This is a genomic window from Pseudoalteromonas sp. 20-92 (assembly GCF_030847595.1).
In the GTDB taxonomy this organism is placed as follows: domain Bacteria; phylum Pseudomonadota; class Gammaproteobacteria; order Enterobacterales; family Alteromonadaceae; genus Pseudoalteromonas; species Pseudoalteromonas fuliginea.
In genome coordinates this window covers 288,358-346,028 of record NZ_JANJGQ010000002.1, presented here as the reverse complement: position 1 = coordinate 346,028, position 57,671 = coordinate 288,358, and the positions used below count along the sequence as shown (strand labels likewise).

Here is a 57,671-nt window from a genome sequence, read left to right as displayed (position 1 = left end):
ATCCTCAATTATTGAAAGCTTAGTAAACTGCCCTGCTTTAAATGGCTCTACATCGGCATTAACCGTTAAGCTAAAAAGCGTTTCATTCCACCATGTTACTTTTTTTACAGTTGCATCAACCCAATTAGACATATTTGACTCCACAATTTAGCGGTTAATCCAGTAAATTATAAAAATGTATGTGCTTTAAACACTAGCATTAACTAGGTAATAGTTATACAAAGCGCTGATGATTTTTATACAAAACAATATGCACCTTGTAGCGCGCAGCTTGCTGGCGTTTAAAAGCAACACTTTTAGAATGATAGCTTGAGTATATTAAGTCATGAGAAGCTGCGCTTCTAACGTGAGCAAGCTCTACGTCTACCACACCAAGCCAAGTTTACCTTGTAGACGTGCAGCTTGCTGGCGTTTAAAAGCAACGCTTTTAATGTGATAGCTTGAATATATTAAGTAATGAGAAGCTGCGCTTATAACGTGAGCAAGCTCTACGTCTACAACAATAAGCCAAGTTTACCTTGTAGACGTGCAGCTTGCTGGCGTTTAAAGCAAGGCTTTTAGAGTGATAGCTTGAGTATATTAAGTAATGAGAAGCTGCGCTTCTAACGTGAGCAAGCTCTACGTCTACAACAATAAGCCAAGTTTACCTTGTAGACGTGCAGCTTGCTGGCGTTTAAAAGCAAGGCTTTTAGAGTGATAGTTTAAGTAAATTAAGTAATGAGAAGCTGCGCTTCTAACGTGAGCAAGCTCTACGTCTACAACAATAAGCCAAGTTTACCTTGTAGCGCGCAGCTTGCTGGCGTTTAAAGCAAGGCTTTTAGAGTGATAGTTTAAGTAAATTAAGTAATGAGAAGCTGCGCTTCTAACGTGAGCAAGCTCTACATCTACAACAAGTTAGGTTTTGCCTTGTAGACGCGCATAAAAAAAGCCGCATTAGATGCGGCTTTGGAGGTTAGTCTCACTTCACTTTGGGCGTGTCTCCAAAACTTAGTGAATACGTTACCAAGGAACTGTTATGTATTATTTAAGCTATTGACTCTAATGCAATTTTAACCATTTCGTTAAACGTGCTTTGACGCTCATCAGCAGGTGTTGCTTCACCGGTGATTACGTGGTCGCTTACTGTAAATAATGCCATTGCGTTTGCGCCGTATTCAGCTGCAACGCCATATAAACCCGCCGTTTCCATATCTACTGCTAGCATGCCTAACTTGTCTAAATCTTTATAGAACGAGTCGTCTGCTTGATAGAAAGTGTCGGTTGTAAATACGTTACCTACTTTTGCTTCAATTCCTAGCTCTTTTGCAGCGTTTACGCCGTTTAAAAGTAAATCAAAGTTAGCAATTGCAGAAAAATCGTAGCCACGTACACGTGCACGATTTACGTTAGAATCTGTGCTTGCACCTTGTGCAAAAATTACGTCACGGATTTTGATATCTGTGCCAATACCGCCACACGTACCAATACGTATAATATTTTTAACGCCAAAGCTTACAATTAGCTCACGAGCATAAATAGACATTGATGGAATGCCCATACCTGAACCCATGATGCTTACTGGCTTACCTTTGTAAGTACCAGTGAAACCGTACATGTTACGAACGCCTGTAACTTGTACTGCATCATCTAAAAAGTTTTCAGCAATATATTGCGCACGTAGCGGATCGCCTGGCATTAATACTGTTTCGGCGAAATCACCAACGTTTGCACTGATATGCGGAGTACTCATTAATTGTTTTCCTTTTTATTTGGCATTGTTAGCTCATTTAAAAAGCTGTCGCCGTAATCAAGTGCAGGTAAACTAAACCACTGTGCTAGGGTTTGGCCTATATCTGCAAAACTGTTGCGTTCACCTAACGGTGTATTAATCATACCTGGTTTATATGCAATAACAGGTACGTATTCACGAGTATGCTCAGAACCTGGAAAGGTCGGGTCACAACCGTGATCTGCAGTGATCATTAATATGTCATCTGCGTTTAACTGATTTAGTATAGTTGGTAAATAGTCATCAAACTCTTTTAATGCTTTTGCGTAACCTACTGGGTTACGGCGATGACCAAATTTTTCATCAAAATCAACTAGGTTAGTAAAAATTAAGCTGCGATCTGGCGCGCTTTTCATTACTTCGCTGGTTTTTTCTAGCAAGTTCATAAGCCCAGGTGCTTTATACTTTTGGGTTATGCCCTGATGCGCATAAATATCTGAAATTTTACCAATACTAATTACTTCGCCGCCGTCTTTTGCTAATACGTCTAGCAATGTGGGTGCTGGCGGAAGCACTGAATAGTCGCGACGATTACCCGTTCGAGCAAAGTCTTGGCTATTTGAACCCAAAAATGGCCGCGCAATCACTCGTCCTATATTCATTTCATCAAGTAGCGCCCGTGCGATTTCGCAAACTTGATAAAGCTTCTCTAGGCCGAATGATTTTTCATGCGCGGCTATTTGAAACACGCTATCAGCTGAGGTGTAACAGATTGGTTTACCTGTTTTTACGTGTTCTTCACCTAGCTGTTCTAAAATGGTCGTTCCCGATGCATGGCAGTTGCCTAAAATACCAGGAATACCTGTGCGAGCTATAAACTCGTCAATAAACTCTTGTGGAAAACTCGGCTGTGTTTTTGGAAAATATCCCCAATCAAACAACACAGGTACGCCTGCCATTTCCCAATGACCTGATGGTGTATCTTTTCCGCTAGAAAGTTCTTTAGCGTAACCCCATGCACCTTGTGGTGTTTGGCGATCAGATATTAAACAGGTTTCTCCACCTGCAGCTTCACATGCGTCTATTAATCCTAATTTAGATAAATTAGGAAGCGACAGTGCACTGCCAGTTTCGTCGTAATATGCTTTTAGTAAGTGAGCAAATGTGTTAGCGCCAAGATCACCAAATTTATCTGCATCTGGTGCTGCACCGATTCCTAGGCTATCTGCCATTAAGATAATTGCTTTTGCCATTTTGACCTCACTTTGTTTCTAGGTGGTTACTTTATCCGCTCTTTGAATTTTCCGTACAGGACAAAAGTCCTGTTTCATAAAACCTAAACATTATAAATTTGCATTCTTGAGCGAAGCAAAAGAGATTAATCGTGTCTTTTTTGCTATTGTGATCTACCAACAATATATCCTTCTGTGTGGGTGAGAACTTTAGTGACACGAACTACTATTATAGCTATTGCAGGCGCGTCTGCGTCGGGCAAATCTCTTTTTAGCCAAACTATATACAATGAATTGGTTAACGAGCTTGAACCAGGCGCTATCGCCATTATTGAAGAAGATGCTTATTACAAGGATCAGTCGCATTTGCCGATGGCTCATCGTACGCAAACGAACTACGACCATCCTGATGCATTTGAACATGCGTTGATGCTTGAGCATTTAACGCAACTTCGTTGTGGTAACTCAGTTGAAGTACCAACCTATGACTATGCACAGCATACACGCAGCGAAAAAACTCGCCGAGTGCCTGCTGCAAAAATACTCATTGTTGAAGGTATTTTATTATTGAGTGACAAAGCGCTTAATAAAGAATTTGATATTAAGGTGTTTATAGATACACCTTTAGATATTTGCTTAATGCGCCGTATGCAGCGTGATATGGAACAACGAGGCAGAACTTTACAATCTGTTGTTGAGCAATATCAAGCAACTGTTAGACCGATGTTTTATCAATTTATTGAGCCTTCGAAACATAACGCCGATTTAGTTGTGACTCGAGGCGGTATGAACCGTGTTGCGATTGATATAATTAAAAGTAAGATAAAATATTTACTACAAGAATAACAACGGGAAACATTTGTATGACAACATTTATGAGCTTAGTTGGCATGTGCGTGCTGCTAAGCATTGCCTTTGCTGCGTCAACTAATCGCAAGGCAATTAATTTAAGAACCGTTGGCATAGCATTTGCGATGCAAATTGTTATTGGCGGTTTTGTTCTGTTTTTTGAAGCAGGAAAAAATGTATTAACGAGCATGTCAGCGGCCGTTTCATCGGTAATTGGTTATGCGAATGATGGTATTGGATTTTTATTTGGTCCACTTGCCTCACAAGATACATTAGGTTTTATTTTTGCAATTCAAGTTTTGCCCGTTATCGTGTTTTTCTCAGCACTTGTTGCTGTGTTGTATCACCTTGGCATTATGGATTGGATAATTAGGATTTTAGGCGGCGGTTTACAAAAATTATTGAAAACCTCTCGCACAGAATCGCTTTCAGCGACGGCAAATATTTTTGTTGGCCAAACTGAAGCCCCTCTTATTGTTAAACCGTTTATTGCAACGATGACTAAATCGGAATTGTTTGCAGTTATGGTAGGTGGCTTAGCCACGGTAGCAGGCTCTGTAATGGCCGGTTACGTTATTATTGGTATTGAGCTTAAGTATTTAATAGCAGCGAGCTTTATGGCAGCTCCAGGTGGTTTTTTAATGGCCAAGATGATTGTGCCAGAAACTGAAACGCCTAAAGATAACTTAGCTGATTTAGATTTAGATGATGAAGATAAACCAGTAAATGTAATTGATGCAGCTGCATCAGGTGCGGCAAACGGCATGCATTTAGCACTTAATGTGGGTGCAATGTTACTTGCTTTTGTAGCGCTAATTGCACTGTTAAACGGTTTATTAGGCGGTATTGGCGGGTGGTTTGATTACCCAACATTAACGCTTCAAGAAATATTAGGTTATGTATTTGCTCCTGTTGCATGGTTACTAGGTGTGCCATGGGATGAAGCAATTATAGCCGGCAGCTTTATTGGTCAAAAGATAGTAGTGAACGAGTTTGTTGCTTACTTAGACTTTATAAATTATCGCGATACGTTAAGCGCACACACACAAGCAATTGTTACTTTTGCTTTATGTGGGTTTGCTAACTTATCATCGATAGCCATTTTACTAGGTGGATTAGGCGGTATGGCGCCTAGTCGGCGAAAGGATATCGCGCGCTTAGGGCTCAGAGCAGTGTTAGCAGGATCTATGGCTAACCTTATGAGCGCAGCAATTGCTGGGTTTTTCCTCTCGCTAGCTTAGAAACTTATTGAGATGAAACCGGTGTTGCAAAACAAGAAGATAGCTGCTTTAAGGGGTTAAAGTACTATCTAACTTGAACGATACTTCACCAAGGGCCGCAAGGCCCTTTTATCGTTTTAGTACTTTATATTTCAAGTTATCAATCCTTTAATACTTCATACCAAGTTCAATTGGCATAAAAATTATGCGGGTTAAATCATTTTAGAACGTCGTTACGCAGCCTCCAGGCTGATTACTACAACGTGAAAACATAACTCAGCACACAATTTATATTTACACTCAAATTTAAATAAACCAATATCTTAGTCACTAATTTTCATGATTAATTTTTTGTATTTTCAATATTTTAAGCCACACTTATATCACTATATTTAACTGAATGACGATTCGCTATTGTGAAATATATTATTTATTTTCTTTTTTTTATTTACTCTGTGCATATTCAAGCAACAGAAACACTGCTTGTTGTTACAGAATTAGCACCACCGAATCAGGTATTGGTTGATGGTGAAGTAACAGGAGAAGGCACTCAATTAATTCGAGATATATTTGCAGAGGCTAAGCTAACACCTAATATACAAATGTATCCGTGGGCGCGTGCTTATAAGTTAGCAACCGAGCAAAGCAACGTTTTTATTTACAGCCTAGCAAGAACACCAGAGCGAGAAGAACAATTTTATTGGATTGCACAAGTGGGACGATTTGATTTGGGGTTTATAGCTCTCTCAGAGCGCACTGATATAGTTATTGAAGGTACCGAGCAAGCTAAAAACTACAAAATAGCGATGCAACGCAATGACTTCTCTACACAGACTCTTTTAAAACTAGGTTTTGAAGCAGTTTTCACTAGCGACATTCAAAAGTCATATGATTTATTGCTCGCTAAAAAAGTAGACTTAGTTGTAGACGATCCACTTTATATGCAACAGCTAAGTGATTATTTAAAACTTGAACCCAACCATTTAAAGTTTGTATATAGAATAAACGAACTCACTGTAGGTGCTTACTTAGCAGCGAATAAAAAAACAGACGTTAATGTTGTTAATGCACTTCAGAAGGCGTTCACTGAAATGGAAAAAACAAGTGCGTTACCTTATGGAATTCAGGATAATTAATTTCTATATGAGATCTATTTAACGTTAAGAAAATTACGCTAGAACTAGGCAAAAATTTTTGTATCTAGTTGCTCTAAATAAAAATTTAACGACGTTATAATGCAGTTTAATTCGTTAAATTGCTCAAAGATTTATACAGGTTGGTATAGTGAGTAAATAAGTGGAGTTGATCTTATCTAATAAACGCAGGTAACTTTCATCAAAATTTAGACACAAAAAAAGCGCCTTAAGCGCTTTTTTTCATTTTACTTAAAAAGTAAAATTATACAGCTGTGATGTTATCAGCTTGTGGACCTTTTTGACCTTGTGAAAGAGTGAACTCTACACGTTGGCCTTCAGCTAAAGTTTTGAAACCTTCGCTTTTGATTGCTGAGAAATGTGCGAAAACGTCTGGGCCATTTTCTTGCTCGATGAAACCAAAACCTTTAGACTCGTTGAACCACTTAACTGTACCTGATACGATGTTAGACATTGTAATATCCTGATATAAAATAAAAAATATGCTCATAAGAGCGGGTGTAGCAAAAAATGAGATGGTACTTTAAAAACTTCAGGACGGTACTACAAGTATTACTTATACAACATCGAAATGGAGATTTATAGCTTACATGCTTTCTTTCTAGCTGCAGCCCACTATATAGATTTTTTAAAACATGTCAAGTACCCATCTATAATCAGAGTGATAAACAACCAAAACCGCTATCATTGGTTATTAAAATTCAAATTCTAATGCGAGCCTAAAGCTATGATTTTTTTCTGATTGGCTGATCTCAGTGATAAAACCCGCTTCCCATTTTAACTGTTTTTGTCCATCAAAACGCTGTAAACCTATAAAACCTGGCCCTATACCCACAAAGTCTTCACCTACGTAAACTTCAAGAGAAGGCTGAAAAGCAGAGCGATATCGATAGCGATATTGTGCTCTAAACTCACTTTCCCATTCATTTTTAATGTCTTGCCCCCACTCGTATACTAAAAAGGCATTCATAGTTAAGCTTGTTTTGCCAAACTCTTTTTCGATCACAAAACCCGTAGTTGCTTCATATACGTCTTCATTATGTTTTTTTTCAAACTCAAATAATGCCCCCCAATCGGCCCATAATTTACCTTGCTCAATCAATTGCCAGCGTAGTTCAAGCTCATAAGCTTCTAAACCAAAGTCGCCGTTATCGTCTCGCTCACCAACTAAATAGCCTTCGAGTGCCATTGTATCGTTAATAGCACCGCCACCACCCAAACGCTGCGCTAGTATGTTGCCACTATCTGTTTGGTGCGACACCAACCGCCATTCAAACTCTCGCTCAAAAGGTAAAACATAGGGGTGATATACCTTATCAACAACAATACCATCGGCCTTTGCTGGGATTGAAAGTACCAACAAACAAAAAACGGTAAAGCTAAGCGCTAAATATAGGTTGAGTGCTTTCATACACGTTCCTTAGATATTGAAGCTGAAATAACATAACAAAGTGATAAAAATATCACGCTACTTGTACTATATATAAGTACACTCATTAGATCAGGGGTAGCCTCGTAACCAACAAGAGCACGCAGTACGCGCCCTAGCTCAGAGTTTTCGCTTAATACATCGCGTAAATCCCACACGGTTGCGGTGTTGGTAATTAAGTCTATTTGGCCTGCCAAATCCAGCGCAACTAATAACTTAGCCGCGCTGTTAAAAGCAAGCAAAGTAAAAAGCGGATACATACCAAAACGGTGCTTAATTGCATTCATTAAAAAGTACAGCAATACGCTAAAACTTAAACAAATTCCAACACCTAATAAAGTGCCAATAAATAAGCTTTGCCCTGCATCATTACTTTGCCAAAAGCTGGTGAGGTAAATAATATAGTGGCTTAAATACATTGTTATTGTGCTTATAACCGCAATATAAAAAGCCGCTAATTTTTGCTTTATTGCAAATACTAATACAGCAATAAATATAGTAATACATAGCCCTATTTGTGAGTACTCTAGTCCTTGGTGTTCAAACCACTGGCTCACCCATGAAGCACTTTGCATGTACAAAAACGACATGAGCGCGCCAATTACTAAAGCAGACCCTATTTTTAAAGCGCTTTGTTTTTTAACTACTTGTAGTAGTACTAATAAAATAGCCACTGGTAGTAATTGATTAAGGCTCATGACTAAACTAGTTATTAGCATGCTGCGCCCCTTCATCGTTAACTATAACAACGCCCCTTGCTGTATTTGGCGAAAACTCACCAAAAAACTCGTAATGCCCTTTACTTAGCGGCCCTATATAAATAATGCTTTTACGATTTGGGTAGAGTACTTTTTCTCTGTTTAGATCAAAGCTATCAAACTCTTCTGGTGTGCTGTCTTGGTTTTCTATCAATAGTTTTACTTTTTTATTTGCGGGAATAATTATTTGCGAGGGATAAAACAAATGATCTTTTAAAATAATAAGGTACTCTTTACTCGTCGCGTTAAACGACAAAAATAGCAAACAACAAAGGCACTGATTAAATAAACGTTTAGTCACTTTTTACTCCTGTAAAAGTAACCTTAACAGTTAGTCCGCCTAAATGACTATTCGCTAAATGAATAGTTGCGCCATAAATAGCAATTATGTGTTGAACAATCGCCATACCTAAACCGGCACCTTGCTCGCCTGATGGATGCTGATCGCCACCTACGCGATAAAAGCGATTGAATATTCGCTCTTTTTGCTCATCAGTCATACCCGCACCAGAATCATCAATTTGCCAACTAAAGCCGTTATTACTTGATGCTAATTTAATTATAATTTGACCATTATTGGGTGTGTATTTTATGGCATTGCTAAGTAAGTTAGCGATAAGCGTGGTTAATGTAAACTCATCACCATTAATTACAAAATCATCGCCTTCAAGACTAATGGTTTGGTTTTTTTCATCTATTTTGTCGTATTGCTCCGATACGACTTGCTGAGTAATCGTTAGCAATGATTGTTCGCTAAATTGCCTCTGCCATTGTTCAGGCTGAGTGCGTCCTAAAATTAGCATTTGCTCAACAATATTACTTAAGCGATTAATGCCCTGCGACATAGCTTGTAATTCTTGATGGTCTTGCAGATTACTTTGTTTATTAGCCAAATTATGCACATTAATTTTTAAACTACTAAGCGGGGTACGTAATTCGTGAGCTGCATCTGAGGCAAAAAAGCGCTCCCGTAAGTAGGCAGTTTCTACGCGTTTAAATAAGTCGTTTAAACGATTAATAACCGGTTTAATTTCCTCGTCGGTTACTTGCCAATTAATTGGCGTAAAGTCGTTCGCTTGGCGAGACGCCAACTGCTTAGATAATCGAGTAAGAGGGGCTAATGCGTATTTAACAAAAAAGCTAATAAAAATAGCAAGCAGAGGGACTGCCCATAGCATAGGTAACATTGCGGATAAAATAACCGCTTCAGCTAATTCAAAACGCTTTGCCATAGGTTCAGCAACGATGACTTTACGGGTGTTTTTACTCATCACAAATACCCGCATACGCTGCCCTGCTACATTGGCTGTTTGAAAGCCCTCGCTAAAACTAATTTGGTTATTTGATAAACTCGATGAGCCACTAAGTAAATTATTATTTTGCCAAATTTGATACAACAACTGAGCGCTATTATTACTTACTTGTACTGCATCTGTGCTTAGTGCCAATGGTTGCTCAATTAAAACGCCAGCCACTATTTTAAGTTCATCATCAAGCAAACTTTCGCCGTGGTGCATACTTTTTTGATAGCCTTTTACTAATGCTAAAAAGCAAGTTAGCACCATCATTGAAAGTAAAATTAAGGTCAGTCGTTTACGAATTGACATTTTCAACCTCGAAAAACAAATACACTCTAACGCTTACCAACCACGTAGCCAATGCCACGTAAGGTTTTAATAAAATCACTAGGGAATTTTTTACGAAGATGATGAATATGCACCTCTATGGCATTAGAGCCGACTTCTTCACCCCATTGGTAAAGTTTGTTTTCGAGTTGTTGTTTTGACTGTACCCTTCCCTGATTTTCCATTAGCGCTTTTAAAAGCATGTATTCTTTTCGAGGTAGTGTAAGTGACTGCCCACTTAGTTTAACTGTATGAGCAGAAGTATCCATTACTACATCACCACAGCGTAATAAGCTTGATTGTGTTTGATTAATACGCCGACTTGCTACACGTAAACGGGCAAATAGCTCAGCGGGGTCAAACGGCTTTGCAAGGTAATCATCTGCCCCCATATCGAGCCCTTGGACTTTGTCGTCAATACTGCCGCGAGCAGTTAAAATAACCACCGGTATTACTTTTTTTTGCGCTTTAATATGCTTTAAAACTTGCGAGCCGTCGCCATCAGGTAATCCTAAATCGAGAATAACAAGCTCAATCTCACCACTAGAAAGGCTCTCTAAGGCGTGCTTTACTGTGCCACTGTGCTCTACGCTGTAGCCCTCTTGGCGCAAAGAGCGAATAAGCCCTTGCGCCACTAAATGATCGTCCTCAACGAGTAATAAATGCATTATCTGTTTATCTTTTTAATTTTTTATCTACTTTTGCCAATAACTGACTTATTGCTTGTTGACGATATTTATCTGCTTTTGCCCGAGTATCACGAATCCCAGCAGCTTGCGCTACAAGTAGTCGCGCTTTAGCTTGTTTATAATCGCCATCGTCATACAAGTATTCACCGTATAAGTAATTAGTATCAATGCCTTCGAGATTAAAAGCGAGCGCTTGTTTAAATAATTTTTCAGCTTTGTCGTCATCACCAAAACCAATTGGCCAGCCAGGTACTTTGCTATAAAGCGTTGCAAGGCTTGCGTAAGCGGAGCCATTGAGTGCAGTGCCATCAATCGAGAGTGCATTTTCGAGTGACGCTTTTGCTTCTTTTGCTAAACCAAGTGCGCCCAAGCCCCCTTTTGCGCCAGCAAAGCTGGCTAACACAATGCCATTCCAAATATGTGTTTGCGCCGAGCTTGGGTAGTTTTTAACAAATAATGCGCTTTGCTCACTCAGTTGCGTAAACGCGTCTATTTGCGCATCGTCTTCAAGTTCGTAATTAGCAATTGCCCACTTTTGTTGAATATCGGTTAAGTCTTGCGCTTCATCTGCGTGTACTGCAGTTGCAAATACAGAGGTTAGTATTAAATAAAATGCGAGTGTAAATTTATACATAATTTTGCCCTTGTGTGTTTGTTAACTTAAAAAACGTTTAATTTTAGGAAGTTGCTTTACAATAGCGTTATCAACAACGCTTGGGAATACGCCATTTATGCGTGCAAATAATTTTTCAGGAAAACCAATAAAGCGCCTTGTTTGGTTTGAACTTATAAGAGCTAATAACTCTTGAGCAACTAATTCTGGCGAGTCCATTTTATTGCCGAGCTCTTTATTCATTGCCCGCGCTTTACTACTATTAATAGATGTATCTGTTGCTCTTGGTGCTAAATAGGTCACTTTAACGCCTGAACCATTCAACTCACGTGATAACGCTTCTGTAAAACCACGTAAACCGAATTTACTGGCGCAATAAAGCGTTTGAAACGGGTAGCCAATACTGCCAAACGATGATCCCACGTTAACAATGGTGCCTTTGGTATACACTAACTGCCCTAAAAATAGCTGGCATAATTTAATAGGCACCGACAAATTAGTAATGAGCATATTATCTATTTGCTCATTACTTGTGTGCTCAAGGCTTTGCATCGTATTTATACCGGCGTTATTAATAAGTAATTTAACGCCGCCGAGTTGCTTGGCTTTTATTGCTAGGTTAATACGTGCTGTATCGTCGGTTAAATCGCCCGTAAATATTTCACTGTCTGGGCATGCACGGCTCAGTTTTTCAAGGGCTTGGGTATTTCGCCCTACAAGTAGTAACTTCCACCCTTTTGCATATAGGGCTTTAGCAATCGCTTGCCCTATTCCGCCTGTTGCACCAGTGAGCACACACAAAGAACTACTCATGCCAATTTGCCTTGTGCACGTGCTTTAAAAAATGGTTCGTCATCGAGTCCACGAAATATATCACCGTATAAACGATAAAAGCGCTTTGCACCATGAAGTATGGCTTGCTGATCCGCCTCGTCTGTTATTTGGTTCATTAGGTTTTCAAAAAACTTTACATGCTCTATATCAAGCGCGCCGTGAGAGGTTAAATAACTAAATGCTTTTTTAGGTAAGCCCACAGCATTTGCAATGTTTGAAGCCGCGCCATCAGCAAGCGCTATAGAAGTGCCTTCAAGCACATGCACCATGCCAAAAAAGCTCAATGGGTTTTTACGTGCAATGGAGTCGTACGCATACGACACCATCATTTCGGTAGCGTATTGCGGCTGACTGCACCGTACTGTTTCTTTGTCAAAACCACAGGCTGCAATATCATTAAGTACCCACTCTTGATGACCTATCTCTTCTTCAATATATTCTGCTACGGCTTCGCGCAGCCACTCTTGATCGTCGGTTAATCGTGCACCAACCGACATCATTAATGGCACAGTGTGCTTAACATGGTGATACGCTTGCGCTAAAAACGAGGCGTATTCTTCAAGTGATGCTTCGCCTTTAAAAACACGCTGTATAATCGGCGCTGCAAGCAGGTAGTTTTGCTCTTGTTTAGTTTGCTCTTTAAGGGTGTTAAAAAAATCACTCATTAATTACTTCTCCAAGTCGGTAAAATTGCTCAAACACAGCATGGTACTGCTTACTTATGGCATCTCGTTTTGGGCGATTATTTGTTGTTAATAATCCTTGTTGCACACTTAATGGGGCAGTTAAACGATGCCACTTTTGAATTCGAGCATAGTCGGGTAGTTGTTTATTAATTGTCTTAATGTACTGCGCTAACACTGGGTTACTTTGCTTTGTATCGGCGTAAATAATGGCACTGAGAAAAGGTCGACCCTCACCAAACACAACCGCTTGTAAAATACCGCTTTGACTGAGTAATAGTGATTCAGGCCACTCGGCACTGATGTTGCGACCCATGCTGGTAATAATTAGGTTTTTTAATCGGCCTTTAATAAATAAAGTATTTTGATGCTGTTCGACCAGGTCGCCAGTTGCATACCACTGGTTTTTGTTGTGAGGTTGATGATTTAAGTAACCTAAAAACAAATCGCCTTTTATAAAAAGCTGACCGTTTTCAATTTTGGTTTGAATATGAGGTAACACAGAGCCGGCACTGTGGATGTTATCGTTTGTGGGTGTATTTAAACTCACTACAGATGCCGCCTCAGAAAGTCCATAACCTTGGTACACCGGTAAGTTTAAGCTACGCGCTTTGGTTAATAGCATTTCGCTGACACGCGCACCACCTACGGCAATAAACTGTAACGAACTAGGCGGTTGCCAACCACCTTCTGCAAAAGTAACTAAGCATGCTAATAGTTCAGGCACTAAAATAAGCGTATTTGGCTTAACTTTATCAATCGCAGCTATAAGCTGTGCGGGCTGTTTTAATGCAGTACCAACAAAGCCTAATTCATTTAACGGCATTAAATGCACTGTACCGTTACTTTTTAAAGGGGCATACACACCGGCTATATTTTCAAGCAATACAGCAAGCGGCAATAAACATAAATGAACAGGCTTTTTAATGTTAATTTTATCGCACAGAGATTGAGCTACCTGCATTTGACTCTTTGCAGATAAACACACGCCCTTTGGTTGCCCAGTTGATCCTGATGTAAATGTTACTTTTTGAGTATCTGGAAAATAACTGCCGGGGTTAGCTACAACGATTTCGTAAATATATAATGTGTAACACTCAAATAAAGTAATTGATGCAGTCGGCTCCCCAAGTAAAGGGTTTAGCGTGTCGCTCATAAATACATTAGCGCCACATTGAGCTAGTACATATTGAGTTTGTTGTTCACTAAAAAAGTGAGCAATTGGCACAGCCACTTTATTAGAAACCGCAGTAGCGGCATCAATAACAAGCCAAGCTGGCGTATTATCGAGCTTATAAGCGATACATTTGCCGTTAAAGCTTTGTAGTATTTTTACTACTTTTTGTATTTGCTGATTAAACTCATCACCGTTAATTTCAAGTGTTTGCTCTTTATTGTGGGCAATAATTAATGGCGATATTGCATGGGTATTATAGTAATTCATACATTCACCAACGCATTTACCAAAGAATTGATATTTGAGTGATTTTGCTGCATCAAACTATAAAGCATTGGGGTATTTAATACTTGTTGGTGAGCTTGCTCTAAACTCACAACGCATACGGTAGGCTGATTAGCGTAGTAACTTCCCCAACTTAGCGGATGCTCAACAACAAAACTGTTTGCCACAGCAATTTCAGTGCAGTTAACGCCTAGTAAGCGCAGCAGTGCACGTACTTTTTTAGTGGCGCAAAATACTAAATGTTTAGCTCCTACACTTTGCAGGGCTTCATTAACAACAATAAAATGCCCAAGCGTTGCTTTGCGATGTGTAGAGCATAGATTACCAAGCTCAAATACTTTATTACGCTGTGTAGGCTCAGGTAAAAAATACTCAATGGGCTGTGCTAAGTATTGCTCTATAAATAGAGGAGCTGTTGCTTGCCTTAAACCCAATGTGCACTGCCCTTCGTTTGTCGTGTATTGGCAAAGTAATGGCATAAAAGAGGTAAGCGTGGCGTTATAAGCAACTAAAAACCCTTCTTTAACTGTGTTTTCTAACGCACTTCTATGCTCACCATTAACGCGAGCACTAACAAAGCGTGAGTTATTTTGAATATAAACGGGTGATGAAGGTAGGTGTGCTAATTGCATAAACATCGCTCATATAAAGTGTATGTTTGTAACTTAGCGAGCGAAACTTAAAGAAAACTTAAGAAAATAAATATTATACCAACCTACATAAATCTTTGATCAATTTAACGAATTAAATTGCACTATAACGTCGTTAAAAATTTTTATTTACGACTGCATGGATGTAGGAGGTAGAGCAATGCAGGGAGCAATTGCCGAGAACAACTAGATACAAAAACTTTTGCCTAGTTCTAGCGTAATTTTCTTAACGTTAAATAGACCCCATTTATAAGCAGGTTGGTATTAATCAAATAAAAAAGCCCCTGAATAAATTCAGGGGCTTTTAAATAACGTTTATTTAAACTTATTTACTAACGTTTTTACGACGTCTGTTAAACCACACTAATGGGGTAAGTAATAAAGCAATAAAGCCAACACTACCACCGCTAGATTTCTTCTTGGTTACTGGTACTACAGGAACGGCTTCATTTTTTACCATTACTGTACTTTGCTGAGCTACAGTTGTCGTCCCATCACTTACCGCAACCTCAAATACAAGTTCTTCATCTGCATTTATAGAGCCAGGTGTGAAAGTCAATATTGCTGTATCTATACCCGACAGTGTTGCCGCTGTGCCACTAACTTGCGTCCAAGCATAAGTTAATGCATCACCATTTCTATCTGTGGCAGTCGCTGTAATAGTGCCAGTGCCAGACTCAGTTATTTCTGCTGAATCACTCTCAACAAGTAGCAATGGCATCGCGTTATCACATGATGTTACAGCATCTCCTGCGACTACTTTAGAGAATACAGGCGATAACACGTTAGACATTGTTAGATTATCAATCCACCAACCAAAATCAGCAACAGCCGAATCAGATGAAATACGGAAACGAATTTTAGCTTGGTTGCCATTTAAAGCATCGCCAAAATTAATTGTTTCGTAGTTGCCAAACGCCCCATCGTCTTGAATATTACGTCCTGTAAATGTATTTCGCTCTTGGAGTGCTTGAGAAGTATTTTCAATTAGTGGGCCGTTATAACCAACACTAAATTCCCCACCCACTTGCGTTACATCCGTCCACTCGCCATCATTAACACTAATTTCTACAACACCACCATCCCAATTCTCTTCAATGAGGTAAAGGTGCCAAAATGATATTTCAAAATCACCTGAGTAACCTATTTCAAACGATTTAGACTCAACCGCCACATCAGTTTGGAAGCTATTGTTATTTAAAAACATTGCCTGAGCGCCTAACCCAAAGCCCGCAGCATCAAAAGTGGTTATATTGCCACTGTTATCCATGCTCTGCGTACCGATAGCAGCATCCCCACCAAACATTACATTTTCGTTTAAATCAAATAATGAGGCAGCCGACACTTCCATATCATCTGAAACAGTAGCACTGACAGGTGCTTCATCTTCAAAATCTATATTTACAGTGAATGAAATTGAATCTTCTAGTGCTTCAACAATATCATCATCCGTTTCAAGCTCAGGGAAGGTTACTGCTATTTCTAGTGTTTCAGCGGTGCCTGCATCATTTAAAGTAATAGTGATAGCGTCACTTGTTGATATTGCAAATGGTGCTGTTTCAGCAAAGGTAACTAACCCATCATTTTCAAGTGTTACATCATGATCGCTGATTACCGTTAACTGCGCTTTAGTCCCTGTTAAGGTTTCACTACCACGGTTAACAATGCTTACACTAATAGAACCTGTTTCACCTTTATCTAGAATATTATCGTTAGTACAATAACCAAGCTCAGCACCGTTATATGCGTTATTAACTATCACGTCGCTTAACGCGAATGTAGCAAGCTCAGATTTATCAGATTCAACAACCCCCGTTAAATCATCACTGAAACGCTCTGGCGATTCAGCTCCTAATCCCATGCCACGCTTAGCAAATGCTCCTAAAATTAATTTATAATCGGCAGGTTCAACAGCATAAGCAGCAGCTAAGATGGCATCACGCGCTTCAGTGTAAAGCGGAGCTACTGGCGTTAATTTATAGCCAGCAACAAGGTAGTCAGCCATGCGGTTTTGAGCTTCCTCAAAACCATGCTCGTTAATTAATGCTACATAACTTTCCCATAACATCGTTGCCCAAATTTCGCCTGCGGCATGTGGCGAAGCTACGCTTGTTGGTGTAATACCAATATCAGCGCCTGCATTTTCTGTAATATGGCGGAATGATAATGCATTTACTTCGGTATCAGTTGAGTAAGGTACGCGACGAATACCGTAATAAAAGTCCTCTACAAATGTACCGCTACCATATGCCTTTTGGAATTTATCATTGCCTGTAATGTTAATATCATCAGCTTTAGCAATAAACATGAGTGAATGGAAGTCCCCCCAACCCTCGCCCATTGCGCGACCTTGGAAGTTAATTAAACCAGATGAGTTACCCACTAAACGGTTACTGATATAGTGTCCCCACTCATGAGCAATAATACCATTATCAAACGTACCATCTTTTAATGTTGCTTTAGTAAACATATCTACAGAAACAGTATCGCCCGCAGCCATTAAGTCATACATAGCATGACCATCAGCGTAATTTAATCCCATATTTGGAATAGTAACTGCATCATCTTCACCGCCCATTGGCGCTGGCTCATCTGTGTCTGGGTCATTATTCACAACAATTGCTGCTATTGCGCCCGCATTTTGTGCATTTTTTACTTTAATTGTGAAAGAACATGAGCCGCGATCGACTAACGCTATTTTACCTGCAAGATCGGTGGCATTTATAGCAGGCTCACACCCATCATTAATACTTGTTGAATCGGTTGTATTACCATCGTCTAAGCGAACAACATCCCCTTTAATATCACTAAATTGATATTGACCGAAGCCTGACTCTTTTGTTGAATCTAATAAACCTAAAGTCGCATGCGAAGTAACTGTAATACCAAAATCAACACCGACTTGTGCATCTTTACTATTGTATAAATACATTTGCATACGAGGGCTTGCGCCATCTGCAGGTGTCGACATATTGGCATTGTTACGTCCTGAATTATCCTGCGCTTGTGCTTCAATTGGATCGCCTTCTATGCCTCCACGTTCAAAATTAGATAATTGCGCAACATTTGATGTTTCATCAAAGCCGTGATCGTAGAAAAAATCATGTAAAAAGTTATTCATATAAAATAAATTAACAATTGCGGCTTTTCGATTAGCGTAACTATTAGCAACTTGATCTACTTGGTACGGATAATCAAATGTCAGATCGGCTGTGGTGTCAGCTGTAAAGTCGCCCTCACTAAAATCTTGTGGCGCAACAACATCAGCATAAGCAAATACATTGTTGCCCGATGTAGTCGTAGCATCATCAGCTAACCATGGATCCATTGTGCTTAATTTACTGTAATAAGATAACGCAACTATTGGCGCGTCTAAAATTTCAGTTTCATCAACTTGATCAGGCCCATCAGCTGGAATTACATCACCATGAGGGCTTTCCATTGGGTAGCCATCTTGATTAGCATACACGCGATAATTAAAGTCGGCTGCATGTGATTTCAAGTCTTTCTTAAAATAAACTTTGTTATTTTGAGTGCCAATTACATAGCTATAATAGTCGCTTTCAAGCGCATTTTTATCCGCAACTTCGACTTCAACATAATATGCTGACTCTAATTGTCCTGCGACTTCAAAAAATACTTTCTTCGCGCGGGGTTCACCTAATATAATTTTAGAATCATCACCTGAGGTGGCCTGATATTTAGCATATCCACCTTCTTCGCCAATCTTACGAAGCGATGCATTAATACCAGCCAATTCCAAAAGTGCAGATTGAATGCTTTGCTCAGCATTTACAAAGCCACTCAAAGCCGCAAATGATTTTTCAGCTGACGACGTATCCGCAAAATAACCAGAGCCAGCCACAAGGTTAAACTCTTTATCCATTATTAAGTTGAATTCACGATTAAAAACATCAATACCATGAACCTGCTGTTTATACTTTGCGACTATTGAGCCTCGCTTTTGCTCATGCAAATCAGTCATTACTGCTGATGATATTGTGCTTTTCTGACTGCTAATACCAGTTAGAGATTCTAAATAAAGATCCGCTGCATATTGGTTTCGTTTTGCAGGCTCAATAAGCGACATATTTGGCGCCTTTTGCCCCACCGCTTGCCATAAAAATGTGGCTTTACCCAATTGTTTGTCATAAATAGAACGATGACCAGATACTGTCGTTCGCTCAGCTAGTGCGCGTTGCTGCATTGCCGCTGGTGCTATTGCTTGAGTTTGAGAGTTTGCAGTTACATCAAAATATTGCGCTGATTCAGCTGCGGTTAGTTGTCCTGCGGATAAAGTAGCTGCAACAATTGTTGCTACTGTGGTTAGTTTGAAATTAGACATAAAACACCCTGTTTATATTTTGTAATTTTTGTTTATTAAATGTATTTTAAATGTAATACCAAACGACAGTAGCAATAAGTCGTGTAAAAAAAAAGCTAAAAAACTCTATCTTGTATAATAAAAAGGTAAAAATATGAAACCGCCGTATTTAATAATTGCATTGATATTAACTGCTTCAGGCACTTTGACTGCCTGTAATAACAGCAAAGAACCAGCTGCTGCAGCCGTACAACAGTCTGAGCCTCAAACTCCAACACAGGTCAGCATAAAAAATAAAACGGCAGTAGAAGATGTTAGCCAAAAAATTCATCTGCAAGCAAATAGCATTATGTCATCAGGCGATAAATTGATTTTTAACTCAGAGGTATTGAAAAAGGGGGATATTGTTTTTAACCAAACGATGCAACAAAAAGGGGTTGTTACAGGAACACTTGTTCTTACGCTTGCATCTGATTTTGTACCAAAGGATTTAGCCAACAACTTTAATTTAATACGCTCGACTGCGCATAACTATATGTTACTAGTCACTCAAGACGATAATATTAAAGCCGTTGCTAAATCATTAAGTGCTTATTCTGATGTAAAAAATGTCGAAGTATCCGTAAATTACTCACCTATAGAAACCCAATTTTAAATGCTGATTAGTTAATTTTTGTCAGCTATTACACAGCAGTTTCGGCCGTGCTCTTTAGCGTAATAAAGTGCTTTATCCGCATATTTGTACACTTGGTCTATATCGTTACTGTGCTCAGGCCAGGTTGCAATACCTATAGAAATAGTAATAAATCCAATAATTTCCATGTTTGTTGAGGCAACGGTTGTTCGTAGTCGTTCCGCTATTTTAAAAGCACTTTCGCTGTCTTCATTTGGTAAGATAAGTACAAACTCTTCACCACCAATACGCGCTACAACATCATCCTTTCTGGATAGTTTTTTTATAATATCGGTGAGTGTTTTTAGTGCTTCATCACCTTTATCGTGGCCAAAGGTATCATTTACACGCTTGAAAAAATCGATATCAATTTCCAATATTGCAAATGGAATTTGCTTAAGCATAAGTTGATTAAGTAATCCGTTTAAACTTCTGCGGTTATGCGCCCCTGTAAGTGGGTCTGTTTGTGCATCATGGCGTAATTGGCCTATTTGAGTTTGTAAAATACTCACACCTTTTAACATGGCAAGCTTTAACCTCTGGCTTTCAAAGTACCATGCTTTTATATTCTCAAAATTTTCAAAACTAGCCGGGTTATCAAGTGTATTTACTTTGTTTGCGAGTTGTTTAAGCGGCCTAGAAATAAAATGAGCAAAAAAGCCTATAAGTATAAAAGTAATAACCGCCATTGGTAACGTACGTTTGATAACTTCTATAATCAATGTATCAAGTGAGGCTAAGGTATTTTTAACTGGACGTTGCGCAATAACTCCCCAATGTGCTTTTTTTACTGGGGCGTACCCTGCTAGCATCTCAACATTTTGGTTGTTTCTAACATTCGCAATCCCTCCTTTTCCATTAATAACATCATCTATAATTGCGTTATTATTTACATAGGTGCCGATACGAATATGATCCGGATGATAAAGTATGCGTTTATAAGAATCGACCACATATATATGTGTCCCTTCATCGTAATAATGTTGATCCAGTAAATCATTCAAAATGCTGCGCTCTTTTAAATAAAGAGATCCACCAAGATAGCCTAAATAATTCCCTGCATTGTCAAATAACGGATGGGAAATAAAAATTATCAAATTACCTGCGGCTGACATATAAGGTTCACTAATGAGCGGGCGCTTTTCTTTCAATGCTTGTATTGCGCCTGGAGAGGAAATTGTTTGCTCCATTATTTGCGGTAAAACAGGAGACGTCGCTGCAATAATACCGTTCTTGTTTATCACTACAGAATTAAAACTATTTGTTTGTAAATTTAATCTGGTTACTTCTTCTTTCAATAATTTTTCATTATTTATTTCTTGCTCTATTATTTTTGCTGAATAAGTAAGTTGCTGCATTGCAGCTTCTAAAAAATTATCGGTTGCCGAAGCCAACTTATTTGCATAAGCATAATTGCTTTTTAGTGTGTAATTCATTAACTGCTCTTTTTGCACTTGATAAGTAGAATAAAAACTACTTACTAGAGTGCTCAACGAAGCAGAAAATGCTAAAAGCAGAATGAGTAACCTTAGATTAAGTGCAGGTAGTAATTTGTACAGCAAATGTATATCGTCCACAGTACAAGGCAGTTAAAGCTTGCACTTATTATTGTATATAAAGCCTACAATTATACCCTCTTGAAAACTTATAATCTAATGTTTACAAAGACAGAAAAAATATATGTAAGTACTGATTTTCATTAAATTTAACGATATAAATTTTATCTATTCGTTACAATACGTTAATGGCTTTAGTAAAGAAAAACCATGTTTTGCAGTTGCACTAAAAAGTAGATAAGCTGCACACACTTATCTATTTTATTTAGCTTTGGAGTGTGTTTTGCTAAATAAGTATATTGTGTCGTCTATCGTTTTTTTATCTGGGTGCTTCATGCCAATACAATCCTCGTTCGCACAACCTGTACTTTCTCTTGAACAACAGCTTGGTCAAAAGCTCATGCTTGATTTTCGCTATTTTTGCGAACAAGGTACGAATAAACAATGCAGAACACCATTAACTCAATTACCAGACAAGCTTGCACACATAATTGCAAAGCATAACATTGGGGGGGTTATCTTGTTTTCTGAAAATACCCAATCAATAGAGCAAACTATTACACTGAATGCTCAACTGCAAAATGCAGCAAGTAAATCGAGTAGTAAACTACCGTTATTTATATCCATAGATCAAGAAGGTGGACGAGTAGCTAGGTTACCCCGTGATCTAGCTACTTCATTTACTGGCAACATGTCGATTGGTGCAACATATAAAAAACACGGAACAAGCTTCGCTACAGAAACGGCAACGGTTATTGCTAAAGAGCTAAGTTCTTTGGGTATTAATGTAAACTACGCGCCCACTATCGATGTAAATATGAACCCAGATAATCCGGTAATAAACGTACGCTCTTTTGGAGAAGACCCTGTTTTAGTTGCCAAGCTTGGTGCTGAACAAGTTGCAGGATTTGAAAGCAATGGGGTTATTACGTCGTTAAAGCACTATCCTGGGCACGGCGATACCAGCGTCGATAGTCACACTGGTTTACCTATGGTAAGTCATGAAAAAGAGGTTATTTACGCTCAAGATTTAGCACCATTTAAATACATTATTGCAAAGCAAAATCCCGGTATGATCATGACGGCGCATATTCAGTATCCTGCGCTAGATAGTACAACGTTTGTAAGCGTTGATGGAAAAACCATGATAAAACCTGCAACGATGTCTCGTAAAATAGTAACCGACATTTTACGAGGAGAACTAAATTACCAAGGTGTTGTAATAACTGATGCGCTTGACATGGCTGGTATTAGCCATTTTTTTACACCCACTCAAGCGGTAATTAATACATTTTTAGCTGGTGTTGATATTGCACTAATGCCAATTGAAATTAGAACGCCAGACGATTTAATAACGTTGGATGAACTTATAAAATCACTTGCCGCAGCGGTTAAATCAGCGCAACTTGATGAGCAAGAAATAGCTAAATCAGCGCAACGTATAATATCACTTAAAAATAAGTTTAGATTAAACACTCATTTGGACCCTATCAGCGCACTTATAAATGCAAAACAAACAATTGGCAGTGCAGCACATCGTGAAATAGAAGCGCAACTAGCTGTGGAGGCTATAACGCTAGTTAAAAATAATAAAAACACTTTACCGCTTAGCCTTAAAACAGATCAGCATATTCATATTATTATGCCTGACACACGTAAGTGTATGGCAATGCAACAAGCCATTGAAGCTATAAGCACTCAAGTGCTTAACTATACTTGTAGCAGCCTGCAAGGTTTTAACCCGCAGCAAGCACATATCGATATAACCACTGCCGATATAATAATTGCAGGTAATGCGACACCAAACCAAAGTGCGGTAGAAATTGGCGGCATGGATGATTTAAAAGACGACGCTAATTTTGCACTCAATGATGCACAGCAGCCAAAAGCACTTAAATCATTACTCAGTTTTGCTAAAGCCAATAATAAAAATACCGTATTTATAAGCTTAAGAGCCCCTTACGATATTGCTGAATTTGGCAACTACGCACAAGCTGTACTTGCATCCTACGCATATAATATTGATGTCGATAAAAACGATGTTGTATCTGGCCCTGCTTTTACCGCGCTTGCAAAAGTACTACTTGGGCAGTCACCCGCCAATGGTGTATTACCTGTCACTATAAAGCAGCAAAAGGCGCGCTAATATGAAACTTAACTGTGATTTAGGCGAAAGCTTTGGCGCATGGAAAATGGGCCTTGATAGCAGCGTAATGCCACATATTGATATGGCTAACATTGCCTGTGGTTTTCATGCCGGCGATGCCGATGTAATGGCAAGCACCCTCACTCTTGCAAAACAATATAACGTACAAATTGGCGCTCACCCGAGCTACCCAGATCTGCAAGGTTTTGGTAGGCGCTCAATGAATCTTAGTGCAAGCGAGCTAATAAACTGCCTACATTATCAAATTGCAGCGGTTGAAGGTATGGCAAAAGTGCAGGGATTAACACTTAGTTACGTAAAGCCACATGGTGCGCTTTATAACAACATGATGGCTGATGAAACAATATTAAACACTGTCATGCATGCCATTGCCATCTACCCAACTCCATTAAAGCTCATGCTACTTGCAACGGCTAAAGCACATAGCCATCAGCAACTTGCCAAAACATACCAATTAACATTAATTTTAGAAGCCTTCGCGGACCGTCAATATACCGATGCAGGACTGTTAGTGTCGCGGAATATTCCTGGTAGCGTGCATAATAAATCGGCACTGATTGCGCAAGTAAAACAACTGTTAACTACAGGCTGTGTAACAACTCAATCGGGAAAGGTATTACCTTTACATGCTGATAGTTTATGTGTGCATAGCGATAACGAAGCAAGCATTGCCCTTATTCAGGAGATCAAAGCTCTGTGCCAAACTCGTTAAACATTCAAAAACTAAGTAACCTGAACTCTGGTTAAGAGATTTACTACGTATTGAATCATGGTGATATTTAACTTTATTTTCTCTAGCCAGAGATTCTCAGTGAAAACAAGGCGAATTTACGCGTCAATAGCTACTCGATATAGATTTATTATCCAGAGTTCAGGTTAATTAATCATGTATATTGTACATTACGCAATGAGCTTAAGCTCAGCACAGGTCATAAACTTTACTTTATTTATTGTATTTTTAACGTACCATTAAAGCGCTACTCTTAATTTTAGGAAAAATGCAAATAGCATATGGAACTTTCCCCTTATACTCAGTTTACACCCTACCTTAGCCATAGCACTTTTTGTTGTAAATTTGATAGTAACCACTTTATTGATAGTGACTTTTCGAGTTATCAGATTTTTTCACCGCTGCAACTTCAAAAAGCAGTCACAAAACGAAAGGCCGAGTATTTGGCTGGCCGATTTTGTGCGAAAAAAGTACTAAACGCACTCGGTATTTCCTCTTTTGATATTCTTTCTGGCAATGATCGCGCGCCGATATGGCCTGATAAAGTTATCGGTAGTATTACCCATACTCAAGGGATTGCAATGGCAATGGCCTCTCAGCGCACAGATATCGCTGGCATTGGTATTGATATCGAACAGCTAATGAGCGCAAAACAAGAGCGAGAGCTACAAGAACAAATTTTGCACCCTAATGACTATCCTCAGTTTAGATTGTTCGCGGAGCAGGTATCACACCCGTTAACCATTATCTTCTCAGCAAAAGAAAGTATTTTTAAAGCTTTGTACGCAAGTGTGAAACAATTTTTTGGCTTTGAAGCGGCTACGCTCATTGCCTTTAATGAACAACAACTGCAATTTAAAATAACCCAAGCACTTTCACCGCAAGTGCCTAAAGACACTTACTTAACCGTATTTTACCAATGTGACAAAAATATAGTGCTCACAGAGTGCGAATTCAAAAATTCCTAGTTATACCAACCTGCATAAATCTTTGAGCAATTTAACGAATTAAATTGCACTATACGTCGTTAAAATTTTTATTTGAAACAGCTAGATAAAAAATTTGTCTGGGACCTGTTTATCTTTCGAGGTTAAATTTTCAGCCGTATGCTTGGTATTTAGGCAAGGCTGAGCTTATGCAGTGTGGTTATTCCCCATAATATAGTCGATAACGTTGAATAAATGCCAAACATGCGCTGCCAGTAGGGTAACGCAGGAGCCGTTACCAAGCCCACTAGGTTACAAACCTCACGCCGCGATTAAATCGCCCCTAGATTGAAATAACAGCCAAACCACCTCTTTACTGATTAACAATTAAGTTAAAAATACAACATTAATTAACTTTAGTGTTGTATTTTAATACAACCAAATGTAGTATTAAAAACAATTATCATTTACATTTACAAAAAGGAATACCTGTGAAATTTAAGGATGTTTTAATCCCCCTCGCAGCACTTACATCTACTACAGCTTTAGCTAATTCTGATAACAATGACACAGTGGATCAAATGACCGTGATTGAAGTTACTGGAGAGTTATTATCAAGAAGTCTACTACAAAGTGGTAATAGCGTTGTTGTTTTCGATAGTAAAGAACTTGAAAGCCGCCCCGAATTAAGAACAGTAAGAGACGTATTAAGCGAAATTCCAAACATCACAATGGTCACTGGTACTGGTAAAGCTCCAACAGTAAGGGGTATTGATGGTACTGGAGCCGCAGAAAACGCGAATGCATTTTTTGCAGGCAGCAGAGCACGCTTAAACTGGCAAATTGATGGTCGTTCAGCGACTTATAACGAAATAGTTTTTGGCGATTTAGGTATTTGGGATCTAGAACAAATTGAAGTTCTCAGAGGGCCACAAAGTACTTTAGCTGGGCGTAATGCAATAGCAGGTACAATACGGGTAGAAACACAAGATCCGACGTTTGAACAAGAGTTCACAATTCGTGCTGAAGGCGGGAATTTAGACCAAAAACGACTTTCAGCTATTTATAATCAACCTCTTTCGGAGCAGTTTTCCTTACGAATTGCAGCAGATCAATTTGAACGTAGTTCATCTGTTGATTATGAATCTTACCCTGGTGTTAAAGACCCAGCTGACATGGAAGGCCGTGCAATTAGAGGGAAATTACTTTATGAGGGCGATGACAAATACGGTACACGCGTTGTTGTCACACTAACCGATAACAAATACAGTGGTCCAAATAGTGAAATCATTGATTACCCATTTGATCAGCGTCGTTCTAACTTTCCGCAACAACCCGTTCATGTTACGCATACTAAAAGCTTAGGCATTGAATACAGCGCATCATTAACTCAACAACTACAGTTAGAAGTAACGGCTTCAGCAACAGACTTTAATTTTGAACGTAAATCTACGCCAGATGGTTCTAAAGCGAATATTGATAACAAAGAGTTTGTGATAGAACCTCGTTTACGCTATCAAGGTGATAACGGCGAACAATGGGTTATTGGTAGTCGCTACTACACTTCAAAACAAGATGATTGGATCCAATTCATTGTAAAACAAAGCTTTACTGATGATTCAGATAATTTTGCAATCTACTCTGAGGGTGCCCTCCCATTTAGTGACAAATTTGAGCTAACGGCAGGTTTACGCTACGAAAAAGAAAACCGCAAACGTGAAGGCGGTGATCCTGATAGAGCGATTGCAAAAATAGAATCCGATAACGACTACAGTGCCTTATTACCTAAGCTTGGGCTCAGCTACCAAGTAAGTGATACGCATATTGTCGGTTTACAATTATCTCGCGGGTATAATGCAGGCGGCGGCGGCATTTCCTTTGGCGCACCAATTGTTAACTATGAATATGATGAAGAGTACGTAAACTCTTTAGAAATCTATGGTCGTCAGCAATGGGCTAATAACAGTATAAGCACATCTCAAAACCTGTTTTATTCGCAATATACAGACATGCAACTACCTTTTGATTTAACACCTGAAAACTCACGTGATGAAGCTTATGTAGTTAGAAATGCAGACGAAGTAACTACTATTGGTTTTGAATTTAATGCCGATTGGCAGATTAATGATCAGTTCAATCTTTATGGTGGTTTTGCACTGTTAGATTCAGAGATCACTGATTATCCAAACTCAGGCCTAGAAGGAAACTCATTACTTACGGTTCCTTCTGCTTCTATGAAATTAGGGACCACATGGCAATCAAATAATTGGGTTGTTAACGTTAGTGGCCAGTACACTGATGGCTGGTATACCAGTATTTCAAACGATGAAGGCGGTAAAACAGACGCTTTTGCGACCTTTGATACAAGTTTGAACTACGTTATCTCTGAGCAAGCTAAAGTGTATCTTTCAGTACGTAATATTTTTGATGAAGATGCTCCTGTTGCATTGTATCCAGGTACAGCACCTGCTGATAGCAATGAACCTGATACTAACTTTGATACAGCAGTATTGACCCAACCAAGAACGATTAGTGCGGGCATACAGTATACATTCTAATCAATCAGATTTTTCCACGGCAAAGCTAAATTATTTGCTGTGGAAAATCTATAAAATCAATAACAAAGGTTATTAAGTATGACAACAATTAAATACGATAGCAGCCTCTGGCCATTAGCTGTAACAGTAGCAAAGGGGGAGTGCACGCTAGCAATGCACTTAGACTCTTTAATATCATGGGATCGTTGGTTTGATAGAGCTGAAGCATTTATTGTAGTGCGTGTTTATACAGATGAAGCATCCTTACAACACCCTAAAGGGGCGGGTCCTGCAACACAAGAATGGCTTAAAAATGGTGCGGCAGAGAAAATGCAACAACTTGTTCAAGCGATGCTTATCGTTGTTCCTGAGGAGCAATATCAAAAATTGCAGAATATGAGCGTTCAAAAAGCCTTTGGTATACCTGGAGCCGTATTTAAATCACTTGATGATGCTAAAACATGGCTACAGGCATCAGCCAAAGAGATAGCGATACCTGAAAATATTGAATTACAAGATGTAGCTACACTTGTCCACTCTCATTGCGGTAATACCAATTAGCTTAATTAAGTGATCTATTTTTAGGTAAGAAAATAGTGTCGATAACAAGGCAACAAAGAGTTAATCGTCCCTCAAAGGGAAGCGCATGTTTGGTCTTTATACTGCATTATCGCCTATTTATGGGCAGTGACCACACTACATAGGCTCAGCCTTGCCTAAATACCAAACATACTGCTGCAAATTTAACCTCAAAAGATAAACAGGCCCTAGTTACCCCTTTATAAAAACACTCAATAATATGTAATCGATACAACTTAAAATCATATATTTGTGAGTGTTTTTTCCGCCACCATAATGTGGGGAAGTACATCTTCAATATCTGTTTGCAGCTTTGCATTAATATTATAAACATTACTTAAATGGCGCTGTGTTAGTACTTCTTCAGGCGAGCCATGAGCAACAACTTTTCCTTTATCAAGCATGTAAATTCGATCTGCAAAGCTCGCAGCAAGTGATAAATCATGAAGAACAGCAACAACTCCCGCGCCTTGTTTTGCCGTTGTAACGGCTTGGTTCATAACTTCATATTGATGATATAAATCTAAGCTAGCAGTTGGCTCATCAATTAATAAATAAGCATTTTTTTGCTGAGTTAAACTTGGCTGTAATTGGCACAATACACGCGCTAATTGAGTACGTTGCTTTTCACCACCAGAAAGCTGAGTAAAGCATTGCTGTGCTAGGTGAGTAATCCCTACGGCTTTCATTGCATCATTAGAGCACTGTTTCAAAGTAGCCTGCGTACACTGTTCTTGATGACTAAAATGCGCCATATCAACAACTTCATTAACGGTGAAAGGAAAATCTAACTCGTAGCTCTGGGTTAATACCGCCCTTAATTTAGCAAGCTCTAGCAAACTATACTCATTTAACTCTCGTTGATTAATATTTATCGTTCCGCCACTTAACGGCAAATCTCCTGATAATGCTTTCATTAATGATGATTTACCTGCGCCATTGGGACCAATGATAACTACAATTTCATGTGGTTTTACATAAAAATCAATATTATCCAGCAACGTTTTATGTTTAATTTTTACGCTAAGTTGATTGCCAATTAACATAGTTCACTTTGCTCCTTGGTAAGTTTTTAGCAGCATAATCAAAAAGAATGGACCGCCAATAGCACTGGTTATTAGACCAATGGGCACTTCTGCTGGTAGCATTATGGTACGGGCAAATAAATCAGCAAGGCTAAGCATTAATGCTCCCCCTAACATACAAGCTGGTAATAAATAACGGTGATCTGGGCCTAATATTAAGCGCATAATATGCGGCACTATTAAGCCAACAAAACCAATAACGCCCGTAATTGCGACGGCTGCGGCAGTGCAAAGTGCCGTATATATAAAAACCTGCTTTTTCAATTTAGTCACATTAATGCCGACATGCTTCGCTTGAGCCTCTCCTAATAAATACACGTTAAGAGGTTTAGATAAACGTAATAAACCAATACAACAACCAATAATAATACCGAGTGTTGGCATTATCATCGCAAGGTGATTCCCCGCCAAAGAGCCCATACTCCAAAATGTTAAATCACGCAATTGTTGCTCATTACTTACCAGTGTTAAGATACCGATAATAGCGTTTACAATCGCATTTACGGCAATCCCTGCCAGTAGTAGACTAACGATAGTAAAACGCCCATTTTGCGCGCCCAACCGATAGATAAACATGCATACCGCTATACAACTCAAAAATGCCCCTACAGGCACCGCATAGTAGCCTAAGTTGTCGCTAAAATTAGCAAACAAGCTTGTTCCTAATACAATAGTTGCTACTGCACCTAACGCTGCACCACTGGCAATGCCAATCAAGCCAGGATCTGCTAATGGATTTCTAAATAAAGCTTGCATTGCAGCACCGCAGGTTGCTAAACCAGCTCCAACAACCATCGAAAGTAGAATACGAGGAAGGCGGATCTGCCAAATTATAGCGTGTTTAAGCTGATCATCTACCGGTTGGGTTAGCATAAGCATCGTCTCGCGCAGCGTTATCACGACCCCTCCCTGACTTAGAGCAATAAAAAATACCAATATACAAATAATAAACAAAACAGGAATAGATAAAACCCGTATCCGTTGTTGCGCTAATAACCTATTTCCTAACGCCAGCATAACTATCGCTCGTCCTGTTGTTTTGTGCTGTTTTCAGCTAATTTTAAAAATCTATATTGATAGCCATCTGGCAAGCGTGTTTTAGGATAAAATGCATGCGCTAGTTCTACGGCCGCTTGAGGCGTTCTAGGCCCCATACTTAACAAATAGAGCGCATCAAAATTGTAAATACGTCCATTTTTTATCGCATTTGAATATTTAAAAACAGATAATATTTCAGCGCTTGGTTGCTGATCATTGGCGCCAATTCCCATACTAATAATCACATCAGGATTTAGTGCCAATGCAGCCTCGCTTGAAATCGTCTGCCAGTTAACCATTGTTTGAGCCATCATATTCACTCCACCGGCAATAGTTACCAACTCATCAGCAGTCGTCTCTGCCCCTGCAACCATAAGTTTACTACTGCGGATAACCAAAACCTTAGGTTTAGTACTTGTTTGCTCTAAAATATATGACAAGGCCTTGCGGTCCGCTTGCAAAGAGTCTGCGAGCATATTGCCCTTACTCACAACATTTAATTGTTTGGCTATTTGCTCTATTTTATTTTCAATACGCCAAAAGTTGTCGTTTTCATGCAAGATAACCAAGTTAGCGCCAGTGAGCTTTAATTGCTCAACCATTTTTTTAGGACCAATATCTGATTCAGCGAGGATAAGATCTGGATTTAATGACAACACACCTTCAACGCTTATTTTGCGAACATAGCCAATTTGTGGCTTCTGAGTTGCAGCGGCTGGATAAACACTGGTGCTATCAACGCCAACAATGCGTTGTTGTTCACCAAGGGCGTAAATAACTTCTGTTATTGAGCCCCCTGCAACCACTATTCGCTGTGGATTAACAGGCTGCGGACTTGCATGTACATAGCTATTAGCAAGTAAAGTAACAAACATAATAAATAAAATAGATAAGGGTTTCATTGATGTTAAATTTAATTTGAAAACAAAAATACTAACAGTTTTCATTTACAACTTGTAGTTTTTATTATGATTGTTTTAATGACCTATAAAATTTAGTTTAGCCTCTTAGGTAATAAGGTATGTTAGCTTTTCAGAGTTAAATTATTTCAATTTAAAGGCCATTTAAATGTGTAACCAAGTCGCCCCATAACGGCCCGCGTTACTCTAATAGCTGTATCCTTGTGAGAATAATTAAAATAGTGGATGACAAAAGGGTTTCATCACCGAGTCAAACCTAAATAGCAGCGAGTGTCATCCATGTTTGTCATCGCCTACTTATGGTAAATAACCACACTACATAGGCGCTACCTTGCCTAAAAATCAAACACTCGGCTGCAAATTCAACATCGAGAAGTAAATTAAAGCTTATTTTTCCCCTATTTATTTAACCTGAACTCTGGATAATAAATCTATCTCGAGCAGCTATTTTCAGCGCTAACTGCGTTGAATTTACTTGCAATAGGCCAGCTATTGACGCGTAAATTCGCCTTGTTTTCACTGAAAATCTCTGGCTAGAGAAAATAAATTTAAATATCACCATGATTCAATATGTTAGTAAATCTCTTAACCCGTGTTCAGGTTACTTAGTAACTTTTTAAACACCGTAAAATAGATATTTGTTAAATTTCCAAGCTCGCTAATATGAACTCGTTCATTTTCTTGATGGATAGTGCCGTTAGTTAAACCAAGTTCAACTACTTGCGGACAAATATCGCTAAAAAAACGGCCATCAGAAGTTCCTCCTGCAGTTGAGGTTTGAGGAAGCAAACCAGTACATTGGTTAATGGCTGTTTTGCACTCTTTTATTAGCGAAAGTTTATTTTTACTATTCTCTGCAGAGTAATAAGGGTTGCAAGCATGCGATGTTGTTAGTGAGAAGTCATTAGTAGTTCGCGTTACAATATGAGTGACTAAATGAATTAGATCATCTTCACTGTAAGCCGTGGTATAACGAATATTTAAATTAATTATTACAGCGTCAGGTATGACATTATCGCTGCACAAGCCTGAGTCGATATGAGTGACTTGCATTGTTGTACCAAGCTGATTGCTATCTCTATTATCCCAATCAAATTTCATTAAATCTTTTACAATGCTACAGGCATGATGGATAGCATTAATGCCTTGAGTCGGATAAGCAACGTGCGCACTTTTTCCATTAACTTGAATGGCAAAACTCAACGCCCCTCTGCGTCCAATTTTTAGCATGTCACCGCACTGCTTTATTGATGTCGGTTCTCCAACAATACAATAATCCAAGTCCTGTTTTGCATCTTTAAAGTGTTTTACAATTTCACATGAGCCGAATAAAGCATCGCCCTCTTCATCGCTGGTAATTAAAAACCATAGTCGCCCAACAAAGCTCCCTTCGAGTACTAGCATCTCAGCTGCAACTAAGGCTGCGGCAATACCGCCTTTCATATCTGCGATGCCTCGACCGATCAGGTAATCATTTTTAATTTCACCTGCAAAAGGTGGGGCTTGCCATTTATTAAGATTACCTGCGGGCACAACATCCGTGTGCCCACAAAAACCTAAATCGGGTCCATCACCATTAGATATAACAGCAATTAGGTTACTCACCCCATGACTTTCAAATGTATCGATTTTTGCTCCCAGCATTGATAACTTTTTTGCAATCCATGCTTGGCAACCTGCGTCATCAGGTGTTACCGATTCAAATTGCAGTAATTCACGTGCATACTCAATTACTCGACTTTGGTATTCGCTCTTTAACTCAGCCGTTAAAGTAAATTGTTCATCGATGATAAGGCTCACCTCATAATTAAATAAAGGGTATTGAGGGAGTTTGTTTCATCAACAAGTTAAACAACAAACTCCCAGTAATAACTAATACTTTAAACGCACTACCAATCCACTATTAGCCACAATCAACATCATTAGCTTGCTTATATTCAGCAGCCAGCCATTGCGGTACATCCTCTGGTGGTGATTGCGCATCATTAATTTAATTCACACTGTTTGTATTGCTTGATGTTGCTTATTAAGCTCAAGGTGAATTTGTGCAGATAATTTTTTACGAGCAATTTTACCTATAACGGTTAATGGGATATGTTCAACGTACGCCACTGTATCTGGCAACATATAGCGTGCAACACCTTGTGCCGCTAAGTATTGCCTTACGTCTTTGAGTGCTAAGTTAGGCGAATTTGGGTCTTGCGAAACAATAACTGCGCATGTTCGCTCACCGAGTTGTTCGCAAGGTAGTCCCACAACAGCAACATCTTTTATGCCATGATGACAAGCTAAATGAGCTTCTAATGTTTCAACAGAAATAGTCTCTCCACCTCGGCGAAGAACCTCTTGGATTCGGCCTTCAACAATAAGGTGACCACTGCTTAGCCGCCTTACCTGATCCCCAGTACGGTAATAACCTTCAGTAGTAAATGATTTTTGATTGGCCTGCTCGTCTTTATAATAACCACGGATTGTATATGGACCTCTGGTCAACAGCTCGCCACACTTTCCCTTTGCAACATCCTGGCCTTGTTCGTCCACCACCCTAACTTCATCCAAATCAGATAATGGACGTCCTTGAGTCTTGAGTTTTAAAACACTAGGATCTGAATTACGAGTGAAATTAAGAAGTCCTTCAGCCATGCCAAACACTTGTTGTAAATTACAATTAAGTTCATTACCGATTCTGCGAGCTGTAGCTTCATCAAGTTTAGCACCGCCAACTTGTAATAAATCAAGACATGCCGCTGGAGGTGTTACTAATGCAGCATAATTAAGCCAAGTTTTCACTAAAGTCGGCACTAACGCTGTCACCGTAACCCCTGCTTTTTCAATATACTCAAATGCAATTTCAGGACTCGGCACTGGACACATAACGACACCAGCTCCCACTTCAATCGCACCTAAAATACCTGGGCAAGCTAATGGAAAATTATGCGCCGCTGGTAATGCTACAAGATAGCGGTCTTGTGAACTCAATTCACACAGCTTAGCACTGGCTTTTATATTGTAGAGGTAATCTCTATGTGTTCTTGGAATTAACTTCGGTATTCCTGTTGTACCGCCTGAGCATAATAATAAAGCCATTTCAGCTGGTTCCGCTGCGAGACCAGGAAACTCAAGTGCTGTCATCTGAGCTTTAGTTGCTTTAGTAAACCCTAGTAAAGATAATATTGACGAATGCGGTTTTAAATCTAGGCCATCCACAACAACATGTTTAAGTGTTGGGACTGTATTAAGTAGCTCATTGGCAAATGCATGACAATCAAAGCTAATCGATTGTTCACTAACAAACCAAGCACGTGCTTGTGTTAATTTCACAAAATGCAAAATTTCACGTTGTCCATGTCCAGGTAACGCCATGACAGGAATAACGCCAAGTTGGAGTAAAGCGAAAAAGGTTAATACAAATGCATTATTATTACCCATTTGCATCACCACTTTATCACCTCGTCCAAGACCAATACTGTGGCAATGCTCTACTATATTATTCACGACAGCGCTTATTTCTTGGCCTGTCATCTGTTGCCATTCACCAGATTGAAGGTCGGGGCCGCTGAGCAAGATAACATCAGCATATTGCTTAAGTTTTGCAGTTAACCAATTTGCAAAGTTTTCATTTTTCCACACCCCCTGCTCTTTGTACTTTCTGCTTATTTCTTCTGGCCAAGCATATAACCCGGCTTCGGTAGGCACAAACTCAGTCACAGTGACCCCTCCATTTCCAATTCAGCACTGAGTGCGTCATCATCTAAATCTAAGATTTCACAATACACTTGAGCAATTTGTAATACTTCTTCAGCATCGCTCGAGTCAGTAATTGAAGCGGCAATGCCTGCAATAGAAGGTGAACTAAATAAGCTTTTCATGTCTATCGAATTGGATCCGAAGATTTCCCTAATTTGCGCGATTAACGAACTTGCTAAAACAGAATCCCCACCCGCAGCAAATAAGTTTTGATGAATATTACTACCATCCCCCCCGATCACTTCATGCCAAATAGAAGCTACCACACGAACTATTGGCATACTTAACGAGGTTTCATCATGTTCCAAATTTTTAGTAATTACTGGCTCTTGGACCTCAGCAACGGCTCTATTTTTGGGTAACGTATCACCAATATGCGTATCCCAATAATCCGGCTCAGTGACGAGGTTCACCACGGTATTACTGAAAAAATTAAACATTGCATCGAGCACACCATCAACAAAAGCATCCTCTCGACAATCCCAGTTAATTAAAATACCACCATCAAGTTCAGTTACTTGTGCATCAAGTAATACCTGTGGCCCTTGAGAAATAATCCAAATAGGATCCCCAAATACTCGGCGCACATTTGCATCAAATAACTCACCTAAATTTAATGCGCTTGTAAATACAACAGGCGCTGTTACTTGCTGCCCACGTGCACGCCCTAAATCTCTTAAAACATGGACTCCACCGTAGTCTGCGCGCGCTGCTCCCTCGTGCATACTAGATTGAACATCACGCGCTCGTGTCACAAAAGTTGCAGTCGGGCCAGTATCAACATCGAGGAGTATTGAACTACTAAAGTCGCCTACCACCTCTTTAATATTAGGGCCTGCGAGTGGACGTTGAAATAAAGGAACATTAAGAATAAAACGCGGATCTTTGCTCCATCCAGCCAGGGTTTCTGCCAGCACGGTTGCTAACACCACTGATGGGGTTAATCCGTACTGACGACATTGCGCATATAATTGTGCTTTACGCTGCGGATCAATATTAAAATGGCGTCGTGTTGTAATAGGATGCTGCGATGAAGCTGCTTTTAAAGGCAGTAATGGACCATTGGGTAAAGAAGCTAGCTGTGTTTGCCACCACATTCCTGAGCTTTCTTTTATTGACTCCCAATTATGCTCAATGGCCATTCGGCAATCTTTATAACTCATTGCTAAATCAGCAAGTTCTACATCGGGGTCATCGTATAACAGTGCAAGATCACGCAGTAGCGTGCGATAACTAACGGCGTCTGCAGCTATCATATCAATGTCTAAATGCAGGCGACTGTTACCATTTTCTAATAAGCTTAAAGCGACCGCAAATACTTCTCCTGACTCAATATCTAACATTTGTGATGAATAGGTCGAGCGATACTGCTCTAATAACTGCTGCGCAACATCAGTAGGTTTATCTCGTAAATCATTAAAGATGACATGCACTGTATTATTACTTGGATTATGTATTTGCTGTCCGCTGGAACATACTTGTAAACGCAACGAGCTATGACGTTGAACAAGTTTCTCTATTGCTAGCGTCAAACGGGCTAAATCTAATGGCTGTGACTTATCATTGATTGCCGACAACTCAAATTCACAATACAGATGCGCTGATACACCCCCAAGCGGTTGATTAACATCGCGTCCTAACCAATAGGCATACTGCATAGGCGCAAGTGAAAAAGGCGCATGAGGAAGTTTCCCGATTTTTATTTTTGGGACCCCAAAGATAGTGTCTTGTGTATTATCAGCGAGGCTGGCAGCCGATATCCTAAGATACTCAACCCATGCCCCCACGAATGGTTTTTTAGCTAAATCTGCAAAGTTAATATCATAACCAGCCGCTCGCCAAGTTGACACTAAGTTCATTAATGTGATCGAATCAAGTCCTGCTTCAATTAGGTTACATTCTGCTGAGACAGCGCCAGGCTGTAAATTTAACGTATTACTAACGACAGCAAGTACATCTTCTAATAGCGAGGCTGAATTACTATTTTTATTCATTTGGGTAGTTTCCATTCTTAATGTTTGTCTTTACCAAATCATGTTGTTGACTTGGCGAGGATGTCTTGTTGCTTCAAACGCAGCAGCTCTAGCCGCTGTTGATGCAAAGAAGAAGTACTTTTTTGATTTGCTTGCCACTGCATAAGTAACGCTTTCTCATCCAGTTTTCCATTTACTGTTAGCGGGAATTTTTTAACAAATAGAAAGTCTGAAGGTAAATAGTGAACAGGGAGAAGCTGAGATAGATAATTTCTCAATGTTGCTATTGGTTGTGCGGTAAATGATTCCTCTGTCGCGATTAAAATAGCAATTAAGCCATCTGATAAACCACTGTCGAGGCATGGTTTTGCTATCACGGCTGCTCTTTGTATCTTTGCATGAGATTCTAAAACAACTTCTATTTCACTCGGCTCAATACGAAATCCCCTTACTTTCAATTGCCTGTCTGCGCGACCAAAATAAAAGAGTTGACCATCAATTTGCTTCGCTAAGTCACCCGAACGATACATCCGCTTCCCAGTGTGAAAAGGACTGGCAACAAATCGCATCGCGGTTAGATCAGGGCGATTGATGTAACCGAATGCCACTTGATCTCCTGCTACATAAATTTCACCAATTTCACCATCAGCCACTTTTTCTAAATTTTCATCAAGTAAAAGCACCTCCAAACTAGATAGTCCTTCACCTATTGGACTATTTTCAGTGCCACAAAGTGAATCACTTAGTGTTAGCCATGTTACGTGCACCGTTGTCTCTGTGATCCCGTACATGTTTATCAATTGCAATGTTTCGCAAGGGTAAAGCTGCCACCATTTTTTTACTTTATCCAAATTAAGTGCTTCACCACCAAAGACTACTTTGCGCAAGCATAGTGGTTGCTCACTCATTTTTAGAGCCTTACTTTCTGCGTCAATTAAGGCATAAAATGCTGAAGGCGTTTGATTCAGAATAGTGACCTTTTCTGCTCTCAAATATTGCACTAAGGCGTCTGGTGACCAAATTGCACTTTTTGGAATAATCGTTAGCTTGGCTCCTGTGGTCAAAGCTCCCCACACTTCCCACACTGAAAAATCAAAAGCCAGTGAATGAAACAAAGCCCAAACATCAGTATGTGTTGCATCTAATAAAGGCATTGCCGCATTAATTAAGGCCAGAACTTGCTGATGCCCTACAACAACTCCCTTAGGGTTTCCCGTCGACCCTGAAGTAAAAATAATATAAGCGAAAGCACCTGCGGCTCTGTAAACAGGTTTCTCGTGCTCATCTGGAACAAAGTTAAATTGGTCCTCGACAAACAACAAATGACTCATAGCTTTAGTAAGTGAATCGTTACCCCAAAGTGTCTTGCTCAACTCTCGCTGAGTAACAATTGCGCTAGGCTGACTACAAGCAATTATCCAATCGATCCTTTCTTTGGGGTAGTCGGGATCAATCGGCACATAGCACGCTCCAAGTTGCAATATTGCTAACACGTGAATAATTTGCTCACAGTTTCTAGGCAGTATTAAAGCCACGCAGTTTCCTGTACGAACACCACTTGCATAAAGTCGATGTGATGCCAAATCAGCTTTTTGTTTAAGTGCTTTATATGTCAAGGAGCTATGTTCATCACTAACGGCGATGCGATTAGGGTGCATAACGGCTTGTTCAGCAAAGGATTGATACAGGCATGCTGTACCTGCTGGCATCCCTTTGTTAATCTGCTCCATATTAATTCCCATCCATCTCTATGAGTGATTTAGGACGTAAATCTGTCCAATTATCATTTAGCCAACTCAAACAAGTATCACGTGTTTGAGGGCCAAAAACCTGCTCCCAACCAGAAGGAATAGTTAATACTTCAGGCCATAACGAATACTGTTTTTCATGATTGATAAGAACTACAAATGCCATTGATTCATCATCGAAAATATTTTCACTCATGATTTAACTCCAAAGAGACTGTTGATAGGGGGTTTAATTCGCTGTTATTAAGTTGCGCAGAATTTGCGGTTTCATGACTGAATTTGTTACAACTATCGACAACTTCTTGCAAATAGAACTCAAAATCAGTTAATAGCTGAGCGCTACGTTTTTTGCCCACTGCATGCGGGTCAAAGCTCAAGCGGATCTTGGTTGTTGCACCTGGGTAGATAAATAAAGCAGCGGCTTGGCCAACCGAATCTTGCCACTTAACATCCTTCAATCCTGCCAATGCAACTGGTAATGTAAGTCCTTGAGATGAATCGACTTGTTTAATTGGCTCTGCGGTTTGTGTATCCGCATCAAGGGCATTTTCAATAACTAATAAAGTATCAAAAAATTCACCAAAACGATGAGTCGCCTCCAAATTATCCAACCTAACCGGAGCTAACGCTTGCCATTCAAATTGTTCAGTTTGCAACTGCTGCAACAACGCAATTGAACTACTCAAAGGATCGGTCTTAATCCGTATTGGTACTAACTGAGTAACCAATCCAACAAGCGTTTCAATACCTGCTAACGACGCTGCACGACCAGAGTCAAATAAACCAAATACGACATCGTCCTGATTAAGTGCATTACCCACTGTTTTAGCCCATGCCAATTGAAATAGCATGGCCGTAGATACATTAATCTTTGCAGCTAATGCTTTAATGTCTGCATTTACAGCAGCACAAAGCACACTAGATAATTCTTGTGAAGGAAATCGTTGTTGTCTTGTCGGGCATAATAATGAAGGGGCTTTGAAACCATCCAGCGCTTTATTCCAATATTGACAAGCTATTGTCGGATCTTGTTTTTGTAACCAATCAAGATATTGACCCCAATGTAAATTTGGATAAGCTAAAGTGGCTTCAGCACTCATTCCTCCAAGCCACTCTTGCAAAATTCGAGGGGCTGACCAACCATCAAGCAGTAAGTGATGACAATGAATCAAAATTAGCCACTGACTATCACTTATACGTATAGATAAAAATCGCATGAGTGGCGGAGCATCAAATTCAAAGCGATATTGGTACCATGCTGTGCGATGCTGCACTAACAATGCTTCATATTGCTCACTTGGTTCACCACGTAAATCTAAAGTTTCCCATACAGGCTCGAGTATATCGGCAGTAAAGGTAGAAAATGTTTTCACAAAAAAGCCTGATCTTAGCGCGTCATGACGGCGCAGAAGATCCGCGGCCCCTGCTTTTAAAGCACTTTCAGATATTTCTGGGGTGTGTTGATTAGAAAGAGTTATTTCCATTTGTGTTGTCCATGGATCTGCTAGTCCATGACAGTGGCGAAGCATTTCAACTTGCAGTGGCGTAGCTGGCTTAATTGTCAAATTATTACTATCAACAAGACCTTGCGCTTGTAGCTGTTGTTGTTCTTCAATAAAACAGTCGTGTAGTTGATGAAAAAGCTTATTTAACTCAGCTTTAAATCGTAGTAGATCACTATGGTGCAATTCGCTACTAGGTGCTATCGCATTAAAGTGAAGTGTTTTTATCCCTTTTTGTTGGCTGTAATAGGCTGTTAAATCTAAAGAATTTAGTAACGGCCAGTGTTCGGAGCAAGCTTCAATAAGCTGCTCAAGAAGCGGAGTTACTGACCATAAATCTGAATTGGAGGATAAATTTAAATCACCAAGAAAATTAAAACCGACTAACCATCCATTTACACCTTGTTGAGCAGGCGCGACACCACTTGATGATACAAAAGGAGAGTCTTGCTGAATAATTTGACCACACCATTTACGCAACACTGTTTCTATCAACTGGCTCGACATTTCGTCCGATTTAGTCTTTAAAACATCACTATTGAGAGCCACATAAACTTCACGGGCAAACCAGCCAATGGTCCTGCTTAAATCTTGTGTTGGTTCCTGTACTTCTCGACCATGCCGCTCTAGTACCAAGGTAGGGCAGCGATTATCTAGCGCTGGTTTTAATTTTGATGTAATAGCAGCTAAGCAACTTATAGCAGGTAATAAACTAGCCAGTGGAAGCCCTAACCTACGAGCGACAGTTAATGCCGGACATGTTTTATTATAAGGTTCCAAGCTCCAAGTTAATGTGTGAGCACTTGCCAACGTTCCCAAATTGGTTGAATTTGGCGCAGGTATATACTGCTGGCTTAATTTATTTATATGATTGGACCAACTACGCCATGATGTTGGTACGGGAGGTAATTCAAGTTTTTCATTACTCACTTGCTGATTTCGGACAATCGCAAGGTCTTCAGCCAAAATATGCCATGATGAGGCATCTATGACTAAATGGTTTATGGCAAACCAAGCCCTTTGGTTATTATTTTCATTTTCTTTAACTAACAATACGGCAACCATAACACCGTTTTTAGGACTTAAATTACTGCATAGTTGTTTTGCCAACTCAGCTGCTGATAATACACCTGAGTTTTCTAAAGTGGGTAAATCAGCATTTTCAGAATACACTCTATATTTATTATCATCACACTGTTGATAAGTTTGCTCACAATAAATAGTTTGGGTATTTTCAACCGGAACATTTAGGGATAACTCTCCCGTACCCGATTGCACCAATTGAGCTCGCAACAACCCATGGCGATTAAGTAAAGCATACACAAGCTCTTTTAGTTCACCAGCCGTCATACTTTCAGGCACTACTACACTTGCTAGTTGTGCAAATCGATCAAGCGGTGTCGCTGCATTAAGGTAGCGCTGCATTAATAAAGTTGAAGTAAGCTGACCTTTATCATTACTATCGTGGCTAACCGTTTTACTATTTTGACTGTCTCCGAGGGGATCAACTTCGTGTAATTCTTTAACCAAATTCGCAATGCATTTTGCATTAAATACTTGGCGAGGAGTAAGGTGGATCCCTTCTCGACGAGCGCGGCTGACTAATTTTACAACTGAAATACTATCGCCACCCACTGCAAAAAATCCATCGTCAATGCCTATTGTCTCAATCCCTAAAACGTCACACACTAAATTACATAGCTTTTTCTCCAGTTCATTACGAGGGGCTCTTTTGGCAATAACACCTAAATCATCAGGTATCGACAGCGCTTTACGATTAATTTTTCCATTAGGTAATTTAGGTAGTTTTTTATTAATTACAAAATACTTGGGGACTAAGTGAGGAGGTAGAGCTTGCTCACATACATAGCGAAAGCGGGCTATTAAGTTTAAATTAGCCTCTTGATTATCGCTTAGTTGCTCTATTTCATTTTCAAGATAACAAATTAGCTCCATCGCACTTTGAGTAACTGCTCTGGCAATGACAGCGCAAGGACATTTAATTAACAGCTCAATGGTTGACTCAACTTCGAGCGGCTCAACACGAAAACCTCTAATTTTTACTTGCTCGTCTATACGGCCAATGTATTCAATATTTCCTTGAGTTGTCCATTTTACTCTATCACCAGTTAGATAAAGTCTTTCACCTTGTTCCGCAAAAGGATTAGCAATAAACTTGCTTGCTGTTAAATCACTACGATCAAGGTATCCTCTTGCTAATCCAGCACCAGCAATTGCAAGCTCACCTGGCACCCCTAAAGGCGCTAATTGCAAGCAATTATCTAGAACATAAACTTGCCCTCCTGCAACCGGCCCACCTATTACCGGCTTTTCAGCGACATTGGTTTTAGCAATCATCGCATCCACTGTTGCCTCTGTCGGGCCATATAAATTAAAGCCCAACGTACCAGGAAGGCTCTTTATACGTTGCCAAAGCTCTTGTTTTACCGATTCACCACCAAAACCCAATATTGCAGGTGTGTGAGGTTCAATAAATTGCCCATTTGTATCTGTAAGTCCTGACTGTAACCACGGTAATACTTCATCTAGCATACTGGGAGTTAACTCAATAAAATCCATTTTTTTAAGCATTATCTCTTTGGCAAGAGTGACCGCGTCTTGCATCGTATTTGCATCAAATAAATAGACTTTATGGCCTTCAAACATCCACAGTGTAGGTTGCCATGAGGCATCAAAAGCCAAAGACCAAGCATGGCCAACTTTTAGCTGATTATGTTCTACAAGCGCAGAAGCTTCGCTATAGAGATCGTGTTTATGACTAGCAATAAGGTTAACCAGAGAAGCATGTTTTACAACAACACCTTTTGGCTGCCCTGTTGAGCCTGATGTAAACGTAATACAGGCTGGATGAGATGGGCGCAATGGCCGGCATCTCTCTTCGTTTGTAAGATTAAGATCACTATTTTTTATACTTAATGCTTCATTCTCAATAACTAACAAACTGACTGTTTTAGTTTTTAATTCAGTCGCTTTAGCTGATTCAAATGAATGTGCATCACCATTATTAATTACTATATTTGGCGCCGCCAATGTAAGTACTCGGTTAATGTAATCCTCTGGATAATTTGGATCTATAGGTACAATAGCGGCACCTGCCTTGAGTGTACCAAGCATCACAACGAACCATTCCAACTGGCGAGGCATTATTATGGCAACCCGATCTTCTGGCCCAATCCCTTGCGATACTAGCCACCTTGCGACTCTATTTGCTCTTGCATTGAGCGTTAGAAAACTGAGGTCATGCAGCACGTTTTGTTTTTGCAAAACACTCTTTATCATTTCACTGTCAACTAACTCAACAGCAGTTCGATTTGGGTATTTACTCACGGTACTCTCAAACCAAGCAACGAGCGTTGTTACTGGGCTTACAAAAGCATCGCGTTGACCCCATTTTATTAACTGATTTTCATCGGGTAATACAGTGGTAATGTTAGCTAGTGCTATATCTGGTTCTTGGACACAATGTTTAAGTAACTGTAGCAACCGTTTTAAATGATTTGGTATGGTTTTTGGTCGATATAATGAAGCACGCCAAGTGGCTTGAAACTGAAGGCAGTTATCTTTTAATAATGCGTCAAAAGAGAGATCTGTTTGCGTTGTACCATTAAAATACTTTTCCCAATGTACATCTAAGCCATCTATTATGGGTGGAGACATCCCATGGCTTAAGAAAGTCACCATAGTGTCTAATAATGGGTTTTGCGATTCCCCTCGTTTTATTTGTAATTTTTCAAGTAATAATTCAAAGGGTAAATCTGCATGTGAAAAAGCAGCACGACATTGTGTCGCACAATCACGGATCAGTTCACGAAAACAAAGTTTATTATCAACCTTAATCCGCAGTGGAATAACATTCCCAAAATTACCTATCAGGTCACTCAGCTCAGGTAAATTACGATGCGAAGCCACTGTCCCTATCGTCACTTCTGAGGCCCTAGAAAGCCGAGTCATTAATAAAGCAATCACCGCAATAATGGCTTCAAAAGTTGTAACTTGTTCTTCTCGCGCTAACGTAAGTAGGGTTTGTGTTGTTGCTTGATCAAGATTATCACTGTGCCAGCCACCATTTTCATTTTGCTTCACTCCCCGAGGAAAATCAGTTGGAAAATCAATAGGCTCAGGTAGCGGTGTAAGCTGCTTTTGCCAGAACGCAACCTGCTCTTTGCTTTGTTCGGAATCTTGTTGCCATTTTTCACGATGCCATTGAGCAAAATCTAAATACTGGATGGGTAAAGGAGCCCGTTGTTTAGATTCGCCGCTCTTAATTAGCCTATAGTATGTTGATAATTCATTAGAAAAAATACCAAATGACGCCCCGTCCCAAACAATATGTTGCCCTACCATAACTAAAGTGTGATGACTGTCGGTCATTTTTACGAGAGCAAGTCGAAGTGTACTCTTAGTTGCAAGATCGAAAGGTTCTGTACTTGCATGTTGTGCTATTTCTTTAAGACGTACTTCTCGCGTCTGATGATCTAAATCTTGTAAATCATATTCACACCACTGCAAAGGAAACTCATCAAGCACTTTTTGTCGAGCACCAACAATAGGGTCTGCATAATAGGAAGTTCGAAAAATACTGTGCCTGTTCACTAATTCAAAACAACTTTGCTGTAAAACACGCGCATCTAAACAACCTTTAAATTGCCACAAGACACAAACATTGTAAGCAGACGAAAGTGGATCCAGTTGATTAAGTAACCACATCCTTTCTTGCGCATTAGAAAGTACATAACTGGTCTCATTTTTTGCTTTTGAAACTGTAAAGCTTTGATTTAATGTCGATAAAGAGTCCACATTATTATTCGGCATGATTATTTTTCGAGTTGCCGCCAATTTTCTCGCAAGCTTTAGCCTAAGTGCATTATCCATAAAACAGACCCTAAAATATAAACAATAATTATTTGCATTATTATTTACTGTAGTTATTATTGCAACACATTGATTGAAAATTAATCCCGTGTGTATGCAAAATGTATTTTGAAAAGGAGCATAAGATATTATGAAAACTAATTTTTCCAATGAAGGCACAACCCAAAGCGATGAGCAAAATTTAATCTTCGCACGAGCAGCCGCTCTAGCCGACAGTGGTATATTTAAAGAATATTTAATTTACGAAGATAACGGTGAATGTTGGTTTGCAGGAGGTATTGTTCGATCTATAACAGTATTTGCAACTCACATTGAATCTAATACCTCTGCAGGAAAAACTCAGCGCCAAGTTAACAGCGAAAACCTCTGCCAAGTCCTACAGCAAGAATTAAATACTTGGGATGGTGAGTGGCAAGCATGCGGATGGTCTAGTTTTGAATTCGCGTATGCCCTGAAATCACCAGAACTATTAACCGAAGAAGAAAAAGCAGGTCAAGAAGCGTTATTATTTATTTGTGAGCCAAAAATAACGGTATCCCTAGGGAAAAAACCAACACTCATTAAATCTAAATCCAGTGAACTTGAGCAGCAAGTACGCTTAATACTAGAAAATGCAGTTGTACGAGCACACGTTCCTTACAAAAATGTCGAAATACCAGACAATATTAATTATAAAAATGCAGTCAAAAAGTCTGTCGCCAATATTAAAAATGGTTTACTAGAAAAAGTCATACTCTCGCGTAAGGTTCCCCTACATTTTTCGCCCGATTACACTGCGACTTGGCTTCAAGGGCGTTCGATGAACACACCTGCTCGTTCATTTACAATGAATTTAGCTGGTTGGAAAATCACTGGGTTTAGTCCTGAAATTGTACTTTCAGTTGATGAAAACCGTAAAGTTACAACAGAGCCGTTAGCGGGTACTCGACGATTAGAAGGTAATCCAGAAACAGATCAAAAAATATTTGATGAGTTACTAAGAGATCCAAAAGAAACCCACGAACACGCAATATCTGTGAGACTTTCAGTTGACGAAATGAATGAAGTTTGTGAACCAGAATCTGTACATGTACCACAGTTCATGGTTCAAAAAAAGCGAGGTTCTGTGCAACATTTAGCTTCGAGAGTCTGTGGCACTCTAAAAACAGAATATAACGCTTGGCATGCATTCGAAAGCCTATTCCCTGCTGTTACAGCGTCTGGTATTCAAAAGCTGGCTGCTTTTTCAGAAATACGACGACACGAAGGCAGTAGCAGAGGGCTTTATGCAGGCGCAATTTTAAAACTAGATCACACAGGCGTTATTGACGCAGCATTAGTTTTACGCAGTGTTATGAGTAAAGGCGATCAGCACTGGTTACAGGCTGGAGCCGGAATTGTACTTGATTCAACACCAGAAAGAGAACTCACCGAAACCAGTGAAAAACTAGCAAGCATTTCACCTTGGGTTGTTGAAAAAAAAAGCTAAATTAACGTAATTCATTAAATAAGGATACTTAATGAATCCTTATTCAGCTAATACCCACTGCTACACATTTTTATAAACAAAAGTAAATTTATGTAGCAGATAAAAGTTGTTTTAAACGAGGAGTTTAAGCATGGCACAGCCACTAATACCTACATACGATATCATTGGTGTCGGATTTGGCCCATCAAATATAGCTTTGGCGATTGCCTTAGAAGAAATTAAGAGCAATTCCACCACACTAAATGCCTTATTTATTGATAAACAGCCAGAATATCAATGGCATGGTGATACTATTACTAACCAAAGTGGGCTACAAGTCTCATTTTTGAAAGATCTTGTTACATTGAGAAATCCAACCAGCCCTTACTCTTTCTTAAATTATTTACATTCACATAATCGTTTAGTGGACTTCATAAATTTAAGTACTTTCTACCCAAGCAGGTTAGAATTTAATGACTACCTTCGCTGGGTTGCGGGTCATTTTTCTTCTCAATGTCAATACGGCGAAGAGGTTACCTCTATTGAGCCGGTTATGGATAATCAAAAAGTAAAATTACTCAAAGTGACAACAGCAGATACAGGTGGTACAAGTAAGATCCGTTTTACTAAATCACTTGTTATGGGCACTGGCGGAACCCCTTTAATACCGGAAGTTTTTCAACCGCTAAAACAAACCCCGCTTGTATTTCATCATACTCACTACCTATCAAAAATGGCTAAACTTATTCCAGTAAAAACAAAAGATTTACGCATTGCTATAATCGGTGGTGGGCAAAGTGCTGCGGAAGCTTTTATTGATATTGATGATAATTATCCACACGCAAAAGTTGATTTAATTATGCGTGGTAATTCGATGAAGCCAGCAGATTCAAGTCCCTATGTGAATGAAATTTTTAACCCATCATCAACAGACTCTATATTCAGTAAAACGCAGCAAGAAAGAGAAGAGCTATTAAAAGAATATAAATACGCTAATTATTCAGCTGTTGACTCATCGATGATTGAGCAAATATATAATATTTTTTATCAACAAAAAGTTGCCATGATGGAGCAACATACATATTGCCCTAACAGTGAAGTTACTGAAGCATCTGAAAAAAATGGAAAAATAACGCTGTCTATACTTGATAGAAAATCAAATCAGCATGCTACGAATAATTACGATTTAGTAATTTTAGCAACAGGGTATCAACGACCTAAAATGGCGCCTATGTTAGAACCGATTAAAGCCTATTTAGGAAACATTGATATTGATCGAAATTATCAAGTTAAAACGGACGAACGTTTTCTTCCATCGTTATTTTTGCAAGGACGTTCAGAATCATCCCATGGTTTAAGCGACACCTTACTCTCAATACTTTCAGTAAGGTCAGCAGAAATAGCACACTCATTACAGGCAGAGTTGCAAGAACAGGCTCAGCAAGCAGTTGCTTTAGCTTAACCACTTGAAATGCATATTACTCAAATAAGTCATTATCTAAGTAATGTGCATTCATCGCAATCGAGTTTATTTTCAATCATTATTGCCTTATAACAGATGTGATACTGTTTAATAACAAGGAATAAAAATGAAGTTTATTGCCCCTTTTGCGCTTTTGGCAACAGTCAGTTTTTCAGGTTTTACGAGTCAAACAGAGCAAATGCTACAACTTGAAAACGTATTCGACCTTGAATATGCGAATCAGATAGATATAACCGAAGACGGTAAAACCGTTTACTTTGTGCGTAATCGTATGGATATAAAAACAGATCGCAAAGTGGGTAATATTTGGTCTGTTGATTACAAAACTAAACAAATGCAACCATTAACCTCTGGCGTGCATATGGATTATTCGCCAGTACTCTCTCCTGATGGTCAACGCCTTGCGTTTATATCAACACGTGATGGCAGCAGCCAAATATATATAAAATGGCTTAAAACAGGTGCTATGGCAAAAATCAGTAACTTAACGAGTAGCCCTCGTGCAATTACATGGAGCCCTGATTCTAGCCAATTAATATTTAACATGTTTGTACCAAGTGCAACTTCAGCCCCCGTAAACCTGCCCGGAAAACCAAAAGGGGCAACGTGGGCAGAACCCGCTAAATTTATTGATGATGTTTATTACCGTTCAGATGGTGGCGGTTACACACAAAAAGGTTTTAGCCAATTATTTTCCATAGATGCTAACGGTGGTAATGCCAAGCGACTCACTCATGATGAGTTTGATAACGCCGGCGATGTAAGCTTTAGTAACGATGGTAAATCACTTTATTTTTCTGCAAACCGACATAAAAACAACCAGCTAAAATTCACAAATAATGAAATTTATAAACTTGATTTGGCCTCGCAAACTATAACCGAAATTACTAACCGAGATGGCCCTGATGAACAACCTAAAGTATCGCCCGATGGCCGTTACTTAGCGTACACAGGTTATGACGATATACGCACTAATTACGAAAATGCTCAACTTTATATTCGTGATTTAAAAACAGGTAACACAACTAGTTTAACGCCAAATTTTGATCGTAGCGTTGGGCAAATAAAATGGAGTGCCAATTCAAAAGGTGTGTACTTTAGTTACGCCGATAAAGGCCAAACCGCCCTCGCCTATCAACCACGCAGTGGCAAGCGTAAAATAATAACAACTCAAATTGGCAGCGTTGCCTTTGGACGCCCTTATTCTGGTGGCGACTTTGATGTAAGCGAAGATGGAGAGGTAGCCTTTACCCTTGCCGATACCCAGCGCCCTGCTGATATAGCAACAATTAAACGCGGTAAAGCCCAGCGTTTAACTACCCTTAATGCAGATGCATTGGGCGACAGAGCTTTGGCTAAAGTGGAAGAAATTTGGGTTAAATCAAGCCACGATGAACTTCCTATTCAGGGGTGGATTGCCTACCCACCAGAATTTGATAGCAGCAAAAAATACCCGCTAATACTAGAAATTCACGGCGGCCCTGTCGCTAATTATGGCCCGCACTTTAGCGCTGAAATTCAACTGTTTGCAGCCAAAGGCAATGTCGTTTTATACATGAACCCACGTGGTAGTGATTCCTATGGTAAAGAGTTTGCACAAACTATTCATCATAATTACCCAAGTAACGATTTTGATGATTTAATGACAGGTGTTGATGCGCTAATAGCGAAAGGCTTTATTGACGAGTCTAAATTGTTTGTAACCGGTGGCTCTGGTGGCGGTGTGCTAACAGCTTGGATTGTAGGTCATACCGATCGCTTTGCTGCGGCTGTAGTTGCCAAACCGGTTATTAATTGGATCAGTTTTGTACTAACAGCAGATTTTTACCCGTTTTTTGCTGATTATTGGTTCCCAGGTAAACCATGGGATCACATTGAGCACTACATGAAACGCTCGCCTATTAGCTATGTTGGAAACGTTAAAACTCCTACTATGTTGCTCACTGGTGAATCTGACTACCGTACACCAATTTCAGAAACTGAGCAGTTTTATCAGGCATTAAAATTACAAGGTGTTGATACTGCAATGGTGCGAATTCCTAATGCTTCACATGGCATTACAGCTCGGCCATCAAACTTAATGACCAAGGTAGCTTATATTCAATGGTGGTTTGATAAACACACTAAATAATAAATTTATAGCTTAAATAAAAGCCACTTCAAATAAGTGGCTTTTATATTTACCCTATAGTATTCAAACTGTAAACCCCCTTTACACTTCTGTGACAGTTAAATATCGGACTTAGCTAAAACTTCAGTTAGTAAAATTTCGGTTTATAACATTTTTTGTAACTTGAGTTGGTAAAAAATCGGTTTGAGTCACTGTTTATAGCCTTTCAGTTAGTAAAATTTTGTTTTATAGCACAAAGAAGTTAGTAAAAAATCGGTTTATAAATTCGTTTAGTTTGCCTATTAAAGCAAAAATCAGTCACTTACCCGCCTTTTAAAGTTGCCGTAAACGCTTTTTACAGCAAAATCACCCCAAATATGCCGTTTTATGAAAGGTTAGTTAAACTCTGATCTGTAAATTCACTCAGGTAGTTAAATAGTGATCCAAAATAATTTGGCAAGGCCGTGTTGAACTTTGGTTAGTGAATTTGCAGCAGTATGTTTGGTTTTTAGGCAAGGCGGAGCTTATGTAGTGTGGTTACTCCCCATTAATAGGCGATAACGTAGCATAAATACCAAACAGGCGCTGCCCTTTGGGTTCTTTCTAGGGACGATAAACTCTTTGTTGCTCGGTTTTTACTTAGCTCACTAGGTTACAAACCTCGCGCCGCGATTTAATCGCCCCTAGATTGAACAAATTTCAATCCACAAAGATCAATACGCCCTAGTTAAAGTCTGATCTGTAATTATGCTTCAATGTTCTAACTTTATTTAAAGCAATAAAAAAGGGCCTATTGGCCCTTGAGTAACACTATCTAGTTAGGAATTAAAACTGGTTCATGGTGTTGTCTTCACCACCGGCTTTTAGCGCATTATCACCAGAGAAGTATTCTTTGTGCGTATCGCCCATGTTAGACCCTGCTAAATCTTGGTGCTTAACCGATGCTTGCTCACGGCGAATTTCTTGGCGTTGTACGTCACGTACATAAGCCAGCATACCCATATCGCCAAAGTAACCTTCTGATAAAATATCAGTGCTTAGCGCAGCTGTATGGTATGTCGGCAAGGTTATTAAGTGATGGAAAATACCGGCTTCACGTGCGCCATCGCGCTGGAAGTTTTGCACTAGTAAATCGGCTGCTTGCGCAAGCTCTGTTGCATCCATTTCTGGTGCCATAAGGCCTTTATTATCGCCAAGACTTGGGTAAGCACTAAGGTCACGGCCTGCCTCTTCCCACTCTTGATACACTTGCTCACGAAACTTAAGCGTCCAGTTAAACGAAGGCGAGTTGTTGTATACCAGTTTTGCATTTGGCACGTGTTCTTTTACACGATTTACCAGTTCTGCAATTTGTTTAACATGTGGTTTTTCTGTTTCAATCCACAGTAAATCAGCGCCCGACTGCAAGCTAGTAATACAATCTAGTACTACACGATCTTTTTCCGTGCCTTCACGGAATTGGAATAAACCGTTATCTAGACGAGTTGGTTTACATAACTGGCCATTAATTTTCATTGCCGTGTCGCCTTCATTTAAGTCATCAACACCGTTAATTGGCGTGGTTTCTAAAAATGCATTGTATTGGCTTGCTAAGTCACCTGGCGTTTGCGAAACAGGTACCTTTTGCGTAAGGCTGGCACCCAATGAATCTGTACGTGCCACAATAATACCGTTATCAATACCTAGCTCTAAAAAGGCGTAACGTACTGCGTTAATTTTTGCTAAAAAGTCTTCGTGTGGAACGGTCACTTTACCCGCTTGGTGACCACATTGTTTAGCGTCAGATACTTGGTTTTCTATTTGAATGGCACACGCACCGGCTTCAATCATTTTTTTAGCCAGTAAGTAAGTTGCTTCTTCGTTACCAAAACCTGCGTCAATATCAGCAATAATTGGCACAACATGGGTTTCAAAGTTGTCTATTTTATCAATAACAGCTTGAACATCGCCTCCGTTCGCTTTTGCTTCATCTAGGTCGTTAAACAAGTGGTCTAGTTCACGTGCATCTGCTTGCTTTAAAAATGTGTAAATTTCTTCAATTAATGCAGGTACCGATGTTTTTTCGTGCATGCTTTGATCTGGCAGCGGACCAAATGCAGAGCGAAGCGCTGCAACCATCCAGCCACTTAAGTATACATAGCTGCGTTTAGTTGTTTTTTGATGGCGCTTAATAGCCATCATCATTTGTTGTGCAGTAAAACCATGCCAACAGCCTAAAGATTGTGTGTACTGGCTTGTATCTGCGTCATATGCTGCCATATCTTCACGCATTACGTCTGCTGTGTATTGTGCAATTTCAATCCCAGTACGGAAACGGTTTTGCAAGCGCATGCGGCTTGCATATTCAGGGTTGATTGCGTGCCATGCGCTACCTTGAGATTGGCAAAGAGTTGAGAGTGTGTCTGTTTCGCGTTGATATGTTGTCATAATAAAATCCTTCGAACGGGTGTGTAAATAATTTTAGTGTTGTGAGAGTGGCTACGTTGCTCATGCTCCGTAGCGCTTAAATCAACATTAGGCTCATTTTTTAGATTTAGTAAATTTATAGTTGTTATTACGGCTATATATTTTATGAATGGCTAAAAAGCACTCAACATTGCTTTTTTGCGTTATTGTTGCCTTAACGCACAAGCGCACAACAACATCGCGACCGTTTAAGGAGGGCAATTATGTCCCACACTCTCACACACTCAGGACTCAGCGTAGACACACAACTCGCTGATTTTGTTAAAAGCCAATTACTCCCTGGCACTCACTTAAGTGAGCTGCAATTTTGGCAAAGCTTTGCACATATCGTTCAAACGCTTACCCCTATAAATAAGGCACTGCTTGAAAAGCGAGAGCTGCTTCAACAGCAAATAGATGACTATCATCTAGCTAATAAAACGTGGAATAGCGCCAAGTACCATGCCTTTTTACAAGATATTGGCTACTTGGTAAAAGAGCCTGCCAACTTTACAATTGAAACCCAAAATGTAGAGCCTGAAGTAGCCCTTACTGCAGGCCCTCAATTGGTTGTGCCTGTAAGTAACGCACGCTTTGCACTTAATGCCGCTAACGCGCGTTGGGGCTCGTTATACGACGCTTTATACGGTACTGATGTACTAAGCGAAGACGATGGAGCTGAAAAAGGCAATACCTACAATCCTGTTCGTGGTTTTAAAGTAATGGCCTACGCTCGCCAGTTTTTAGATAAAGCATTGCCGTTGACCAATGGCTCGCATATAGAAAGCACGAATTACTCAGTAGTAGATGGCGCACTTTTAATTACCTTGCGTGATAGCTCTCAAACCACATTAGCTAATCCATCTCAGCTTATTGGCTATCAAGGAGAAGCGCAAAATCCAACTGTAGTGTTATTAAAAAACAATGGCTTACATATAGAGCTACATATCGATCATCACCACATTATTGGCCAAGCTGATAAAGCAGGATTAAAAGATGTAGTGCTAGAGGCCGCGCTTACCACCATTATGGATTGTGAAGATTCAGTAGCTGCGGTAGATGCAGAAGATAAAGTACAAGTTTATAAAAATTGGCTTGGGTTGATGCAAGGTAACTTAGTTGAATCGTTTAAAAAAGGCGATAAAACTGTAGAGCGTACTCTGCAAAGTGATAAAACATACACCGCACTTGATGGTGGCACAGTTACTTTAAAAGGCCGTAGCATGATGTTTGTAAGAAACGTTGGCCATTTAATGACGAACCCTGCTATTACCGATGTGTACAATCAACCGGTATTTGAAGGCATTATGGATGCGATGTTTACTGCGACCGCAGCCCTGCACGACCTAAATAAAAAAACAGGTATAAAAAATTCAAGCGCGCAAAGTATTAATATAGTAAAACCAAAAATGCACGGCCCTGAAGAGGTAGCGTTTACTAACACTTTATTTAGCTTAGTAGAGGAAGCGCTAAGCTTACCTAAAAACACGCTTAAAATGGGTATTATGGATGAAGAACGCCGCACTTCTGTAAACCTAAAAGCCTGTATTTGTGCAGCTAAAGAGCGTGTTGTATTTATAAATACTGGATTTTTAGACCGTACCGGCGATGAAATTCATACCTCTATGCAAGCGGGCGTTGTACTTCCAAAAGCACAGATTAAACAGCAACCATGGATACAAGCTTACGAGGATCGCAATGTCGATATTGGCCTTGCTTGTGGCTTGAGTCATAAAGCACAAATAGGTAAAGGCATGTGGCCAATGCCAGATAAAATGGCATTAATGATGGAGCAAAAACAAGCTCACCCTAAATCAGGCGCTAATACAGCATGGGTGCCCTCCCCTACAGCCGCTACCCTGCATGCAATGCATTATCACGATATAAACGTATTTACTGAGCAGCAAAGTATTGCTAAACGTACTATTGCTAGCCTTAATGACCTGCTTACACCGCCGCTAATGGCAGACCCTAAAACGCTCTCAAAAGAAGATATTCAAAGTGAGCTAGAAAACAACGCACAAGGTATTTTAGGTTACGTTGTACGTTGGATTGATCAAGGAGTAGGCTGTTCAAAAGTACCTGACATTAACCATATTGGGCTAATGGAAGACAGAGCAACACTGCGTATTTCAAGCCAGCATATGGCTAATTGGTTGCTAAATGGCGTGTGCTCACAGGCGCAAATAAAATCAACCATGGCTAAAATGGCCAAAGTGGTTGATGGTCAAAACGAGCATGACACTGCCTATACACCCATGGCAACAGACGAAGAAACCCTTAATAACAGCATTGCGTTTCAAGCCGCTACTGCATTAGTTTTAGATGGCGTAACACAGCCTAGTGGTTACACTGAACCATTACTGCATAGCTACCGTATTAAATACAAAGCACAACATTGTTAATCACTCCAAATTTTTAACACGTGCTTGAGTTGTTTTTTGAGTCAAACCAGCCTTCGGGCTGGTTTTTTATCGCCTAGAATTAAAATAGCAGCGCTTTTATGGCATTTTAAAAATATATATTCAAATAAGCATAATACACATGAATATCTAACATTTATTCAAACGTAAAAAAGCGTGTTTTGCATACACAAAACACGCTTTTTAAAGCTTTTAACCGTTTACGTTTAATTTTTTACAATCGCATTGTGATAAATATTTTGTACATCGTCACAATCTTCAAGCATATTTATAAACTTATCGAAGTTAGCGATAACTTCTTCGTCTTCAATTTCAATATTAACTTGAGGAATAAACGTAATTTCATCTACTTCAAAGTTAATGCCTTCAAATGCGTCTTCAAGGGCTGTTTTAGCTTTAAAGTATTCTGTTGGCGGTGCAAATACCGATATTTTACCGTCCTCGGCTTCAACGTCGGTTACATCAACATCAGCCATCATTAATGCTTCTAATACGACCTCATCGTCATCGCCTGCAAAGCCAAGTACCGCATAATGATCAAACATATGCGCTACACAGCCAGGAGTACCAATTTTTGAGTCTGTTTTAGTAAATGGCAAACGTACATCTTTGATAGTACGGTTCGGATTATCGGTCAAACAGTCAACAATAACCATGCAATTACCAGGGCCATAGCCTTCGTAACGGGCAACTGAATAGTCTTCCCCTGCTCCACCGGCTGCTTTCTCAATTGCTTTTTCAATAACGTGTGCGGGAACTTGGTCTTTTTTAGCTTTTTCGATTAGGCGGCGTAATGTTTGATTTACTTCGGGATCGGGTTCACCACTTTTTGCTGCAACGTAAATCTCTTTACCATACCTTGAGTTTATTTTCGTTTTAGCATTAGCCGTTTTGATCATAGAACTTTGACGAACTACAAATGCTCTGCCCATTTTGTGCCTCTAATGAATACGTTACGTTTTGCAGTATTTTACCAATTCAAAACGTATTGGGCTAGTTTTGTAATTTAAATAGTGTACTACTTATTACTAATTAAATTAAGTAACACGCTATTTAACATAACTCTAATTTTCTGAGTAATTATCAATTAATCCAACTAGCTCATAAAAGTCATGTAAAACGTAGTCAGCTTGATCTGCATAACCAGGAGTTACATCAGGAGCATATAAACAAGCACGCATATCTGCGTTGTGTGCAGCTTGTATGTCATATAAGTAATCACCAACGTAGAGCAAATTAGCAGAACTAATATCCCAAAGCGTAGCAATTGCATTTAATGCACTTGGATCTGGTTTTGCGGGTGCGTCGCTTCGCGTTAAAACCGTGCTGATAGGTAATGGATTATTCTGAAGTTTTATTGATGCTGCTTTATCAAAGTTTCGAGTAACTATAGCCATTGGAATTTTTTTAGCTTTTAACTGTGCAATAGCTTCGCTAACACCTGGTAATAACGTGGCATGTTGAGCATCGAGTAACTCATGCTGATGCACAATATTCATAGCTTCTTCACGCATGTAAGGTGATGGGAGTTGCGCTATAAAATCGAGTAAGTCCTGCTCACAAGGACAGCCTATTTGTGCTTTTATAAGCGAAAAATCTAATTCAGACGATACCAATGTGCCATCTAAATCAAAAATAACACCATGAATAGCCTCTACCTGAGTCGTCATATCATTCCTTGGGTGTAATAATAATTAACTAAACGTACTTTAAACATAAAATGCTCTACTACTTATGCCCAAATTATGGGGAAATAACATCAACTATATTTAAATTAATAATGCGTAAACACATCAATCAACTGATAATAAAGAAAAAATAAAAACTTAGTAATTACCTTTAGATTGCGCGAAACAAGGTAAATATACAATACAATTTGATTAATTTTACGGTACTTTACATAGTACAGATCAATTATGAATGTATCTTAAACAAAAGAAGAGAATACGCGCACATTAATTACAGTGCGCGTAGATTGGGAAAGGTTTATTCAAATAATAATTAATTTTGCTCGAAGCGGGCTTCAAGCCATGTATCATCTTGGGCAAAGTTTAAGGTTTTAATCCTACCTTTCCCCTCAACATTAACCATATTCACCTGAGTTGGCCATAAATCACGTAGTGCACCATTACTCATTTTAATCCCTTCAATCCCTTTTGGTATAGGTGCTTCTTGGTAAACCCAAAAAAACTTTCCATCAACTTGTGCACCTACAAAGCTAAGCGGTATAGATTCACCACTTAGCGTTTGTAGCGCAACGTGCGATTCAACATACTTAGCAAAACGTTGTTGATCGGTTTTATTACTAATAATATCGATTTTGCCTTCAAATAATGTTCCTACGGCATGTTCGGTATCATGTAAATAAAAGCGATGCATTAACTCAACATTATGCGTTCGTTTGTTAAAAAGCACCGTTGTAACTGACGATTTTAGTTGATGCGCTATACTTGGCGCAG

42 protein-coding genes (2 of these 42 only partly in view) are annotated in these 57,671 nt (G+C 39.5%); 13 read left to right on the top strand and 29 right to left on the bottom strand.

From position 1 onward, the window contains the following. From NRL14_RS03475 to NRL14_RS03465, 3 genes are all read right to left on the bottom strand, one after another. Positions 1-132: the beginning of a ferredoxin--NADP reductase gene (locus NRL14_RS03475; protein ID WP_306724015.1), read on the bottom strand. Its footprint begins 612 nt before the window's first position; the window shows 132 of its 744 coding nt (coding positions 1-132); it begins with the start codon at positions 130-132; its stop codon lies beyond the left edge, outside the window. An 892-nt stretch (positions 133-1,024) separates the two neighbouring features. Then, on the bottom strand, positions 1,025-1,729 hold the full coding sequence (gene deoD, locus NRL14_RS03470; protein ID WP_007376638.1) for a purine-nucleoside phosphorylase: 705 nt from the start codon (positions 1,727-1,729) through the stop codon (positions 1,025-1,027). Next, positions 1,729-2,961 carry a phosphopentomutase gene (locus NRL14_RS03465; protein ID WP_306724014.1) on the bottom strand — a complete coding sequence of 411 codons (1,233 nt, stop codon included), beginning with the start codon at positions 2,959-2,961 and terminating at the stop codon, positions 1,729-1,731. The genes deoD and NRL14_RS03465 overlap by 1 nt, the downstream gene beginning before the upstream one ends. A gap of 192 nt (positions 2,962-3,153) precedes the next feature. Between NRL14_RS03465 and udk the strand changes: the two genes are divergently transcribed. From udk to NRL14_RS03450, 3 genes are all read left to right on the top strand, one after another. Next, positions 3,154-3,786 carry a uridine kinase gene (gene udk / locus NRL14_RS03460; RefSeq protein ID WP_007376640.1) on the top strand — a complete coding sequence of 211 codons (633 nt, stop codon included), beginning with the start codon at positions 3,154-3,156 and terminating at the stop codon, positions 3,784-3,786. A gap of 17 nt (positions 3,787-3,803) precedes the next feature. Beyond that, positions 3,804-5,030, top strand: a complete 1,227-nt coding sequence (locus NRL14_RS03455; RefSeq protein WP_306724013.1) for a NupC/NupG family nucleoside CNT transporter — start codon at positions 3,804-3,806, stop codon at positions 5,028-5,030. Between the two features lie 395 nt (positions 5,031-5,425). Beyond that, positions 5,426-6,145, top strand: a complete 720-nt coding sequence (locus tag NRL14_RS03450; protein WP_239462863.1) for an ABC transporter substrate-binding protein — start codon at positions 5,426-5,428, stop codon at positions 6,143-6,145. Positions 6,146-6,407: 262 nt separating this feature from the next. Here NRL14_RS03450 and NRL14_RS03445 read toward each other — a convergent pair whose 3' ends face one another. The 12 genes from NRL14_RS03445 to NRL14_RS03390 all read right to left on the bottom strand — a co-directional run bounded on the left by NRL14_RS03445 (position 6,408) and on the right by NRL14_RS03390 (position 19,251). Continuing rightward, the gene (locus NRL14_RS03445; RefSeq protein WP_002959120.1) at positions 6,408-6,617 is read right to left on the bottom strand and encodes a cold-shock protein; all 210 of its coding nucleotides are present in this window, start codon (positions 6,615-6,617) and stop codon (positions 6,408-6,410) included. A 240-nt stretch (positions 6,618-6,857) separates the two neighbouring features. Then, on the bottom strand, positions 6,858-7,574 hold the full coding sequence (locus NRL14_RS03440; protein ID WP_306724012.1) for a hypothetical protein: 717 nt from the start codon (positions 7,572-7,574) through the stop codon (positions 6,858-6,860). Further along, complete coding sequence (locus NRL14_RS03435; protein WP_306724011.1) at positions 7,571-8,311, bottom strand: iron transporter; 741 nt, start codon at positions 8,309-8,311, stop codon at positions 7,571-7,573. The genes NRL14_RS03440 and NRL14_RS03435 overlap by 4 nt, the downstream gene beginning before the upstream one ends. After that, a complete protein-coding gene (locus NRL14_RS03430; RefSeq protein WP_306724010.1) occupies positions 8,298-8,651 on the bottom strand; it encodes a cupredoxin domain-containing protein in 354 nt (117 codons plus the stop codon). Before NRL14_RS03430 ends, NRL14_RS03435 begins: the two co-directional genes overlap by 14 nt. Beyond that, positions 8,644-9,957 (bottom strand): ATP-binding protein, encoded by a 1,314-nt coding sequence (locus tag NRL14_RS03425; RefSeq protein WP_306724009.1) that lies wholly within the window; start codon positions 9,955-9,957, stop codon positions 8,644-8,646. The genes NRL14_RS03430 and NRL14_RS03425 overlap by 8 nt, the downstream gene beginning before the upstream one ends. Before the next feature lie 26 nt (positions 9,958-9,983). Next, a complete protein-coding gene (locus NRL14_RS03420; protein ID WP_306724008.1) occupies positions 9,984-10,643 on the bottom strand; it encodes a response regulator transcription factor in 660 nt (219 codons plus the stop codon). Positions 10,644-10,650: 7 nt separating this feature from the next. Then, positions 10,651-11,298, bottom strand: a complete 648-nt coding sequence (locus tag NRL14_RS03415; RefSeq protein WP_008139362.1) for a hypothetical protein — start codon at positions 11,296-11,298, stop codon at positions 10,651-10,653. A 21-nt stretch (positions 11,299-11,319) separates the two neighbouring features. After that, positions 11,320-12,090 carry an SDR family oxidoreductase gene (locus tag NRL14_RS03410; RefSeq protein WP_306724007.1) on the bottom strand — a complete coding sequence of 257 codons (771 nt, stop codon included), beginning with the start codon at positions 12,088-12,090 and terminating at the stop codon, positions 11,320-11,322. Next, the gene (locus NRL14_RS03405; RefSeq protein ID WP_306724006.1) at positions 12,087-12,776 is read right to left on the bottom strand and encodes a TenA family transcriptional regulator; all 690 of its coding nucleotides are present in this window, start codon (positions 12,774-12,776) and stop codon (positions 12,087-12,089) included. Before NRL14_RS03405 ends, NRL14_RS03410 begins: the two co-directional genes overlap by 4 nt. Continuing rightward, positions 12,769-14,238, bottom strand: a complete 1,470-nt coding sequence (locus NRL14_RS03400; protein ID WP_306724005.1) for an AMP-binding protein — start codon at positions 14,236-14,238, stop codon at positions 12,769-12,771. The genes NRL14_RS03405 and NRL14_RS03400 overlap by 8 nt, the downstream gene beginning before the upstream one ends. Next, positions 14,235-14,888: a thermostable hemolysin gene (locus NRL14_RS03395; protein WP_306724004.1), complete on the bottom strand. Its 654-nt coding sequence runs from the start codon at positions 14,886-14,888 to the stop codon at positions 14,235-14,237. The genes NRL14_RS03400 and NRL14_RS03395 overlap by 4 nt, the downstream gene beginning before the upstream one ends. 343 nt (positions 14,889-15,231) lie before the next feature. Then, positions 15,232-19,251 (bottom strand): rhombosortase-dependent M36 family metallopeptidase, encoded by a 4,020-nt coding sequence (locus tag NRL14_RS03390; protein WP_306724003.1) that lies wholly within the window; start codon positions 19,249-19,251, stop codon positions 15,232-15,234. Between the two features lie 133 nt (positions 19,252-19,384). On the opposite strand from NRL14_RS03390, the gene NRL14_RS03385 reads away from it, so the two are divergent. Then, positions 19,385-19,885, top strand: a complete 501-nt coding sequence (locus NRL14_RS03385; RefSeq protein ID WP_007376654.1) for a hypothetical protein — start codon at positions 19,385-19,387, stop codon at positions 19,883-19,885. An 11-nt stretch (positions 19,886-19,896) separates the two neighbouring features. Here NRL14_RS03385 and NRL14_RS03380 read toward each other — a convergent pair whose 3' ends face one another. Continuing rightward, a complete protein-coding gene (locus tag NRL14_RS03380) occupies positions 19,897-21,339 on the bottom strand; it encodes a sensor domain-containing diguanylate cyclase (RefSeq protein ID WP_306724002.1) in 1,443 nt (480 codons plus the stop codon). 454 nt (positions 21,340-21,793) lie between these two features. On the opposite strand from NRL14_RS03380, the gene NRL14_RS03375 reads away from it, so the two are divergent. The 5 genes from NRL14_RS03375 to NRL14_RS03355 all read left to right on the top strand — a co-directional run bounded on the left by NRL14_RS03375 (position 21,794) and on the right by NRL14_RS03355 (position 28,380). Next, positions 21,794-23,605: a glycoside hydrolase family 3 protein gene (locus NRL14_RS03375; RefSeq protein ID WP_306724001.1), complete on the top strand. Its 1,812-nt coding sequence runs from the start codon at positions 21,794-21,796 to the stop codon at positions 23,603-23,605. A 1-nt stretch (position 23,606) separates the two neighbouring features. After that, positions 23,607-24,338, top strand: a complete 732-nt coding sequence (locus tag NRL14_RS03370; protein WP_306724000.1) for a 5-oxoprolinase subunit PxpA — start codon at positions 23,607-23,609, stop codon at positions 24,336-24,338. 299 nt (positions 24,339-24,637) lie between these two features. Further along, positions 24,638-25,324 (top strand): 4'-phosphopantetheinyl transferase, encoded by a 687-nt coding sequence (locus NRL14_RS03365; protein WP_149615016.1) that lies wholly within the window; start codon positions 24,638-24,640, stop codon positions 25,322-25,324. 449 nt (positions 25,325-25,773) lie between these two features. After that, positions 25,774-27,840 (top strand): TonB-dependent receptor, encoded by a 2,067-nt coding sequence (locus NRL14_RS03360; RefSeq protein WP_008139340.1) that lies wholly within the window; start codon positions 25,774-25,776, stop codon positions 27,838-27,840. Between the two features lie 78 nt (positions 27,841-27,918). Then, positions 27,919-28,380 carry a hypothetical protein gene (locus NRL14_RS03355; protein WP_008139338.1) on the top strand — a complete coding sequence of 154 codons (462 nt, stop codon included), beginning with the start codon at positions 27,919-27,921 and terminating at the stop codon, positions 28,378-28,380. 260 nt (positions 28,381-28,640) lie between these two features. Here NRL14_RS03355 and NRL14_RS03350 read toward each other — a convergent pair whose 3' ends face one another. From NRL14_RS03350 to NRL14_RS03310, 9 genes are all read right to left on the bottom strand, one after another. Continuing rightward, positions 28,641-29,444: a heme ABC transporter ATP-binding protein gene (locus NRL14_RS03350; RefSeq protein WP_033028652.1), complete on the bottom strand. Its 804-nt coding sequence runs from the start codon at positions 29,442-29,444 to the stop codon at positions 28,641-28,643. Between the two features lie 3 nt (positions 29,445-29,447). Further along, a complete protein-coding gene (locus tag NRL14_RS03345) occupies positions 29,448-30,500 on the bottom strand; it encodes an iron ABC transporter permease (RefSeq protein ID WP_033023434.1) in 1,053 nt (350 codons plus the stop codon). A gap of 2 nt (positions 30,501-30,502) precedes the next feature. After that, positions 30,503-31,468 carry a hemin ABC transporter substrate-binding protein gene (locus NRL14_RS03340; RefSeq protein WP_008139334.1) on the bottom strand — a complete coding sequence of 322 codons (966 nt, stop codon included), beginning with the start codon at positions 31,466-31,468 and terminating at the stop codon, positions 30,503-30,505. A 558-nt stretch (positions 31,469-32,026) separates the two neighbouring features. Beyond that, positions 32,027-33,241 (bottom strand): succinyl-diaminopimelate desuccinylase, encoded by a 1,215-nt coding sequence (dapE, locus tag NRL14_RS03335; RefSeq protein ID WP_033028651.1) that lies wholly within the window; start codon positions 33,239-33,241, stop codon positions 32,027-32,029. A 195-nt stretch (positions 33,242-33,436) separates the two neighbouring features. Next, positions 33,437-35,149 carry a (2,3-dihydroxybenzoyl)adenylate synthase gene (locus NRL14_RS03330; RefSeq protein WP_149615011.1) on the bottom strand — a complete coding sequence of 571 codons (1,713 nt, stop codon included), beginning with the start codon at positions 35,147-35,149 and terminating at the stop codon, positions 33,437-33,439. Continuing rightward, on the bottom strand, positions 35,146-37,182 hold the full coding sequence (locus NRL14_RS03325) for a condensation domain-containing protein (protein WP_306723999.1): 2,037 nt from the start codon (positions 37,180-37,182) through the stop codon (positions 35,146-35,148). Before NRL14_RS03325 ends, NRL14_RS03330 begins: the two co-directional genes overlap by 4 nt. Positions 37,183-37,220: 38 nt before the next feature. Beyond that, entirely contained in the window at positions 37,221-38,891 is a 1,671-nt protein-coding gene (locus tag NRL14_RS03320) for an amino acid adenylation domain-containing protein (protein WP_306723998.1), read from the bottom strand. 1 nt (position 38,892) lies between these two features. After that, complete coding sequence (locus tag NRL14_RS03315; protein ID WP_008139329.1) at positions 38,893-39,105, bottom strand: MbtH family NRPS accessory protein; 213 nt, start codon at positions 39,103-39,105, stop codon at positions 38,893-38,895. After that, entirely contained in the window at positions 39,098-45,304 is a 6,207-nt protein-coding gene (locus NRL14_RS03310; RefSeq protein WP_306723997.1) for a non-ribosomal peptide synthetase, read from the bottom strand. Before NRL14_RS03310 ends, NRL14_RS03315 begins: the two co-directional genes overlap by 8 nt. Positions 45,305-45,434: 130 nt before the next feature. Between NRL14_RS03310 and NRL14_RS03305 the strand changes: the two genes are divergently transcribed. The 3 genes from NRL14_RS03305 to NRL14_RS03295 all read left to right on the top strand — a co-directional run bounded on the left by NRL14_RS03305 (position 45,435) and on the right by NRL14_RS03295 (position 50,365). Continuing rightward, complete coding sequence (locus NRL14_RS03305; RefSeq protein WP_007376670.1) at positions 45,435-46,772, top strand: salicylate synthase; 1,338 nt, start codon at positions 45,435-45,437, stop codon at positions 46,770-46,772. Between the two features lie 130 nt (positions 46,773-46,902). Further along, positions 46,903-48,213, top strand: coding sequence for a lysine N(6)-hydroxylase/L-ornithine N(5)-oxygenase family protein (locus tag NRL14_RS03300; protein WP_033038230.1), 1,311 nt, complete (start codon positions 46,903-46,905; stop codon positions 48,211-48,213). A gap of 199 nt (positions 48,214-48,412) precedes the next feature. After that, positions 48,413-50,365, top strand: coding sequence for a S9 family peptidase (locus NRL14_RS03295; RefSeq protein ID WP_244958590.1), 1,953 nt, complete (start codon positions 48,413-48,415; stop codon positions 50,363-50,365). A gap of 804 nt (positions 50,366-51,169) precedes the next feature. Here NRL14_RS03295 and NRL14_RS03290 read toward each other — a convergent pair. Beyond that, entirely contained in the window at positions 51,170-52,771 is a 1,602-nt protein-coding gene (locus tag NRL14_RS03290; protein WP_007376673.1) for an isocitrate lyase, read from the bottom strand. A gap of 242 nt (positions 52,772-53,013) precedes the next feature. Here NRL14_RS03290 and NRL14_RS03285 point away from each other — a divergent pair, with 242 nt between their 5' ends. Next, positions 53,014-55,194 (top strand): malate synthase G, encoded by a 2,181-nt coding sequence (locus NRL14_RS03285; RefSeq protein WP_306723996.1) that lies wholly within the window; start codon positions 53,014-53,016, stop codon positions 55,192-55,194. Positions 55,195-55,418: 224 nt separating this feature from the next. Here the strand turns inward: NRL14_RS03285 and NRL14_RS03280 are convergent, their stop codons facing one another. From NRL14_RS03280 to NRL14_RS03270, 3 genes are all read right to left on the bottom strand, one after another. Continuing rightward, the gene (locus NRL14_RS03280; protein ID WP_007376676.1) at positions 55,419-56,144 is read right to left on the bottom strand and encodes a YebC/PmpR family DNA-binding transcriptional regulator; all 726 of its coding nucleotides are present in this window, start codon (positions 56,142-56,144) and stop codon (positions 55,419-55,421) included. A gap of 132 nt (positions 56,145-56,276) precedes the next feature. Continuing rightward, positions 56,277-56,882: an HAD family hydrolase gene (locus tag NRL14_RS03275; protein ID WP_007376677.1), complete on the bottom strand. Its 606-nt coding sequence runs from the start codon at positions 56,880-56,882 to the stop codon at positions 56,277-56,279. Positions 56,883-57,213: 331 nt separating this feature from the next. Beyond that, positions 57,214-57,671: the 3' portion of a DUF6702 family protein gene (locus tag NRL14_RS03270; protein WP_007376678.1), read on the bottom strand. Its footprint extends 37 nt past the window's final position; the window shows 458 of its 495 coding nt (coding positions 38-495); its start codon lies off the right edge, out of view — the gene reads right to left on this strand; the stop codon is at positions 57,214-57,216.

Excerpts from the sequence above, each read along its gene's own strand:
- NRL14_RS03355 (WP_008139338.1), top strand. The coding sequence starts at position 27,919 with ATGACAACAATTAAATACGATAGCAGCCTCTGGCCATTAGCTGTAACA.
- NRL14_RS03410 (WP_306724007.1), bottom strand. The coding sequence starts at position 12,090 with ATGAGTAGTTCTTTGTGTGTGCTCACTGGTGCAACAGGCGGAATAGGG.
- NRL14_RS03405 (WP_306724006.1), bottom strand. The coding sequence starts at position 12,776 with ATGAGTGATTTTTTTAACACCCTTAAAGAGCAAACTAAACAAGAGCAA.
- NRL14_RS03290 (WP_007376673.1), bottom strand. The coding sequence starts at position 52,771 with ATGACAACATATCAACGCGAAACAGACACACTCTCAACTCTTTGCCAA.
- NRL14_RS03305 (WP_007376670.1), top strand. The coding sequence starts at position 45,435 with ATGAAAACTAATTTTTCCAATGAAGGCACAACCCAAAGCGATGAGCAA.
- NRL14_RS03425 (WP_306724009.1), bottom strand. The coding sequence starts at position 9,957 with ATGTCAATTCGTAAACGACTGACCTTAATTTTACTTTCAATGATGGTG.
- NRL14_RS03310 (WP_306723997.1), bottom strand. The coding sequence starts at position 45,304 with ATGGATAATGCACTTAGGCTAAAGCTTGCGAGAAAATTGGCGGCAACT.
- NRL14_RS03325 (WP_306723999.1), bottom strand. The coding sequence starts at position 37,182 with ATGAATAAAAATAGTAATTCAGCCTCGCTATTAGAAGATGTACTTGCT.
- NRL14_RS03435 (WP_306724011.1), bottom strand. The coding sequence starts at position 8,311 with ATGCTAATAACTAGTTTAGTCATGAGCCTTAATCAATTACTACCAGTG.
- NRL14_RS03445 (WP_002959120.1), bottom strand. The coding sequence starts at position 6,617 with ATGTCTAACATCGTATCAGGTACAGTTAAGTGGTTCAACGAGTCTAAA.
- NRL14_RS03375 (WP_306724001.1), top strand. The coding sequence starts at position 21,794 with ATGCCAATACAATCCTCGTTCGCACAACCTGTACTTTCTCTTGAACAA.
- NRL14_RS03315 (WP_008139329.1), bottom strand. The coding sequence starts at position 39,105 with ATGAGTGAAAATATTTTCGATGATGAATCAATGGCATTTGTAGTTCTT.
- NRL14_RS03465 (WP_306724014.1), bottom strand. The coding sequence starts at position 2,961 with ATGGCAAAAGCAATTATCTTAATGGCAGATAGCCTAGGAATCGGTGCA.
- NRL14_RS03280 (WP_007376676.1), bottom strand. The coding sequence starts at position 56,144 with ATGGGCAGAGCATTTGTAGTTCGTCAAAGTTCTATGATCAAAACGGCT.
- NRL14_RS03385 (WP_007376654.1), top strand. The coding sequence starts at position 19,385 with ATGAAACCGCCGTATTTAATAATTGCATTGATATTAACTGCTTCAGGC.
- NRL14_RS03365 (WP_149615016.1), top strand. The coding sequence starts at position 24,638 with ATGGAACTTTCCCCTTATACTCAGTTTACACCCTACCTTAGCCATAGC.
- deoD (WP_007376638.1), bottom strand. The coding sequence starts at position 1,729 with ATGAGTACTCCGCATATCAGTGCAAACGTTGGTGATTTCGCCGAAACA.
- NRL14_RS03390 (WP_306724003.1), bottom strand. The coding sequence starts at position 19,251 with ATGTCTAATTTCAAACTAACCACAGTAGCAACAATTGTTGCAGCTACT.
- NRL14_RS03420 (WP_306724008.1), bottom strand. The coding sequence starts at position 10,643 with ATGCATTTATTACTCGTTGAGGACGATCATTTAGTGGCGCAAGGGCTT.
- NRL14_RS03400 (WP_306724005.1), bottom strand. The coding sequence starts at position 14,238 with ATGAATTACTATAATACCCATGCAATATCGCCATTAATTATTGCCCAC.
- NRL14_RS03275 (WP_007376677.1), bottom strand. The coding sequence starts at position 56,882 with ATGACGACTCAGGTAGAGGCTATTCATGGTGTTATTTTTGATTTAGAT.
- NRL14_RS03395 (WP_306724004.1), bottom strand. The coding sequence starts at position 14,888 with ATGCAATTAGCACACCTACCTTCATCACCCGTTTATATTCAAAATAAC.
- NRL14_RS03415 (WP_008139362.1), bottom strand. The coding sequence starts at position 11,298 with ATGTATAAATTTACACTCGCATTTTATTTAATACTAACCTCTGTATTT.
- NRL14_RS03380 (WP_306724002.1), bottom strand. The coding sequence starts at position 21,339 with ATGAATTACACACTAAAAAGCAATTATGCTTATGCAAATAAGTTGGCT.
- NRL14_RS03320 (WP_306723998.1), bottom strand. The coding sequence starts at position 38,891 with ATGGAGCAGATTAACAAAGGGATGCCAGCAGGTACAGCATGCCTGTAT.
- NRL14_RS03345 (WP_033023434.1), bottom strand. The coding sequence starts at position 30,500 with ATGCTGGCGTTAGGAAATAGGTTATTAGCGCAACAACGGATACGGGTT.
- NRL14_RS03285 (WP_306723996.1), top strand. The coding sequence starts at position 53,014 with ATGTCCCACACTCTCACACACTCAGGACTCAGCGTAGACACACAACTC.
- NRL14_RS03350 (WP_033028652.1), bottom strand. The coding sequence starts at position 29,444 with ATGTTAATTGGCAATCAACTTAGCGTAAAAATTAAACATAAAACGTTG.
- NRL14_RS03440 (WP_306724012.1), bottom strand. The coding sequence starts at position 7,574 with ATGAAAGCACTCAACCTATATTTAGCGCTTAGCTTTACCGTTTTTTGT.
- NRL14_RS03300 (WP_033038230.1), top strand. The coding sequence starts at position 46,903 with ATGGCACAGCCACTAATACCTACATACGATATCATTGGTGTCGGATTT.
- NRL14_RS03455 (WP_306724013.1), top strand. The coding sequence starts at position 3,804 with ATGACAACATTTATGAGCTTAGTTGGCATGTGCGTGCTGCTAAGCATT.
- NRL14_RS03340 (WP_008139334.1), bottom strand. The coding sequence starts at position 31,468 with ATGAAAACTGTTAGTATTTTTGTTTTCAAATTAAATTTAACATCAATG.
- NRL14_RS03295 (WP_244958590.1), top strand. The coding sequence starts at position 48,413 with ATGCTACAACTTGAAAACGTATTCGACCTTGAATATGCGAATCAGATA.
- NRL14_RS03370 (WP_306724000.1), top strand. The coding sequence starts at position 23,607 with ATGAAACTTAACTGTGATTTAGGCGAAAGCTTTGGCGCATGGAAAATG.